45 protein-coding genes, 1 tRNA gene, 2 rRNA genes, 1 other RNA gene and 1 riboswitch are annotated in these 48,366 nt (G+C 45.4%); of the genes, 11 read left to right on the top strand and 38 right to left on the bottom strand.

The window, feature by feature from the left end:
• From ACFSVM_RS19335 to rpoE, 14 genes are all read right to left on the bottom strand, one after another.
• A 16S ribosomal RNA gene (locus ACFSVM_RS19335) occupies nucleotides 1-73 on the bottom strand; the annotation flags it as partial.
• Between the two features lie 337 nt (nucleotides 74-410).
• Nucleotides 411-677 carry a pro-sigmaK processing inhibitor BofA family protein gene (locus ACFSVM_RS19330; RefSeq protein WP_090728083.1) on the bottom strand — a complete coding sequence of 89 codons (267 nt, stop codon included), beginning with the start codon at nucleotides 675-677 and terminating at the stop codon, nucleotides 411-413.
• Nucleotides 677-943: a DUF2508 family protein gene (locus ACFSVM_RS19325; RefSeq protein WP_083656275.1), complete on the bottom strand. Its 267-nt coding sequence runs from the start codon at nucleotides 941-943 to the stop codon at nucleotides 677-679. The genes ACFSVM_RS19330 and ACFSVM_RS19325 overlap by 1 nt, the downstream gene beginning before the upstream one ends.
• 335 nt (nucleotides 944-1,278) lie before the next feature.
• Nucleotides 1,279-1,878, bottom strand: coding sequence for a recombination mediator RecR (gene recR / locus ACFSVM_RS19320; protein ID WP_076315721.1), 600 nt, complete (start codon nucleotides 1,876-1,878; stop codon nucleotides 1,279-1,281).
• A gap of 24 nt (nucleotides 1,879-1,902) precedes the next feature.
• Nucleotides 1,903-2,214: a YbaB/EbfC family nucleoid-associated protein gene (locus ACFSVM_RS19315; RefSeq protein WP_047914323.1), complete on the bottom strand. Its 312-nt coding sequence runs from the start codon at nucleotides 2,212-2,214 to the stop codon at nucleotides 1,903-1,905.
• A 45-nt stretch (nucleotides 2,215-2,259) separates the two neighbouring features.
• Entirely contained in the window at nucleotides 2,260-4,005 is a 1,746-nt protein-coding gene (dnaX, locus tag ACFSVM_RS19310) for a DNA polymerase III subunit gamma/tau (protein ID WP_090728082.1), read from the bottom strand.
• A gap of 311 nt (nucleotides 4,006-4,316) precedes the next feature.
• Nucleotides 4,317-4,583, bottom strand: an RNA gene (ffs, locus tag ACFSVM_RS19305) — signal recognition particle sRNA large type.
• Nucleotides 4,584-4,775: 192 nt separating this feature from the next.
• Nucleotides 4,776-4,973, bottom strand: coding sequence for a 50S ribosomal protein L31 (gene rpmE / locus ACFSVM_RS19300; protein ID WP_076315723.1), 198 nt, complete (start codon nucleotides 4,971-4,973; stop codon nucleotides 4,776-4,778).
• A gap of 194 nt (nucleotides 4,974-5,167) precedes the next feature.
• The gene (gene rho, locus ACFSVM_RS19295) at nucleotides 5,168-6,517 is read right to left on the bottom strand and encodes a transcription termination factor Rho (protein WP_379263964.1); all 1,350 of its coding nucleotides are present in this window, start codon (nucleotides 6,515-6,517) and stop codon (nucleotides 5,168-5,170) included.
• A gap of 302 nt (nucleotides 6,518-6,819) precedes the next feature.
• Nucleotides 6,820-8,073, bottom strand: coding sequence for a UDP-N-acetylglucosamine 1-carboxyvinyltransferase (locus ACFSVM_RS19290; RefSeq protein WP_379263962.1), 1,254 nt, complete (start codon nucleotides 8,071-8,073; stop codon nucleotides 6,820-6,822).
• A 193-nt stretch (nucleotides 8,074-8,266) separates the two neighbouring features.
• A complete protein-coding gene (fba, locus tag ACFSVM_RS19285; protein WP_076315726.1) occupies nucleotides 8,267-9,121 on the bottom strand; it encodes a class II fructose-1,6-bisphosphate aldolase in 855 nt (284 codons plus the stop codon).
• Between the two features lie 232 nt (nucleotides 9,122-9,353).
• Nucleotides 9,354-9,734 carry a response regulator gene (locus ACFSVM_RS19280; protein ID WP_076315727.1) on the bottom strand — a complete coding sequence of 127 codons (381 nt, stop codon included), beginning with the start codon at nucleotides 9,732-9,734 and terminating at the stop codon, nucleotides 9,354-9,356.
• A 207-nt stretch (nucleotides 9,735-9,941) separates the two neighbouring features.
• Complete coding sequence (locus ACFSVM_RS19275; RefSeq protein WP_076315728.1) at nucleotides 9,942-11,552, bottom strand: CTP synthase; 1,611 nt, start codon at nucleotides 11,550-11,552, stop codon at nucleotides 9,942-9,944.
• 333 nt (nucleotides 11,553-11,885) lie between these two features.
• Nucleotides 11,886-12,428 (bottom strand): DNA-directed RNA polymerase subunit delta, encoded by a 543-nt coding sequence (gene rpoE, locus ACFSVM_RS19270; RefSeq protein WP_076315729.1) that lies wholly within the window; start codon nucleotides 12,426-12,428, stop codon nucleotides 11,886-11,888.
• 547 nt (nucleotides 12,429-12,975) lie between these two features.
• Here rpoE and ACFSVM_RS19265 point away from each other — a divergent pair.
• Complete coding sequence (locus tag ACFSVM_RS19265) at nucleotides 12,976-14,142, top strand: S8 family peptidase (protein ID WP_379263959.1); 1,167 nt, start codon at nucleotides 12,976-12,978, stop codon at nucleotides 14,140-14,142.
• Nucleotides 14,143-14,288: 146 nt separating this feature from the next.
• Here ACFSVM_RS19265 and argS read toward each other — a convergent pair whose 3' ends face one another.
• From argS to ACFSVM_RS19215, 10 genes are all read right to left on the bottom strand, one after another.
• Entirely contained in the window at nucleotides 14,289-15,968 is a 1,680-nt protein-coding gene (argS, locus tag ACFSVM_RS19260; RefSeq protein WP_379263957.1) for an arginine--tRNA ligase, read from the bottom strand.
• Nucleotides 15,969-15,971: 3 nt separating this feature from the next.
• Nucleotides 15,972-16,391, bottom strand: coding sequence for a DUF1934 domain-containing protein (locus ACFSVM_RS19255; RefSeq protein WP_076315732.1), 420 nt, complete (start codon nucleotides 16,389-16,391; stop codon nucleotides 15,972-15,974).
• 232 nt (nucleotides 16,392-16,623) lie between these two features.
• Nucleotides 16,624-17,493 carry an agmatinase gene (gene speB, locus ACFSVM_RS19250; RefSeq protein WP_076315733.1) on the bottom strand — a complete coding sequence of 290 codons (870 nt, stop codon included), beginning with the start codon at nucleotides 17,491-17,493 and terminating at the stop codon, nucleotides 16,624-16,626.
• A gap of 16 nt (nucleotides 17,494-17,509) precedes the next feature.
• On the bottom strand, nucleotides 17,510-18,337 hold the full coding sequence (gene speE / locus ACFSVM_RS19245; RefSeq protein WP_076315734.1) for a polyamine aminopropyltransferase: 828 nt from the start codon (nucleotides 18,335-18,337) through the stop codon (nucleotides 17,510-17,512).
• 211 nt (nucleotides 18,338-18,548) lie between these two features.
• Complete coding sequence (gene mnhG / locus ACFSVM_RS19240) at nucleotides 18,549-18,977, bottom strand: monovalent cation/H(+) antiporter subunit G (protein WP_076315735.1); 429 nt, start codon at nucleotides 18,975-18,977, stop codon at nucleotides 18,549-18,551.
• The gene (locus ACFSVM_RS19235; protein ID WP_083656271.1) at nucleotides 18,961-19,245 is read right to left on the bottom strand and encodes a Na(+)/H(+) antiporter subunit F1; all 285 of its coding nucleotides are present in this window, start codon (nucleotides 19,243-19,245) and stop codon (nucleotides 18,961-18,963) included. Before ACFSVM_RS19235 ends, mnhG begins: the two co-directional genes overlap by 17 nt.
• Nucleotides 19,245-19,721 (bottom strand): Na+/H+ antiporter subunit E, encoded by a 477-nt coding sequence (locus tag ACFSVM_RS19230; RefSeq protein ID WP_076315736.1) that lies wholly within the window; start codon nucleotides 19,719-19,721, stop codon nucleotides 19,245-19,247. The genes ACFSVM_RS19235 and ACFSVM_RS19230 overlap by 1 nt, the downstream gene beginning before the upstream one ends.
• A 4-nt stretch (nucleotides 19,722-19,725) precedes the next feature.
• Nucleotides 19,726-21,210 carry a Na+/H+ antiporter subunit D gene (locus tag ACFSVM_RS19225; RefSeq protein ID WP_076315737.1) on the bottom strand — a complete coding sequence of 495 codons (1,485 nt, stop codon included), beginning with the start codon at nucleotides 21,208-21,210 and terminating at the stop codon, nucleotides 19,726-19,728.
• Nucleotides 21,203-21,541: a Na(+)/H(+) antiporter subunit C gene (locus tag ACFSVM_RS19220; protein ID WP_047914341.1), complete on the bottom strand. Its 339-nt coding sequence runs from the start codon at nucleotides 21,539-21,541 to the stop codon at nucleotides 21,203-21,205. The genes ACFSVM_RS19225 and ACFSVM_RS19220 overlap by 8 nt, the downstream gene beginning before the upstream one ends.
• Nucleotides 21,542-21,543: 2 nt before the next feature.
• Nucleotides 21,544-24,459: a Na+/H+ antiporter subunit A gene (locus ACFSVM_RS19215; RefSeq protein ID WP_076315738.1), complete on the bottom strand. Its 2,916-nt coding sequence runs from the start codon at nucleotides 24,457-24,459 to the stop codon at nucleotides 21,544-21,546.
• Nucleotides 24,460-24,610: 151 nt separating this feature from the next.
• Between ACFSVM_RS19215 and ACFSVM_RS19210 the strand changes: the two genes are divergently transcribed.
• Nucleotides 24,611-26,668, top strand: coding sequence for a transglycosylase domain-containing protein (locus tag ACFSVM_RS19210; protein ID WP_379263952.1), 2,058 nt, complete (start codon nucleotides 24,611-24,613; stop codon nucleotides 26,666-26,668).
• Between the two features lie 128 nt (nucleotides 26,669-26,796).
• Here ACFSVM_RS19210 and ACFSVM_RS19205 read toward each other — a convergent pair whose 3' ends face one another.
• Nucleotides 26,797-27,303 (bottom strand): YwhD family protein, encoded by a 507-nt coding sequence (locus tag ACFSVM_RS19205; protein WP_076315739.1) that lies wholly within the window; start codon nucleotides 27,301-27,303, stop codon nucleotides 26,797-26,799.
• A gap of 103 nt (nucleotides 27,304-27,406) precedes the next feature.
• Between ACFSVM_RS19205 and ACFSVM_RS19200 the strand changes: the two genes are divergently transcribed.
• The 5 genes from ACFSVM_RS19200 (at nucleotide 27,407) to ACFSVM_RS19180 (ending at nucleotide 32,245) form a co-directional block, all read left to right on the top strand.
• Nucleotides 27,407-29,389 (top strand): M1 family metallopeptidase, encoded by a 1,983-nt coding sequence (locus ACFSVM_RS19200; protein WP_076315740.1) that lies wholly within the window; start codon nucleotides 27,407-27,409, stop codon nucleotides 29,387-29,389.
• A gap of 12 nt (nucleotides 29,390-29,401) precedes the next feature.
• Nucleotides 29,402-30,223: a hypothetical protein gene (locus tag ACFSVM_RS19195; protein ID WP_076315741.1), complete on the top strand. Its 822-nt coding sequence runs from the start codon at nucleotides 29,402-29,404 to the stop codon at nucleotides 30,221-30,223.
• A 306-nt stretch (nucleotides 30,224-30,529) separates the two neighbouring features.
• Nucleotides 30,530-30,671: riboswitch (cyclic di-AMP (ydaO/yuaA leader) on the top strand.
• A gap of 6 nt (nucleotides 30,672-30,677) precedes the next feature.
• Nucleotides 30,678-31,145 (top strand): C40 family peptidase, encoded by a 468-nt coding sequence (locus ACFSVM_RS19190; protein ID WP_076315742.1) that lies wholly within the window; start codon nucleotides 30,678-30,680, stop codon nucleotides 31,143-31,145.
• Nucleotides 31,146-31,271: 126 nt separating this feature from the next.
• A complete protein-coding gene (locus ACFSVM_RS19185; RefSeq protein ID WP_379263948.1) occupies nucleotides 31,272-31,769 on the top strand; it encodes a GNAT family N-acetyltransferase in 498 nt (165 codons plus the stop codon).
• A 113-nt stretch (nucleotides 31,770-31,882) separates the two neighbouring features.
• The gene (locus ACFSVM_RS19180) at nucleotides 31,883-32,245 is read left to right on the top strand and encodes a c-type cytochrome (RefSeq protein ID WP_047914349.1); all 363 of its coding nucleotides are present in this window, start codon (nucleotides 31,883-31,885) and stop codon (nucleotides 32,243-32,245) included.
• Nucleotides 32,246-32,338: 93 nt separating this feature from the next.
• On the opposite strand, the gene ACFSVM_RS19175 is transcribed toward ACFSVM_RS19180, so the two are convergent.
• Together ACFSVM_RS19175 and ACFSVM_RS19170 are read right to left on the bottom strand one after the other, a co-directional pair.
• The gene (locus tag ACFSVM_RS19175) at nucleotides 32,339-32,635 is read right to left on the bottom strand and encodes a 4a-hydroxytetrahydrobiopterin dehydratase (protein ID WP_047914350.1); all 297 of its coding nucleotides are present in this window, start codon (nucleotides 32,633-32,635) and stop codon (nucleotides 32,339-32,341) included.
• Between the two features lie 241 nt (nucleotides 32,636-32,876).
• Complete coding sequence (locus ACFSVM_RS19170) at nucleotides 32,877-33,170, bottom strand: hypothetical protein (RefSeq protein ID WP_076315743.1); 294 nt, start codon at nucleotides 33,168-33,170, stop codon at nucleotides 32,877-32,879.
• A gap of 147 nt (nucleotides 33,171-33,317) precedes the next feature.
• Between ACFSVM_RS19170 and motA the strand changes: the two genes are divergently transcribed.
• On the top strand, nucleotides 33,318-34,118 hold the full coding sequence (gene motA, locus ACFSVM_RS19165) for a flagellar motor stator protein MotA (RefSeq protein ID WP_047914352.1): 801 nt from the start codon (nucleotides 33,318-33,320) through the stop codon (nucleotides 34,116-34,118).
• Nucleotides 34,105-34,899: a flagellar motor protein MotB gene (gene motB / locus ACFSVM_RS19160; protein WP_076315744.1), complete on the top strand. Its 795-nt coding sequence runs from the start codon at nucleotides 34,105-34,107 to the stop codon at nucleotides 34,897-34,899. Before motA ends, motB begins: the two co-directional genes overlap by 14 nt.
• 90 nt (nucleotides 34,900-34,989) lie before the next feature.
• Here motB and ACFSVM_RS19155 read toward each other — a convergent pair whose 3' ends face one another.
• Nucleotides 34,990-35,691 (bottom strand): pseudouridine synthase, encoded by a 702-nt coding sequence (locus ACFSVM_RS19155; RefSeq protein ID WP_076315745.1) that lies wholly within the window; start codon nucleotides 35,689-35,691, stop codon nucleotides 34,990-34,992.
• Between the two features lie 34 nt (nucleotides 35,692-35,725).
• A complete protein-coding gene (locus tag ACFSVM_RS19150; protein ID WP_076315746.1) occupies nucleotides 35,726-38,029 on the bottom strand; it encodes a PAS domain S-box protein in 2,304 nt (767 codons plus the stop codon).
• A gap of 387 nt (nucleotides 38,030-38,416) precedes the next feature.
• On the opposite strand from ACFSVM_RS19150, the gene tadA reads away from it, so the two are divergent.
• Together tadA and ACFSVM_RS19140 are read left to right on the top strand one after the other, a co-directional pair.
• Nucleotides 38,417-38,932: a tRNA adenosine(34) deaminase TadA gene (gene tadA / locus ACFSVM_RS19145; protein WP_076315747.1), complete on the top strand. Its 516-nt coding sequence runs from the start codon at nucleotides 38,417-38,419 to the stop codon at nucleotides 38,930-38,932.
• A gap of 3 nt (nucleotides 38,933-38,935) precedes the next feature.
• Nucleotides 38,936-39,499 (top strand): GNAT family N-acetyltransferase, encoded by a 564-nt coding sequence (locus ACFSVM_RS19140; RefSeq protein WP_379263943.1) that lies wholly within the window; start codon nucleotides 38,936-38,938, stop codon nucleotides 39,497-39,499.
• A 147-nt stretch (nucleotides 39,500-39,646) separates the two neighbouring features.
• Here ACFSVM_RS19140 and ACFSVM_RS19135 read toward each other — a convergent pair whose 3' ends face one another.
• The 9 genes from ACFSVM_RS19135 to rrf form a co-directional block, all read right to left on the bottom strand.
• Nucleotides 39,647-40,729, bottom strand: a complete 1,083-nt coding sequence (locus tag ACFSVM_RS19135) for a hypothetical protein (RefSeq protein WP_379263941.1) — start codon at nucleotides 40,727-40,729, stop codon at nucleotides 39,647-39,649.
• Nucleotides 40,730-41,042: 313 nt separating this feature from the next.
• The gene (locus ACFSVM_RS19130) at nucleotides 41,043-41,195 is read right to left on the bottom strand and encodes a small acid-soluble spore protein P (protein WP_047914358.1); all 153 of its coding nucleotides are present in this window, start codon (nucleotides 41,193-41,195) and stop codon (nucleotides 41,043-41,045) included.
• A 13-nt stretch (nucleotides 41,196-41,208) separates the two neighbouring features.
• Nucleotides 41,209-41,550: a hypothetical protein gene (locus tag ACFSVM_RS19125; protein ID WP_076315749.1), complete on the bottom strand. Its 342-nt coding sequence runs from the start codon at nucleotides 41,548-41,550 to the stop codon at nucleotides 41,209-41,211.
• A 130-nt stretch (nucleotides 41,551-41,680) separates the two neighbouring features.
• Nucleotides 41,681-41,769 (bottom strand) — tRNA-Ser (locus tag ACFSVM_RS19120).
• Nucleotides 41,770-41,903: 134 nt separating this feature from the next.
• Complete coding sequence (gene serS, locus ACFSVM_RS19115; RefSeq protein ID WP_076315750.1) at nucleotides 41,904-43,187, bottom strand: serine--tRNA ligase; 1,284 nt, start codon at nucleotides 43,185-43,187, stop codon at nucleotides 41,904-41,906.
• A gap of 123 nt (nucleotides 43,188-43,310) precedes the next feature.
• Nucleotides 43,311-43,895, bottom strand: coding sequence for a pyridoxal 5'-phosphate synthase glutaminase subunit PdxT (gene pdxT / locus ACFSVM_RS19110; protein ID WP_076315751.1), 585 nt, complete (start codon nucleotides 43,893-43,895; stop codon nucleotides 43,311-43,313).
• Nucleotides 43,896-44,428: 533 nt separating this feature from the next.
• The gene (locus ACFSVM_RS19105) at nucleotides 44,429-45,853 is read right to left on the bottom strand and encodes a D-alanyl-D-alanine carboxypeptidase family protein (RefSeq protein ID WP_379263938.1); all 1,425 of its coding nucleotides are present in this window, start codon (nucleotides 45,851-45,853) and stop codon (nucleotides 44,429-44,431) included.
• Between the two features lie 350 nt (nucleotides 45,854-46,203).
• Nucleotides 46,204-47,667, bottom strand: a complete 1,464-nt coding sequence (gene guaB / locus ACFSVM_RS19100; RefSeq protein ID WP_076315752.1) for an IMP dehydrogenase — start codon at nucleotides 47,665-47,667, stop codon at nucleotides 46,204-46,206.
• Between the two features lie 340 nt (nucleotides 47,668-48,007).
• Nucleotides 48,008-48,124: ribosomal RNA gene (gene rrf / locus ACFSVM_RS19095) — 5S ribosomal RNA — on the bottom strand.
• Between the last annotated feature and the right edge of the window lie 242 nt (nucleotides 48,125-48,366).

Below are 48,366 nucleotides of genomic sequence, written 5' to 3'. Positions count from 1 at the left end.
TACTCCGCTCGACTTGCATGTATTAGGCACGCCGCCAGCGTTCGTCCTGAGCCAGGATCAAACTCTCCGAAAAAGAGAGCGATTAAGCTCATTTAGAAAAACTGACGAGAACGTAATGTTCTCTTTATTTTGCTCAACCATTCATACGGTCTTGCGACACGTACCGAATGATCTCGCTAAACATTTTCTTCGAAAATGCTGCTCACTCGTTGTTCAGTTTTCAAAGATCAAATTTCTTTTTTGTTTAATCGCTTTGTTTCAGCGACCTTTATAATATATCATGTTCAGCACCTTGTCGTCAAGAGTTTTTTTAAATTATTTTTTTCGTGTGTTATGCACACGAATTAATTTAGTTAGCTCTTAAAAGGGCCGAGATATAATGTACCACATATCTTCAATTTAAGTCAACACTAAAATAAAGTTATTTTTAGTCCATACAGCAATGCCACTCCCGGCAGTCCAAGCACCGTAACCGTACCTATTGTAGCAGGGTTTATCGGAATACTCACCTCACCAACTAATCCAGAGTAGTTAACTACATATATACCTAGAGCTGCAAGCACTAAATGAACCCCAAAGGTACTGATCCATTTAAAACCGATTCTTCTTCTAAATAGAATGACGAGAATTAGCAGCAAGGATACGGTAAGCACTCCCCATAGAATGATACTCTTCATTATACCCCTCCTACTTCTTTGGTAAGACTTATTGCATTCATCTCTTTCACAGCATAATGACTTTTTCCATTCAAACCGGCCTGCTTCGCTCTTTTTAAGTGCATCTGGTATTTTCTCTCCGCAGCCTCAAGTGTAAAAATCGCATAATCGATCTGATCCTGCCCTACCGCCTCTTCAAACATATGATGCGCCTGCATCCATTCTTCATGTGCAGTCCGTATATCATCCAAAATTTCCGTGCCTGCCCGCTTCTCTTGCAATACCATTTTGCTATCCTTTGCACCGAATGCTTTGATCCAACCCGTCACCATTATGTATCCCCTCCCGAAAATTAGCTCTTAACCTCTTTTGAATCCAGAAAGAACCATTTGAAACAGCTCAGTTTATTTAATAGGTAACTCAAAGGCTTGCAAAAAAAGCACAAGCACAGCTGAGCCGTCAGTGCAGTAAATCTTCTGCCTTCTGACTCTGCGCGGTCCATATTAAACTCACTGCGTTATTTCATACATATCGCGAGAGGGACAAACTTAGAACATACAAAAAAAGAAGCCCTGAGAGACTCAGAGCTTCTTACATTTGTACAGTTCGCTTATAAAATGATCTAGTGCAATTGCCGGCGGCCTTCCAGCGCCTTAGATAACGTTACTTCATCCGCATATTCGAGATCCCCGCCTACAGGCAGACCATGGGCAATCCGGCTCACAACCATCTCAAATGGTTTAACCAGTCTCGAGATATACATTGCCGTTGCTTCTCCTTCAATATTCGGATTCGTCGCCAGTATAAGCTCCTTCACCCGCTCATCACTCAAGCGAGTAAGCAGCTCCTTCAGCCGAATATCATCCGGTCCAATTCCTTCCATAGGAGAAATCGCACCTTGGAGAACATGATAATAGCCGTTGAATTCTTTGGTTCGCTCCATAGCCACGAGGTCCTTAGGATCCTGTACAACACAGATCACGGATGCATCCCTCGTCTTATCCTGACAAATGCGGCACGGATCTGTATCTGTAATGTTACAGCACACCGAACAATAGTGAAGATTTCGTTTCACACTTACCAGCGCTTTGGCAAAATCAATCACATCATCTTCTTTCATGTTCAGTACATGGAAGGCAAGGCGAGCGGCCGTTTTGGGACCGATGCCGGGCAGACGTGTGAAAGCATCTATAAGCTTCGCAATCGGTTCCGGATAATACAAGTTAAGAATTCTCCTTCTATTGGCTTAGAACAAGCCAGGGATTTTCATGCCATTCGTAAATTTACCCATGTCCTGGTTCGCCAGTTCATCAGCTTTGCTCATCGCATCGTTCACTGCAGTCATAACAAGATCTTGCAGCATTTCAACATCTTCAGGATCTACCGCTTCAGGCTTAATTGTAATGGAAATCAGTTTCTTGTGACCATTCACTTCAGCCGTTACAACACCGCCGCCAGAAGAACCTTCTACAGTCTTCGTGCCAAGCTCCTCTTGTGCCTTGAGCATTTGCTCCTGCATTTTTTTGACCTGCTTCATCATTTGATTCATATTGTTCATCTGTGTCATCTCCTTAAATTAATATAATGTTAATGTTAAACACGCTTATTCCTTAATGATAACCAAATTCTCGCCAAAAAGCTCGATTGCCTCATCAATCCAAGGCTCCTTCTGATTCCCATCCTGCTCAGGCTCCAGCTTGAACTCCTCTTCCTTCTTCGTCTCCTGCGTACCTTCTATTGCAGTTAACCAATCCCGCTGAAGCATCGTCACCAGTCTTACCGGTCTGCCGAGCTGCTGCTCTAGCACACCCTCAATCACTTCTCTGTTTGCCGGTTTCTCTGTCGTTTCACGGTGAATACTGTTCTTAAAGGCGACAAGCACAGCATCCTCTAAGGCAGATACAGGTTCTCCATCAACAAACCAGGCATGTACCGTCACTTTCTCTTCCTTGACTCGTTGAAGGATCTGTCCCCATTTGCTCGCAATATCGGTAAATTCCTTGCTACCCCTCCGATTAACGTATTGCTCCATGTTAGGAGGGAGCTTGGCAGGTCCAGATATTCTTGGCGCAGCTGTACGCTGATTAGACCTTGCAGAACCACTACCTGAGCCCTGACCTGCACTCGCAGCCCCAACACCGCCGTTCTTCATTGCCTTTTCCAGCTTTTTCTCAAGATCAGCAATTTGACGTTTCATCGCTGCGATCTCAGAGGAGTCAACACTGGACCCTTGGCCCTCGGAAGCTATTGCGGCAGCACCGCCCTGAGGTAGACTGCACAATTTGAGCAATGCGACTTCGAATAAGGTTTGGGGCTGAGCCGCATATTTCATTTCACTTTGATATCGATTGAGCGTATCAATTACGTAAAACAACTGCTCTTTGGAGAAGGCGTCTGCAATTGGCTTAAATGACGCAGGATCAAGGACCCGATCCGTCATCCGATCTGCATTCGGCACCATCTTGATCAGAAGCAGATCACGGAAGTAGTACAGCAGATTCTCCATACTCTTATCCGCACTCTTGCCTTCCTGCATGAATTCTTCAACCGTCTGCAGGACCTCGCCCACTTCTCCTTTAAGGAGGAATCCAGCCAGCTTGCCAAACTTCTCTGACGGAAGCCCGCCTGTCATATCCAATGTCTGCTGATAGGAGACATGTCCTCCTGTAAAGGAAGAGACTTGATCAAGAATGCTCAGCGCATCCCTCATCCCTCCATCAGACAAACGCGCAATATATTGAAGAGCTTCGTCTTCTGCTGTAATACCTTCTTCTTTACAAATCGCTGCAAGCCGTCCTGTCTGCTCTTCCAGGGATACCCTGCGAAAATCAAACCGCTGGCAACGAGAAATAATCGTAGCAGGAAGCCGATGCGGCTCTGTTGTTGCGAGTATAAACATTACGTGCGGCGGCGGTTCTTCCAGTGTCTTCAGCAAGGCGTTAAACGCTTCTGTCGTCAGCATGTGTACTTCATCAATGATGTACACTTTATGACGGACTTCGGTAGGGGCATACTTCACTTTTTCGCGTAAATCCCGAATCTCTTCTACCCCGCGATTGGATGCAGCATCAATCTCCTGGACATCCATAACCGAACCAGACGTAATACGCCGGCATGCTTCACACTCGTTGCAAGGCTCTACCTGAGGACCCCGTTCACAGTTGACAGCCTTCGCAAGTATCTTGGCAGCGCTTGTCTTCCCTGTTCCACGCGGACCACTAAACAGATACGCATGCGAAATCCGCTCTTCACGTATGGCATTCTGCAAAGTCTGAATGATATGCTGTTGCCCAACCATGTCTTGAAACGACTGAGGCCGCCAAGCACGGTACAACGCAATATGTTCCACTGTGCTTTACCCTCTTTCCACATGTCTCATGACCTTTGTTTGTGGCTTCATTATACTATATTCCCTCTTGAATCAAAACTTTAAAAGTACATGAGCCGTATTTTCATCCCTATTTATGATTGAGTTCCATTTTGTGAGGTCAAAAGAAATATCCTGTTGAATTGTTCTGTTTTGACCGAGATATAACCAAAGGATCGTTACTTCTGAATTTGATCCTAAAAAAATCTTAAAAACCTCTCGTAAATACAAAAAAATCTTTGCATTTCTAATGCAAAGATATCTGTATGTCATCTATTTATTTAGAGTAAGAACCGTGCACCTGTTATTGATAATTGCGATCCAAGCGGCACCCCTGCATAACAACTCGGGTTAGGCCACCCTCCGGCACAAGAGTGGTCTTGCTTATGGCTGCTTCCTTCCGGACCTGACCAGATTCACAAGTACTCATTGCGGAGGACCCAACCGTCAACATTGCATGCAGGGACCAGCCTCACATCGACAAAACCTCTAACAGGAATTCAACCTCGCTATAGCGGATTGCGAGTTACAGGGCACCGCTACCTCCCCATCTAGCACGGTGAAAATAAGTATATCGCATGCAGTATTAAAATGCAACCGGACTGCAATACTTTCCAGCTGCACCTGTTTAACTAGCTATTCGGATCCACATTTAATTCAAGAACGTCCTGCAAAAAAATAAAACCCTCTGCCACTCAGGCAGAAGGTCAAAAACAAATGAAGCTGACGAAAGCTCGTCAGCTTCATATAAATTACATTCCGTATTTTTTCTTAAATCTATCAACACGGCCACCAGCATCCAGGAATTTCTGTTTACCAGTGAAGAACGGGTGACATGCAGAGCATACCTCTACACGCAGAGATTCTTTAACAGAACCCGTTTCGAACGTGTTACCACATGCACAAGTCGCTGTAGTTACGTGATATTTTGGTTGAATCGCTTCATTCATGACTTTCACCTCTTCTTGCCCTGAGCCGGCTAATGGACCCAGAGTTATTAAGAACACAAAGTTGATTATAACACGCTCTTCTACTCTGCGCAATGCCTATGCAAATAAATGGTAGCCGCAGAAATGAGGAGACTTGTGTTGTTTATAACCTGCTTTTTATACAGATTAGCATTCCAATTCACAATAAGCTGTGATTAGGTTGTCGTAGCGGACGCCGCTGAAGTTCTGTTCGTACGTCTTGCAGGCGCAGAGCTTGAGCCTGATCCAGAAGTACTGCCAGATTGTGTCTGACCCGTATTGGCTGCCACATCCAGTGATGCGAGGAACTCCGCATTCGTCTTGGTATTGCGCAGCTTCTTAAGGAAGCCTTCCACAAAGTCATGACTTTCATTCATATTCTTACGCACAGCCCATATCGCATCCAGTTCATCCTTCGTAAGCAGCACTTCCTCACGACGTGTACCGGAACGGCGAATATCGATGGCTGGGAAGATCCGGCGTTCAGCAAGCTTACGATCAAGATGCAATTCCATATTGCCTGTGCCCTTGAACTCCTCGTATATGATGTCATCCATCCGCGAGCCGGTATCAATAAGTGCTGTAGCTAGAATCGTTAAGCTGCCTCCCTCTTCCACATTCCGGGCCGAGCCAAAGAAACGCTTCGGACGATGAAATGCAGCCGGGTCAATACCACCGCTGAGTGTCCGGCCAGATGGCGGAATTACCAGGTTATATGCACGCGCAAGACGCGTAATGCTGTCCAGCAAAATAACAACATCCTTCTTCGCCTCGACTAGACGAAGCGCACGCTCAAGAACAAGCTCAGCTACTTTAATATGATTTTCCGGAAGCTCATCAAATGTTGAGGCAACAACTTCCCCTTTTACAGAACGCTGCATATCCGTCACTTCCTCAGGACGTTCGTCAATCAGCAGTACAAACAATTCAATCTCCGGATTGTTGGTTGAAATGCTATTTGCTATCTCTTTCAGAAGGAGTGTCTTACCCGCCTTGGGAGGTGCAACAATGAGTCCGCGCTGTCCCAATCCTACGGGAGCAAGCACATCCATAATACGGGTTGATAAATGCGCTGGGGATGTTTCAAGTACTAGCTTTTTCTGTGGGTATAGGGGAGTTAAGGCTGGAAAATGGAGTCTTTCAGCTGCAAGCTCAGGGCTTTGACCATTAACGGCATTGACCTGAAGCAGTCCGAAATATCTTTCATTCTCTTTAGGGGTACGGCACTTGCCGGATACGAGATCCCCAGTCCTTAAATCAAACTTACGAATTTGTGAGGAAGATATATAAATATCTTCTTTACTCGGCAAATAGTTAATGGGGCGGAGAAAGCCATAACCCTCTGGGAGGATTTCGAGTACACCTTCCATGAACATAAGGCCGCTTTGTTCTGCCTGTGCTCGAAGAATGGCAAAGATTAGTTCCCTCTTCTTCAGCTGGCCGTAATAAGGGATCTGGTACTTCTTCGCCAACTTGTATAAGTCAGTCAGCTTCATTTCTTCCAGATCAGATATTTGTAGATCCATGCAATAACCACCTATTCAATTAATAAGTCCGTAAAAATGGGAAGACTGACGGTCCAGTCGTATGTGTGCAAACTAAGTAATGATTATCTTCAATAACACTGCTTAGCATCCATTGTACGGAATTTACCTGTCTGAATGCAAATCGCAGTATATTGGCAGTATGATTGCCGTTGTTATGCAAGAAATCAGTATTAGAATAGGTTTACCCATTTTTCGAAGAGATATTCATATAAATTATAGATCGGATCAAAAGAACTATTCTTTAATATGTTTATCTCTTCGAATATAAAAGTATTATTTCTCTACAGTGTCTGACGCCAAACATCGGCACCCAGCTCGCGCAGATTGGTGACTAAGTTGTCGTATCCACGATCAATAAACTCTACACCACCAACCTCAGTGACCCCTTCTTCCACCGTTAATCCAGCGATGACAAGAGCTGCACCTGCTCGCAGGTCGGCCGCCTTTACCTTGGCCGCATTGAGGGAATGGCCCTCGATAATTGCAGATCTTCCTTCTACCCGAATCTTAGCACCCATCCGGATGAGTTCAGGCACATGCTTAAAGCGGTTGCTATACACAAAATCGCTTAGTACACTAACTCCTTGTGCCTGGGTCAGCAAGCTGGTCATTGGAGACTGCAGGTCGGTGGCAAAGCCCGGATATACCAATGCTTTGACATCGACATGTTCATAGCTTGGTTTGCCGATCACTCGAATGCTCTCATCAAGCTCCTCAATGCCAACACCCATTTCAATCAGCTTAGCTGTCAATGCCTCTAAATGCTTGGGAATGACATTATCAATGAGTACATTACCGCGAGTTGCAGCAGCTGCAATCATATATGTACCTGCTTGAATGCGATCAGGAATAATGGAATGTCGGCAGCCATGAAGCTCCGATTTGCCCTCGATACGAATCGTTTCGGTGCCTGCACCTTTTATCGATGCTCCCATGGAATTCAAAAGTGTTGCTACATCTATAATCTCAGGCTCTTTGGCCGCATTTTCAATAATCGTAGAGCCCTTGGCTCTTGTCGCCGCCAGCATAATGTTTATGGTTGCTCCTACACTGACAACATCCAGATAAATTTTGGCACCCTTGAGCTCTTTGGCATGAAGATGGATGGCACCATGCTCATTTGTCACCGTTGCTCCAAGAGCTTCAAAACCCTTGATGTGCTGATCAATAGGCCGAGGTTCAAAGTTGCAGCCCCCTGGCAGTCCAATGGTCGCTTCTTTGAAGCGCCCTAGCAAAGCACCCATCATATAATAAGATGCGCGAAGGTTCTTCACTGGTCCGTTAGGCATAGGCAATGAAATAATATGAGAAGGATCAATCCTCATCGAATTTCCATCCCAAGATACCGTAGCTCCAAGTTCCTCTAGAATTTCGGAATAAACAGCAACATCGCTGAGTAAAGGTAGATTATCAAGAATAACTTCCGACTCGGCAAGAATTGCCGCCGGAATGAGCGCTATGGCACTGTTCTTAGCTCCGCTAATGGTAACCGTGCCTTGGAGTGGCCTTCCACCACTGATCATTAATTTTTCCATAAGGTAAGAGGTCCTCCTAGAAATCACTTCTAGCCGAATTGAATAATTCTTATGGCAATGCATCACTACGGATTTACGGATTATATTATAACGATACTTTCAACTTTAAAATACTTATTATGAAATGGAAAAACACCGACTAAGCGGTGTGATTCCCATTTCATCTATTAAATTGAATCGGTTGTCAAAAAACTTACGCTTGGTTGCTGGAACCAAACTCACGGATTTTGCCGATAACTGTTGCTTTGATCGCGTCACGACCTGGAACGATATATTTACGTGGATCGTATTCATTTGGTTTAGCTGCAAGCACTTCACGAACAGTCTTCGTGAAGGAGATTTGGTTCTCTGTATTCACGTTGATCTTGGAAGTACCCAGGGAGATTGCTTTCTTGATGTCATGAGTCGGGATACCTGTACCACCATGAAGAACAAGTGGAAGTGTAGTTGCGTTACGGATCTCTTCCATTTCTGCAAAACCAAGGTTAGGCTCGCCTTTGTAAGGACCATGAACGGAACCAAGAGCTGGAGCAAGTGTATCGATACCTGTTTCGTTAACGATACGAACACAATCGTCAAGCTTAGCATACATTACTTCACCGACAACATCATCCTCTTGTCCGCCCACGATACCAACTTCAGCTTCAACGGAAACGCCTTTGGAATGTGCGTACTCAACCACTTTTTTAGTGATTTCGATGTTCTCGTCGATTGCATGGTGGGAACCGTCGATCATAACGGAAGTGAAGCCTGCATCAATTGCTTCTTTACATTTATCAAAGCTGGAACCATGATCAAGATGGATGGCTACAGGCACGGTAATTTTCATATCGTGGATGAGGCCCTCAGTCATTTTCACTACAGTGTAGAAGCCGCCCATGTGACGAGCTGCGCCTTCGGATACTCCAAGAATGACTGGAGATTTCTCTTCTTCTGCTGCAGCAAGAATAGCTTGAGTCCACTCAAGGTTGTTGATGTTAAATTGACCAACTGCATACTGACCTTTAAGCGCTTTGTTTAACATGTCTGTCATTGATACTAATGGCATGGTTTAAATCCTCCTAGTGTCTTTGTTTGTCTATGGTTATTAGCCGACATCACATACAGCCATTATTATACCACATCCGATGTTAAATACTAAACAAGGGTTTGAAAAATAAATAAGCTGCGGAAACGTCCTGCCATCTCGAATTCTAGCAGAAGACAAGGCACTGGCAAAGTGATGTCATTTACAAAAGGCTACAAAAAATCCTGCCCGTTAAGACAGGACCCTATACATCCTATATTTCGTTCTTTACCCCGCCAAGCTGCATATTAACCGCGATCCGCATCTCATCAATGTCAAATGGTTTGGTGAAGTGCATTAGCGCTCCCAGCTCGGTAGCTTCTTTTATCATGTCAAGCTCGCCATATGCGGTCATCATAATGACCTTGATTTCAGAGTTCATCTCTTTGATATGCTTCAGTATTTCCAGACCATCCATTCCTGGAATCTTCATATCCAGCAATACAAGATCCGGGGAATGCTTCTGAACAATCTCCAGTGCTATTTTGCCGTTAGCCGCCTGGTATGTTGTATACCCTTCACTGCTGAACACTTCCATAAGCAAAATACGAATTCCATTCTGATCATCAACTATAAGTACTTTTTTGTTATTCAAAGTCTTACCTCCCGCAAATCAATCTACGCAAGCCGCACATGATTTTACCTAATCCAGCGATTTTTAGGTTGTTAGATATAAGATTCTACTTCGCTCAGTTAAATCCTGCTTACTCAAACCATATTACATATAAATGGAATACCATCCAATTTTCATATGATAAAAAAGATCCCGAGAACGGGATCTTAAGGTTATATAAATTTGAAGTTACATATTCTCTGAATGAGTAAGGGACGCCTTCACAAATTCACGGAACAATGGCTGTGGACGGTTCGGACGTGAAATGAATTCCGGATGGAATTGAACGGACAGGAACCAAGGATGTCCTGGAAGCTCAACAATTTCCACCAAACGTCCATCTGGAGAAGTACCCGAGATAAGCAGGCCCGCCTTCTCAATCACTTCACGGTACTCGTTATTAAATTCATACCGGTGGCGATGTCTCTCGTAGACCAGCTCATCCTGATAGCAAGCTGCTGCAAGGGAGCCTTCCTGCAATTTACAAGGATACAACCCAAGACGCATCGTACCGCCAAGATCCTCGATATCCTTTTGCTCTGGAAGCAGATCAATGACTGGATATTCGGTAGAAGGGTTAATCTCCGAGCTGTTAGCACCTGTGAGACCAACGATAGAACGAGCATACTCAATGACAGATACCTGCATGCCCAAGCAAATGCCGAAGAACGGAATGTTGTTCTCACGCGCATAGCGAATAGCCGATACTTTACCTTCAATACCGCGATCGCCAAAACCGCCAGGTACCAGAATTCCGCCGATTCCGTGCAGCAGCTCATCTACGTTCTCATCCGTGATCTCTTCAGCATTTACCCAGCGGAGCTTCACTTCTGCATTGGCAGCAAAGCCTGCATGAGACAGCGATTCAACCACACTAAGGTAAGCATCATGAAGCGCAACATATTTACCAACAATGGCGATTTCCACTGTTCTCTCCAGCTTGCTGATCCGATCAACAAGACCTTCCCACTCGGTCATGTCCGGCGCAGGTGTTGTCAGCTTCAAATGATTCACTACAATCTCATCCAAGCCTTCATCACGAAGGTTGAGTGGTACCTCATAAAGTGTGCTTGCATCACGGCATTCTACCACAGCATGCGGGTCAATATCACAGAACAGGGCCAGCTTAGCCTTCATATCAGCAGAGAGCTCTTGCTCTGTACGGCACACGATCACATTCGGCTGGATACCGATTCCGCGCAGTTCCTTAACGCTGTGCTGCGTCGGCTTCGTCTTCACTTCACCCGCTGCTTTGATGTAAGGAATCAACGTAACATGAATGTACATTACATTATCCCGGCCTACATCGCTCTTGATCTGACGAATCGCTTCAAGATATGGCAAGCTCTCGATATCACCTACCGTGCCACCAATCTCCGTAATAACAACATCAGACCCGGTTTCACGACCGGCGCGGAATACGCGTTCTTTAATCTCGTTCGTAATATGAGGAATAACCTGAACCGTACCGCCCAAATATTCTCCGCGGCGCTCTTTGCTAATAACCGTAGAGTACACTTTGCCTGTAGTCACATTGCTGTTCTTGGAAAGGTTAATATCAATAAAACGCTCATAATGCCCAAGGTCAAGGTCTGTTTCCGCTCCGTCATCTGTTACAAACACTTCACCATGCTGGTAAGGACTCATCGTTCCTGGATCCACATTAATGTATGGATCGAATTTCTGAATCGTCACCTTAAGCCCTCTGTTCTTCAGCAGTCTTCCCAGAGATGCAGCTGTAATCCCTTTGCCTAGGGAAGACACAACCCCGCCCGTCACGAAAATATACTTTGTTGTCACTTTATAATACCCTCCTACATAAAAGTCCGTAAAATTCAGGCGACATTATGATGTTATCCTAACCCATTTTTCAGGTTATCATCGTCTAAAAAGGGAATAAGCAAAATTTGCTTGTCAAAAAAAACATCCCGCCTCACAGATCAAGGCGGTACATGTTATTTCTATCTATAGTTCCCTATAAAAAAGAAAAAAGCACACCCGAAAAAACGGGGCACTTTTTTATATAAAACACGTGTAATATTCATCGCTCAATCATAAGCCCAAGCAATAGTTTACCTGCTTCAATGAGCTTTTGTCAAGGATGTTCATCGACTTTATACAACCAGTTTTGGACTAGATTTCCTCGTCCTCATCTTCGTCGTCTGACAGCTCATCGTCATCGTCTTCTACGTCTTCTTCATCATCCAGCTCTTCATCACCGATAATCTCATCATCGACATCATCCTCGTCTTCTTCCGAGTCATCATCGAAGAGATCATCATCCTCGTCCTCATCACCAGAATGATCGAAATCTTCATCCTCGTGTTCTTCATCAATGTACTCTTCATCCTCATCATCGTCATCGTTGATGATTCTTGGACGCTTCGTGCCAGTGACAGAATCTTCGGCTTTATCGATCGGATACCAGCGCTTGAGTCCCCACAGATTGGTTCCCACATAGGCAAACCGGCCGTCGATATTAATTTCAGTATATAGCTGTGCAATGACATCGTTGATCTCTTCGTCGCTAAGGCCACGCAGCTTCGCTACTTCATTCATCAGGTCACGATAGTAATAAGGCGTGTTGGCAGCTTTAAGCACCATAAAAGCCAAATCGACCATCGGCATTTCACGGATCCTTTCTGGATCCAATTTTAAATTGAGTGAGGTACTCACTAACGGACACTTCCTCTCACACATTAATTCGCATAACGGTTTATAGAATGACCTAAACACTCCGCTTTAGCTCAATCTATATAACGCTTTAACTATAACTAACATATCCATTAACAAACCTAAGTAAAACCTATTTAGCCTCAAAATGCAAGTTTTATGTGCATAAGTAACGAGATAAATCGAGCAGAAAAATTCCAATCTCTATCTATATAACCCAAGATGATGTTCTCTTCAATATGTATTCCCTCAGTATTCCCTCTTCGGCTATAACTCTTCCGTAGCGCTTTCACTTACATTCAGCTGAAAAAATTTAAAAAAGACGGGGGTCCCTCCCCCGCCTTCTGACTGTATCCGCCCTGAAGGATTGCTCCTTCGACGGGTCCCCGCAAGAGCCATGGAGCTCTCTATGTATATTATGAATTTCTACCCCATTTGACACGATTTATCGGGCCTATTTGCAATAAAAAAGGGCTGGTTTCTCATGCCGTATCACCTGCACGTACATACAATACCTCAAGCATGGCATCCAGAGGGGGACTGCCCAAAAATGGATTACTCCGTATTCTTATCCCTGCTGAATGATGAGATGAATCAAGCTTCCCAGACATCCAGCGGACACCAGATCATTCGTTTCGCAAAACCGCAGCAGTATTATGAGTGTTTGCTTGCACTTGCCAAGCTCAAGCCAACCTTAAAAAATCTCCGGCATGTCAGAGCATCCCGCCTGATCAGGGCACTGATCGTTCCTCTAACTCCATCTGCCAGACTTCACAGTTTGAGTAATCCATCCTTAACCATTGAGAACGACAGTAAAATAAAGGTTCACTCCACGATAAAAAACATCAAAACGCCCCCTTCAGGAGGCGGTCACGGCATCCCATGGGGGGTGAGAAAGATTCGTGCTCATAAGGCTTGGTCCAATTCTACAGGACATCGAATCAAAATTGCTGTCATTGACACAGGCGCCGATTATCAGCACCCCGACCTCCGTCATTCCCTCGCCAGAGGCGTTAATCTTCTCAACCGAAACATGCTTCCCTTCGATGATAATGGTCATGGCACCCATATTGCAGGCACCATTGCCGCGGCAAACAGCACAGAAGGCATTATTGGCGTTGCCCCTAGATCCATCATATACCCTGTAAAAGCATTCGATCATCAAGGATCAGCCTATGTCTCAGATATCATCCTTGGCATTGATTGGTGTGTCCGGAACCGGGTAGATATCATCAACATGAGCTTCGGCATGCGCACCAAGAGTAAGGCTCTTCTTGATGTCGTCAATAAAGCAAGCAGGGAAGGCATCGTCATCGTCGCCTCTTCAGGAAATGACGGCAAGCGGCGCAGCATTGATTATCCGGCCAGATACGCACAGACCATCTCTGTGGGTGCAACCGATGAGAACAGACGCATCGCTGAGTTCAGCAATCGCGGCCCTTATGTAGATGTGTATGCTCCAGGCAAAAATATATACTCCTGCTGGACTCATGGAAAATATCATGAGATGAGCGGTACCTCTATGGCTACCTCTCATGTCAGTGGTGCGATTGCATTATTGCTGTCAGAACGCCCTGGTTTATCCCCTGAGGAGATCAAGACGCTAATCAAGAAAAGCGCAACCCCCCTTCGTTCCGGAAAGTCAGCCCGTTCCAGCGATCAAGGCGGGGAGCTTCATGCACTGCGATTGCTTCAGGAGGGAACCAAGTCTAGTTAGGCATGCGGTGGTCTCTCTAGTATCGAAAGATCTAGACCTTATTTGTATTTGGGATCTTATCTGAGTAAAGAAGCCTCCCGAGATTATCTTGGGAGGCTTCTGCATTATTTAAGGACAGCCGATTATTCGGCAGCTGCTATGACAAATTACATTTTTTCGGGTGCACTCACGCCGACAAGTCTGAGGCTGGTAGCAATGACTGTGCGAACCGCACCAAGAAGAGCCAGTCTCGCTTGAGTCTGCTCCGCATCATCGGTAATGACACGCTCAGCCTTATAGTAGCTGTGGAACAATGCCGACAGCTCATACACATAACGGATAATACGGTGCGGTGCGTATCCATTCGCTGCGGCTGCAACCTCTTCAGGGAACTCGCCCAGCTTGCGCAGAATATCATATTCATGCTCTGCTGTCAGCTTGGACAGGTTCACATCACGTACAGGATAGATGACGATCCCTTGCTCTTCTGCCTGACGGTATACACTGCATACCCGGGCATGTGCATACTGTACGTAGAACACCGGGTTCTCGTTGCTTGTAGAGATGGCAAGATCCATATCAAAATCAAGATGAGAATCCATGCTGCGCATCGTGAAGAAGTATCGAATCGCGTCTACGCCAACTTCGTCCATCAGATCTTCCATCGTAATGGCTTTGCCCGTACGCTTGGACATCTTCACCTTCTCGCCGTTCTGGAACAAGCTTACCATTTGGGCAATGAGTACAACCAGTTTGTCAGGATCGTTGCCGAGCGCTTCCATAGCAGCCTTCATTCTTGGAATGTAGCCATGGTGGTCTGCACCCCAAATATTGATCATCGTATCGTAGCCGCGGGCATACTTGTCGCGATGGTATGCAATATCCGGTGTCAGATAGGTGTATGTGCCGTCATTTTTAATGAGAACACGGTCCTTATCGTCACCATATTTCGAAGTATGCAGCCAGGTCGCCCCGTCCTTCTCGAAGATCTCGTTTCTTTCCCGCAGCTCGTCAAGCGCGTTCAGAACCGCTCCGTTATCATAAAGTGAGGTTTCACTGAACCAATTATCGAATTCAACACGGAAGCGTCCAAGGTCACGTTTGATCTTATCAAGCTCTTTCTCAAGACCGTAATTTCTAAAGAAGGCTGCACGGTCACCCGGATTGAGCTCAAGCAGGGAGTTCCCCTTCTCAGCAACCAGTTCTCTGGCAAAGCCGCGAATATCCTCGCCATGATAGCCATCCTCCGGCATGTCTACTTCCTGTCCCAGCTCCTGAAGATAACGTGCCTCAATGGATTTACTCAGGTTAAACACTTGATTGCCGGCATCATTAATATAGTACTCACGCGTTACTTCATACCCTGCAAAATCAAGCACGTTGCATAATGCATCGCCAACAGCTGCTCCCCGGGCATGTCCAAGATGAAGGCTTCCGGTCGGGTTCGCACTGACAAACTCCATCTGGATTTTGCGTCCCTCACCCATATTCACACGTCCGTAGTCCTCACCCTGCTCGTGAATGAGTTCAATTACGGGGTACAGATAGCTCTTACTCAGACGGAAATTAATAAAACCTGGGCCTGCGATCTCAGCGGACTCAATTCCAGCCTTCGATAAATCGAGATGTTCAATCATTTGTTCAGCGATCATGCGCGGATTCTTCTTAGCAATCCGAGTCAGCTGCATTGCAGCATTCGTCGCGAGATCCCCGTGACTCTTATCCTTCGGTACTTCCAGCACGATTGCCGGTATCTCTTCCTCAGCCACAATACCTGCTGATATTACAGCTTCTTTAATTGCTGCAGTCACTTGCTCATTAATAAGCTCTAATGGATTGCGTGTCATGAATTAATGTTCCTCCTGTATTTCCATACTGATATCAAAACGTCCTGATTTCTCTTCAAACATATATAGATCATAGCGAAAAGCAAGCTTGGCCGACATTCCTGCGGTGCTAATCTCAAGCTTCTTCGTGTCCGTAGACAAAGCAAACGAAGTGTAGGGTGATTTATAGAATCCGGGCAGCCGTTGGCCCAGCTCAAAATTCTGCTCTGATTCCACTCCGCCATGGCGGATCAGCTTCAAGCTGTGCTCTGTGACCTTAATGGTATTTCGAATCCTGCTCCCCCCGGGAACCTGCTCTTCTTCTTCATATCGTACATAGAGGGCGCTGCCTTTCCTGATCGCCTCTCCGGTAAATGTCTGTATAACCTTCTCGCCGTCAGCCATACTGTAAATATGAACCTTGACGGGATTCCATCCTGACATGATTCTATCGTCCCCTATCTACCTTAACAAAGCGTTCCTTTCGCTTCTTTCCTTAGTTCATTCTATAGATTTTGGTTCTATTGTTCAAATCAAAATCCTGCCTGTCTATCTAAATGATGCCGTAAAACGGCAGCTCGCATACAAAAGCACCCCAACAGCCCTGATCATATCTTCTTCAATCAGGGGATGAAAGGGTGCTTCACAAACCATAAGCTTGTAATATTGTACAAATCTACTTGACGAAGCCAAGCAGCATTTCACGGATCAGCTTGGATGCAACGATTGGCGTCTGCTGGGTTGGGTCATAGATCGGCGCCACTTCAACGACGTCAAATCCCACGACATTCACACTCGATCTTGCAATCGCATGAACAGCCTCAAGCAATTCCTTCGACGTAATTCCGCCGGCTTCTGCAGTTCCTGTGCCTGGAGCTGCGGAAGGGTCAAGCACGTCGATATCAATCGTCACGTAAACCGGACGGCTGCCCATGGACGGCAATGCTTCCTTCATGGGAGCTGCCACTTCAAATGGATAGAAGTTAATGTTCTCGCGTGCATAGGCAAACTCTTCTCTCGAACCGGAACGGATACCGAATTGATAAATGTTCTTGCCTCCCATCAATTCTGCCGCTTTGCGGATTGGAGTCGAATGGGACAGAGGCTCACCCTCATACTGCTCACGAAGATCGGCATGAGCATCAATATGAATAATCGCAAGATCAGGATATTTCTTGTACATTGCTTCAAGTACTGGCCAAGTGACCAGATGCTCTCCGCCAAGACCAACTGGAATCTTACCGTCAGCCAAGAGACCTTCCACATACTCCCGGATGATATCCAGGCTGCGGCCTGCATTACCGAATGGCAGCAGCAAATCGCCTGCATCGAAATACTTCAGATCCACGATGCTTCTATCCAGGTAAGGACTGTACTCTTCAAGTCCTACAGAAGCCTGGCGAATATGTGCCGGACCGAAACGCGAGCCCGGTCGGAAGCTGACGGTGTAATCCATCGGCATGCCGTAGATCACGGCTTTGGAATTCTCATAATCCTCGGAACTGCAAATAAACACATTTCCAGAGTATGCTTGATCAATTTTCATATTAAGCTAATTCTCCTTATTTAATCAGATCTTCCACGAATCTTGGCAGCACAAACGCTGCTTTGTGAAGACGCGGAGTATAATATTTAGTATCGATTTCTGGGATCGCTGTCTCATCAACTTCGAGCGGATCATACTTCTTGCTTCCCATGGTAAACGTCCACAGACCGCTTGGGTAGGTTGGAATATTCGCTCCATACACACGAACGATCGGGAACACTTCCTTCACGTCTTTGTTCACACTCTGAATCAGATCTGCCTTAAACCAAGGGTTGTCCGTTTGAGCAACAAAAATGCCGTCTTCTCTTAATGCTTCGTAAATTCCTTGGTAGAAGCCGCGTGTGAACAGATTGGCTGCAGGGCCTACCGGCTCAGTGGAATCTACCATGATGACATCATAAGCAGCCTTGTGATCATGAATGTGCATAAAGCCGTCACCTACGAGCACTTCGACCCGAGCATCCTCCAGCTTGCCTGCTATGCTTGGCAAATATTTTTTGGAATACTCGATTACCTTGCCGTCGATATCAACCAGAACCGCCTTTTTCACTTGAGGGTGCTTGAGCACTTCACGGATGACTCCGCCGTCACCGCCGCCAACCACAAGTACATGCTCAGGGTTAGGATGCGTATATAGTACCGGATGCGCAACCATCTCATGGTATACGAATTCGTCTTTTTCTGTCGTCATTACCATACCATCAAGGAGCAGCATATTGCCGAACTCCTCGGTTTTGACCATAGCCAGATCTTGAAATTCCGTCTGTTCATTCACATAAGTTTCGTGAATCTTCATTGTAATGCCGAAATTCTCGGTTTGTTTCTCCGTAAACCACAATTCCATCGTTATTACCTTCTCTCGATTAGAATAAGTGTTCCGCCGGCAGCTTTCACCTGGATTTCTATCTAAACAGCATATACAAGCGAAGAGGAGCTTCAGATTTTCCGTCTATATTGCACTAAACCCATGGCACAAATTGACGCACTTTTGCATTATACGTTAAATCTGAAATCGCTGTAAAGATACTGTTCTATTGCGTTATTTTCAGGATAGCTCACTCATGCTTGGTATGATTTCTATTCGGCTCCGGCTCAAGTGAATCTACAGAAATTTCCTCGTTCTCGGGGATATGTCGTTTCTTCCCTTTAAGAGCCTTTGCCAGTTCATCAAGCGAGCTCCCCTTCCATAATGGAACATCGGTACGATAAGCAGCACGACCATTCAAATGCCCTGCAACAGGAGCGGTCAAAAAAACAAACAGAATGCCAAGAAGCAGCCTTGCACTCACATAGCCGTCATACACGATAAAAAACAAGAAACTGCCGGACAGGATACATAGAATGCCAAGCGTATTACTCTTTGTTGCTGCGTGCGCTCGGAGGTATACATCCGGAAGCCGGATGAGTCCGTAGGCACTCAGCACACTCAGAATCGCACCAAACAAGACAAGGAGCCCAACGATTACACTAAAGATCATCGTCATTTTCGAGTACGAGCCCCCTTTCAATAAATCTGGCAAAGGCAACTGTACTGATAAACGCCAAGATGCCAATTAAGAGGATGATATCCACATAAGCCTGAGTATGAAGCAGCATAGACAATACAGCTACACTTCCAATCAAGTGAATACCAATCGTATCGAGTGCCGTGATGCGGTCAGCCATGGAAGGCCCCTTCAGGACCCGATACAGACACCCGAGAATGGCGATACCCAGCAGCAACAGCGACATGCTAAGAACAATGGTCAGCATTATCTCGTCACCTCCATAATCGCTTTCTCAAATGTATTCTTGATACCCTCTGCAATCTTCCCTTCGTCCGGGATATGGAACGCGTGAATGTATATGGTTCTCTTGTTTCTGGAAATCTCAAGGGGCATCGTGCCTGGCGTCAGTGAGATGAACAGAAACAGCAGCATAATCTCGAATTCGGAACGAAGATCCGTCTCATATTTAAAAATTCCGGGCGAAATGTCGAGCTTCGGCTTTACAATATGGGAAATAACTTCAAACGAGGAACGAAAGAGCTCTACAATAAGCAGCTTGATCAGCTTTAAGGTGGCCCATAGCTTTTTTAAATAGAAGGGCTCAGGGAAGAACCTACGGAATGCAAAAATGATCAGCAAACCAAGGGTGTACCCTACAAAGAAGCTGGCTCCGCTCCATGAATGATTGAGCATCATCCATAGAAAAGTGATGAGTAGATTGAGAATAATCTGCCTGGACATTCAATCACCACCCCTTTAATACCTTATTGACATACAGGCTGGGATCAATCAGTACATGTGCCGCCGTCGAAAAGGAAGGATACAGCACCTCTGCAAACAGCCCCATACCGATCACAATAACAAACAGCCCCCCTGCCGGAATGAGCATCCGGTTAATGGAGTAATGAGCTTCATCCGAATGGATGGTCTGCCCCTTTCCCCAGAAAGCATAAATGAAGATTCGCAGAAGCGAGTACAGCATCAGGAAGCTGGCAATTACCGCAATTGTGGTCAGCCCGTACAGCCCCGCGGCAATGCCCCCTTCAAAAAGCATCAGCTTACCCGGGAATCCGCTTAGCGGAGGAACACCTGCCAGAGCAAGTGCAGCTACGAAGAACATCCAGCCGAGCAGCGGGTAGCTGCGGATGAGCCCGCCCATATTGTTAAGACTTGCGGTCCCGGCAGCGGCAATTAATGCTCCGCCTAGCAGGAACAAGAGTGTTTTGATAATCATGTCGTGCAATAGATAGAACATAAGCCCTTCAAGCGCGAGCTTGTTATCTGCTGCCATCCCAAAGGCCACAAAGCCTACCCCTGCCACAACGTTGTACACCAAAATCTTATTTACGTTCTTATAGGCAATAGCACCGATTACCCCTAGTATCATGGTAGCGCCTGCCATCCAGCCAATGATCTGACGAGTAAACTCTGGATCGTGATAGAACACAAGTGTGAACATCCGCACAATGGCGTATAAACCCACCTTCGTCAGAAGACCGGCAAACAGTGCGGTTACGATGGCCGGCGGAGCAGCATAAGAACCGGATAGCCAGAAGAACAAGAACAGCCCGGCTTTGATGCTGAAGATAAGCAGGAATAGGACCGAGATGACTCCCAGAATACCATCCTGCCCTACCTCAGCCACCCTCACCGATAAGTGAGCCAGATTGACGGTTCCTACAACGGAATACAGGTAACCTATGCCAACGACAAAGAAGGAGGAGGAAACCATATTGATCAGCACATATTTTAACGACTCCATCAGCTGTCTTTCCGTATTCCCCAGCACCAGCAGTGCATAAGAAGAAATCAGCATCAGCTCAAAGCAAACGAATAGATTGAACAGATCTCCGGTTAGGAAGGAGCCGTTGACGCCAGCCATCAGAAATTGAAAGAACACGTAAAAGTGGTATTTCTCTCTCTCTTCTGTGAGACTTCTAAATGCATAGAAGATACAAGCCACCGCAATAATGGAGGCTACGAGTACAAGCAGAGACGCAAGAGTATCCGCTACAAACACGATGCCATATGGTGCTGCCCATCCTCCCATATTGAGCAGCTGGAGGCCTGAAACGGATACTTGTGCGAACAACAGGATCGCTATGCCAAGAGCAATGACAGTACCAATTCCGCTGATCCAGCGCTGTATTCTGACCGACTTCATAAACAGAATAAGAAGAATCCCTGTGAGAACAGGGATGAAGATCGGCAGAACAACAAGGTTATTCATATTTCGGCCCCCTTACTTCCTCCATATCGTCGGTCTTCAGTTTGAGATACGAACGATAGGCAAGCACGAAGAAGAAGGACAGCAGTCCAAAGTTAATGACAATCGAAGTCAGGATCAGTGCTTGTGGAAGAGGGTCCACATATTGCTCGGCGTTCTCTCCCAGCAGCGGAGGTGCACCTGTCTTCAGACGAGCCATTGTCATAAGCAATAGATGCACTCCGTGTGACAAGATGGATATCCCCAGCACAAGCCGCAGCAAGCTTCGAGACAGTATCAGGTACACACCTACGGCAAATAGAATGCCCACGGTAACACTCATTATAATTTCCATCGTCATCGATCCTCCCCAATTTGCAAAATGATGGTCATCGTGACACCAACCACGGCCATGAACACGCCTGCTTCAAAGATGAGGGCGGTCGTCAGTTCAACCTCGCCCAGTATCGGAATATTGAAATAACCAAATGTCTGGCTCATAAACGGAACCCCAAACAGGAAAGATCCCGCAGCGGTTGCTAGTGATATAAGAAGGCCCCATGCAATGACATAACGGTAGTCGACCGGAAGTATTCTGCGCAGCGTATCTGTATTGAACGCGATCGCCATAAGTACGAGTGAGGCAGAGGTTACGAGACCGCTGATAAATCCGCCCCCCGGCTGATGATGTCCGGCGAAGAAGAGATACAGAGCAAAGATTAAGATAATAAACACAATGATCTTTGTACTCATCTGTAAGAAGACATCGTTACTTCGCAAAGGAACGGTGTTCCAATTATCCGGCTTGACCATTCGACTCTTATCCTTTGCTTGATCCTCCTCTTCCTTCTTCGGCAAAGCTTGATGCTTCGAGCCAAGATCTCTGCCCGTCAAATTGAGATTGATCATCGAATAGATCGCCAGGGCAGCAACACCAAGCACCATAATTTCAAGCAGCGTATCAAAACCACGGAAGTCAACCAGAAGCACGTTGACAATGTTCTTGCCCCCTGCCAGGTTATAGCTCTCCCTTGTAAAGAACTCGGAAACGGAAGCGAGCTGAGGTGTTCCGCTTGCTGCCAGAGCAATCAAGGTAACCATGACACCTACCCCGATAGCAATAACCAGGTTCAAAGCCTGATATTTCCTGCTTGATTTGGGCGTCAGCTCGGGAAGGTGATAGAAGCAGAGCAGGAAAAGTGCGACCGATACCGTTTCAACCACCATTTGAGTCAAGGCCAAATCTGGCGCTCTGAAGAGCACAAAGAACAAGGTAACAAGATAACCCACAGCCCCTGTTAGGATGACAGCAGACAATCTGTGTTTGGCTAATGGAATGCACAATGCCGTAATAATTAAGCCCGCGAGCAAAATATTTTCATAAGCCATGAACGATTCATAGCCGCTGAAATCCCACTGTATATCGCTGGCACGCCAGAATGCATAGAAGATCAGGATCAGCATAAAGCCGAAGATGTAAATTAAATAGTTGCGCAGCGATCCATTCATGTAGGTCTGAGTCCATCGCTTCGCAAACCGGTGCAGCCCTCTAAATGCCGTTGAATAAAAACGGTTGATGGTATATCTGGGGATGTAATCCTCATATTGAGTCTTCCATCTGGGCAGGAATTTGTAGATGACTCCACCGAGAACAACAACGCCTAAGGTCATCCACAGCTCGGGTGTGATTCCATGCCATAGATACAGATGCACATCGAAACGTTCTCCTTCAGCTAGAAGGGGAGACAGAACCGAGGCCATCGCCGGCTCAATCAGCCCGCCAGATAACAGATCCGGATATACTCCTGTGACCAGTACCATCAGCGCCAGAATAGATGGCGGAATTAACATTCCTATAGGTGCTTCATGAAGCTTATGTACAGGAATTTCAGTCTTGTTCGTTCCAAGAAATGTCCGAAATACGATAACCATGGAATAAATAAAAGTCATTACACTGGCAATCCAGGCCAAGATGGGAAATAGCATTCCCCAGGCTTCGAGATTGAATATGCCCAGTTCCGTAATTTCAAGCGTCGCCTTGAAGAACATCTCCTTACTAATGAATCCGTTGAATGGCGGCAGACCTGCCATGGAGAACGTGCCAATGAGAGCAATCGAGAAGGTTATCGGCATGACGGATATAAGTCCGCCAAGCTTTCTAATATCCCGTGTGCCTGTCTCGTGATCTACAATCCCTGCCATCATAAATAGTGAGCCCTTGAACAGCGCATGATTAAACAAATGTAATATGCCTGCCGTTGTTGCTGTTGTATATAATAAGGATTCCGACCCATATCCAAAATAAAGTGCAGCCGAGCCTAACCCAAACAGTGACATGATGAGCCCAAGCTGAGATATAGTTGAATACGCCAGAATGGCTTTGAGATCCGTCTTCTTAATGGCGATAAGTGAGCCATAAGCCATCGTTATGATCCCTACAAGCGAGACGAGCCAGAACCATACGGCCTCACCACCAAAGACCGGAGTATAGCGAGCTACAATATAAATCCCTGCTTTGACCATTGTGGCTGAGTGCAAATAGGCACTTACCGGTGTCGGAGCTTCCATCGCATCGGGAAGCCAAATATGAAACGGGAACTGTGCAGATTTGGTAAAGGCCCCGATCAGAATGAGAATAAGAGCAGGGATGAACAGCGAATGATCGTCTATATTAGAGATAGACTCGATCGTTTCTCTTATGCTGTATGAGCCGCTGATCAAATACAACATGATGAACCCTGTCAGCATCGCGAATCCACCAAAGACCGTGACAAGAAATGACTTTTGTGCACCGCGAATCGACTCTACCTTACTATGATGAAAAGCAATCAACAGGAAAGAAGCGATACTCGTCAGCTCCCAAAAGCCGTATAGCACCATCATGTTGTCTGAGAGTACAACGCCAAGCATCGCTCCCATAAACAGGAGCAGATACAAGTAGAACTGATGCAATGCCTGACCACGTTCCATATAGTAAACAGAGTATAGAACAACCAGAGTGCCTATCCCTGTAATCAGCAGCGAGATTAGTAGGCTTAATCCGTCTAAGTAAATTGTAAAATAAATGCCAAGCGATGGAATCCACGGAATGGATTCATAGAATACAGCGTAGTTCCTCACATCAGGAATGAGGCTCAGAAAATAGGCAAACAGAATCAGCGGTACGAACAAAACCGCCCATCCCAGGTGGAAACGGTGTGACAAACCTTTCATAAATGCAATCCCAATCCCTGCTGCTATGGGAAGAAGAATAGAAATATGAAGCAGATACACAAGTACACCCCCTAGTAGCACGAATTAGAGTTTATGTTAACCTTTACCCGTATCTGCTATGCACAGAATCTTTGATTGCGATGAATAATGAATAGGACCTAGTCCCATACTGGTACATAAGGTTATTTTTGGAATGAAGGGAGGGCTCCATTTGTCACAAACTGAAGAATCCACGAAAAAGAAAACAAGCCGCACCATGAAGGTTCTGAAAGTACTAGGCATTCTGGCGCTCACGGGCATTGTGCTAACTACAGTGCTTGTCATCTATCTATATGCTACGAGCCTCCCTCTCGCAGATAATGACCGAAATTCAAGGCTGTTTGATATCAACGGTGAGGTCATCGCTACATTTTCCTCCAGTGGGAAGGATTCGACTCCTGTGAAGCTGGATCAGATTGCCCCTGAATTAAAAGAGGCTACCATTGCCGTCGAGGACCGCAAATTTTATGAGCATTATGGCTTTGATATTGTAGGCGTGGGACGAGCTATTCTCGTAAACATCAAGGAAATGAGCATGGCACAAGGTGCAAGTACATTGACACAGCAGCTTGCCAGAAATCTGTATTTAACCCATGAGAAGACATGGTCACGAAAAATAAAAGAGGCGGTCTATACAGCCCAGCTTGAAATGAATTTTACAAAAGACGAAATTCTACAAATGTATCTGAACGAAATCTACTATGGTCACGGAGCCTATGGAATTGAAGCGGCATCTCAGCTCTATTTCGGCAAGTCGGCGGCAGATCTTACGCTTGCGGAGAGCTCACTTCTCGCCGGTGTCCCCAAGGGTCCTACTTACTACTCGCCGTACAATAATATGAAGAAAGCAAAGGATCGGCAGAAGATTGTTCTCAGCGCTATGGTCGATACAGGTGATATTACACAGAGTGAGGCTGACACCGCATACAATGAAATGCTGGATATCAAGCCGCAAAGTGAACGGAAAACAAATGAAGAGGCTCCGTATTTCCGTGATTATATCCGTAATGTGGTCGTTAATGAGCTGGGCATTGATTCTTCACGTCTGGATCACGGAGGACTTAATATTTACTCGACCATTGATATGCGGATGCAACAAGCTGCTGAAGACACAGTGGCCCGCATAATGGATCCGAAGAGTCAGCTTCAAGTCGGCCTGGTCTCCATTGACCCGCGCGATGGATATGTAAAAGCAATGGTGGGCGGCACCAATTATCTGACGAGTCAGTATAATCATGCACTGGCCAGTAATCGCCAGCCGGCCTCCTCCTTCAAGCCGATCATGTATCTAACGGCCATTGAATCCAAACAGCTCACCAGTGTTTCTCTATTCGAGAGCAAACCGACGGTATTCCATTACGATAATGACCGAAAGACCTATGAGCCCAGCAATTTTGGCGAGAAATATCTTGGCTGGATTGATATGCGCAAGGCGATTGCCGTTTCGGATAATATTTATGCAGTCACTACACTGATGCAAATCGGATATGAGCCGGTTATTGCCATGGCCCACAAATTAGGGATAACCAGCTCGCTCAGCGGAGTGCCTTCGCTTGCCCTCGGCACCTCCCCTGTGAGCGTGTTTGAAATGGCCTCAGCATACAGTGTGCTTGCCAATGAAGGACAGCGAAATGCCCCGATTGCCGTGCTTAAGATTACGGATGCGGCTGATCGCATCGTGTATAAAGTTCCGGAGCAGGCATCCGAACAGGTCGTTGACCCGGCCTCAGCGTATGTAATAACCAATCTGCTGGAGAGTGTATTTGATACGGGAGGTACAGCTCACCGGGTTGCGGGCAAGCTTGCAAGGCCTGTCGCGGGCAAGACAGGCACCACGAGCTCCGATGCCTGGATGGTGGGATATACACCGGAACTCGCGACCGCTGTGTGGGTTGGCTACGATGAAGGAAAAGAGATTACAACAACGGAGAGCCGCAGGGCTGCTCCGATCTTCGCCGAATACACAGAGAAGGCGCTTGAGAATGTGCCTCCAAAAGTATTTCCTGTGCCTGAAGGCGTGACCAGTGTTTATGTCGATCCGACAACTGGCAAGCTTGCCGGCAATTATTGTGAGAATCGCAGGCTCGAAGTATTCCTTCGCGGCACAGAGCCGGCCGAATATTGTACCGAGCATTATGCTGAGCCGGAACAAGACTCGACGGAGCAGGATATTGAGAGAGAACGAGATGATACTTGGTGGGATCACTTTAAGAATTGGTGGACCAAATAAGCCTGAAACCTGGGTTTTACGTACGTGCTTGGTGACTCCGTGCCCGGGCAACGGCACGATTAAACAGCAAAGAACCGCAGAGCTGATGAACTTCAGCCCTGCGGTTCTTTTAGATTTGAACAATATTATCAGCTTTCCAGCGCTTGCTTCAATTCTTCTGGAGAAGCATTCCACCAGTCCTCATTATGAGCTATAAGCAGCTTCTTCAATGCTGCTTTCTCTTCTGCTCCCAGCCCATCCAGCATGATCCGGCGCTTCATTGCATAATCCATCTTGTTCACATGATCGGCGAGAATCTTCCAGCCCCTTCTCGCTTCCGTATCAATCCACATTTCGCAAGCAGTGGCGCCTGCATACAGCTGCCCTTCCGGAGTACGGTCCACTGCCACCCATACGAGCCACACCTGGCGGCCGTTCGGCACATCTGCCTTATCCGCAGAGAATTTAATCCCCCGCTCCACTTTGCTCTTCGCATGCATGGCGCCAATATCAATCTTCGCCTCTCCAGCATCAATAATGACAGGAGATAAGTTGTTCAGATCAATGGATCCTGCACCAAATCCTTTATGCTTGCTCTTACTGCTTACAATATTCAAGGCAATTTGTTTCTTGCCGCTTTGACCGTTTTGTTCCATTGATTATGGCCTCCAAAAGTTGATACCAATATTTTAACTAATATTTGTCCCGTTGCAAACATATACATGCCTTAGATGCTTGTCAACGGGAGGTATATAATGTATGACCCCAGTTCGCGCGAAAGTTATTCTATCTTCTATTATTGCTGTCTGTGTCCTTGGCGGCACACTGCTGCTCAGTCTAAGCGGCTCCCCGGATGCTCTACCTGCTCTCGCACCAAATACGGCCAAGCCTGGGGCTAATCCAGCACCTGCACCGGTACAGGAAAGCGTTCAAACTCCTCGAGCTGAAGTGCTGAGCGACCGCATTGTCGAATATCACATTGACGTGCAGCTGACCGAAGAGAACACCTTAAAAGGCACCTCCATCATGACTTGGACACATCCGGGAACCAAAACCGTAAATGAATTATATTTTCATCTATATCCCAATGCTTTCTCCTCTGATCAGACAACCTTTATGAAGGAGTCCGGCGGAAAGCTTCGAGGTGATGTTATGCCGAAGGACGGCTATGGCTCCATGAAGCTTACCGAGATCAAAACGACAGAAGGATTGTCGCTATTGCATCGCATTCAGTATGTCCAGCCGGACGATGGCAATATGAACGACCGCAGTCTTGTGAAGGTTCGTCTGCCCAAGCCTGTCAAAGGGGGCGAAAGCATTACATTGAACATAGCCTTTGAAGTCGAGCTGCCTAAAATTTTTGCCCGGATGGGTACAGCCGATGAATTTGTCATGGCAGGTCAGTGGTTTCCTAAAATAAGTGTCTACGAGCCTGCTGGCAGACGTAATCGGACAACCGAGGGATGGAACCTTCACCAATATCATGGGAACTCAGAATTCTATTCCGACTTCGGCATTTATAGTGTACGGATAAAAGTCCCTGAGGATTATATCGTCGCTGCAACCGGATTCCCGACCAAGCCATACACGAAGCAGGATGGCCAGAGGATTTACCAGTTCTATGCTGATGATGTTCATGATTTTGCCTGGGCGGCTTCACCGAACTTTATCGTAGCTGAGGAGCCATTCTCCTCACCAAATGTTCCGGGAGTACGCATTAAGCTGTATCTTGATCCGGCTCATGCGGATCTGAAGGATCGCTATTTTTACGCAGCCAAATCTGCACTTTCTAATTACAGCGACTGGTACGGAAGGTACCCTTACTCTACCCTGTCCATCGTTGTTCCTCCTATAGAAGCGAATGGCGCGGGAGGAATGGAATATCCGACACTGATTACTGCCTTTGGCGCGGATGACACCTCTCCTGGTTATGAGCTCGAGAGAACCGTCATTCACGAGATTGGCCATCAATATTTCTATGGCATGATCGCGAGCAATGAATTTGAAGAAGCTTGGCTGGATGAAGCATTCACCTCCTATGCAGAAGATCGCCTAATGGAACAGGAATATGGTCTAACTCCCAATCTGCCGCTGCAATCTGCATCGATGAGCTCGCCTGCTCCACTTACACAGGAAGCCTGGAAGTATGACTCTCATAATCACTATGCAGAGAATGTATACACAAGAGGCAAACTCGTCCTCCTGGGTATAGAACAGCAGGTGGGTACCAAGAAGATGGATCAGATTATGGCTACCTATGCAGCCAAGTATCGGTTCAAGCATCCGACGACTGCTCAATTCCAAAAGGTTGTAGAGCAGGTTACCCGCAGATCGTGGGACACCTATTTTGACCAATATATTTATGGCAGCCAAATGGCTGATTTCTCCGTAGATTCCATCGCCATCAAGGAACAGGGGACATCCGAGGAGCCAAGCTATATTTCCTCGATCAGAGTGGCGAAGAATGCAGGCGATTACTCAGAGATTCCTATCGTATTTACTTTTGCAGACGGGCATATGATTCGCAAGGTATGGGACGGTAAAGGTGGAGAAATCATCTACAACCTGACTTACAAATCTCCGCTGGATTGGGCAATGGTTGATCCTGAGTACTCCATCACACTTGAGAACAAGCATATGAACAACTACTTAAAAGCTGAAGGAGATGAAGTATTGGAGACCCGGTTTAATATCAGTATTACCAAAGTGTTGGAGCTCTTGCTCGGAAGTCTGTCATGGTGAGGTGTATAGTGGATGAAATCTTATCTCTCCGAAGGTTTTAAGTTAGTGAAGCGTCATTTTCTAATCGTCATCTTCTTGTTTCTGTACCAACTGCTATGGGGTGTTCTTCTGTACAAAGTCGTGTCCTCTGCGGTCATCCCCTTGCTTATGCGCTATCCAGATCCCCCTCCTCATGAGCTCAGCCAGATCTTGTTCTGGTTAGAGGGGCAGATCAGCTTGAGCACCAGCTCCACAGTCCATGAATATGTATGGCTGCTTGTCCTCATGTTCATTTTAAGGATGCTCATTACTCCACTGATTCGGGCGGGTTTGTTCCACAGCCTTCATGAAGAGTCAAGCACCAAAGGCTTCTCCTTTTTTCGAGGGACACTTAAGCACTGGAAAAAGACATCGTTACTCTATCTCATTGAGATCATATTGCTGCTGCTGCCTGCCTACTGGATCCTTCCAAAGGTGCTCCCCATTCTCATGAATGCAGTCTACAATCAGAATCTTCTTCTGCAGGCGGCTCCTTACGTCATCTTATGGATCGTTTATGCCTACATCATCAAGCAGCTGCTCCTATATGTCCAGTTTGGACTGACAGGCAATCGAAGCGGCCTTGGTGCTGTATGGATCTGCCTCCGTCATGCACTTCCTGTCACTGGAGTTGCCCTGACACTTAGCACACTTGCCATTCTGCTGTTCAGTGCTTTCACGGCCGTATCTCTCATATGGACAGGACTTTTAGCCCTGATTCTTCAGCAGTCTTATCATCTCGTTCGATCACTCATCAATGTATGGAAGATTAGTTCTCAATTCAGTATTTGGCGATCCAATAGCGAAGATGCCTGAATTTATTGTCTCAATTAATATCCTACCTCTCTTGTCCAAACCGCACTCCAGCGCGAATACAACGCTTTCATAGCAGAAATTAAGTCCGACTGCTTAACGTCAAAAAAGTTCACAAGTCTCGCTCTTTTCCTAGAGTGAGGCTTGTTTTTTGTAATATTTTATCTAAAAAACGATTGCCAAATTTACACAATCTCTGTTACAATAGGCCCAGAACTTCTAGTAACAACTTTGTAATAATTGTTGTAACTTTTACTAACTAACTAAGTACATAGTCTTACAAGAGTGAGCGACTTTCACAGGTGCACATCATTAGAACAGCCAAATTCCTGGCATCTGGGAAGCGGGGGAACCACTTTTATGGGTGAATTGATCTCGCAACGTAAGTGATCATAGGGGAACCTTCTACCGAATCCTTAAGCTAACCTCGCAGGCATTGGAAGGGGATTATTTTTTCTTGAAAAAGTCACTAACTGCTGCAGCACTGAGTCTTGCTATTGCATTCTCCATCGGAACAGGAAGTGCATTCGCCGATTCCAAAATGGACAAGGTCATTGATAACGCTAAGGGAACCGAATATAAATATGGCGGTACGACTTTAAACGGATTTGATTGCTCTGGTTTTACCATGTATGTATTTGATAAACTCGGCATCGATCTGCCTCATCAATCTGGTTCTCAATACAAAATGGGCAAGTCTGTATCCCGTTCTGAGATGAGACCTGGCGACCTTGTATTTTTTAACACAAGCGGAAATGGTGTATCCCATGTCGGCATCTTCGTAGGTGACGGTAAATTTGCACATGCTTCCTCCTCCAAAGGAGTTATTATCAGCAAGCTGGACGAGAGCTACTATGAAAAACGTTACATTGGTGCAAAACGTATCATGAGTACAGAAGAATACGAAACTGCTGCATTAGATTAAGCAACATTGTGCTGGAACGAACCTTATAGCTCGAAGATTAGATTACTAAATAGTAATCCATCTTCGGGCTTTTTATATTATATTAGGGATGACTATTGGATGAGGGATGGCAAAGGAGACGATGACATGACGCAGAAAGGAACGACCTTTCATGCCCTTCCTATGAGTGAAGAGCATGCAGCTGAGATCTGCACTTGGCAGTACGAACCTCCTTATAACATATACGGCTGGCTGCCCTGGGAGCAGATGAAGGCACTTGAGATTGAATTCGGCGACCCTAAGCTCCGAGATACACAGTATTTATCCATTGTAAATGATACTGGTGAGCTATATGGCTTCGCACAATTATTTCCTCTAGCCGGTGTGACCCGGCTTGGTCTAGGCTTGAGACCTGACCTGTGTGGGCAGGGGTTAGGGGCTCCCTTTGTAAGCACCATTGTACAGGAGGCTGCTTCCCGGCAGCCGCAGAATGAGATTGATCTTGAAGTTCTCACCTGGAATAAAAGAGCGATCCGCACTTATGAAAATGCGGGATTTACCATTCATGATACCTATGAGCGTCTTACTCCAGAGGGCCCCAAGTTGTTCTTCTGTATGGTGTATACCGGAGTAAAGCTCAAATAGACATGATTGTCTCTCCTAACTTTTGTTTAAATATTTACCATAAAATACTATGAAGCAGGTTCATGATCCTTTATAATAAATGAAGGATTGTACATAGTAGGAGGACACAACGAATGAAGAAATGGATCATGAGTGGGTTATTTTTCTTCGCTTGCGCTTTTGCCCTCGTGTTAATGTTTACGGTTCCAGGAAGAGAACATGTGGCTGAAGAGGAACAGCCTCCGGCAATGCCCGAGGTAACGCTAGACGCTGCGGCTGCTGAGGAGAAGGCGAAGGCAAGCTGTATTACTTGTCACGGTAACCAACTGGAAGGCGGTATGGGACCGTCACTGCAAACCATTGGTGCAGAACATGATGCCAATAAGCTGTACCAGATTATTAGTGAAGGCACAAGCGGCGGGATGCCGGCGTTTGAAGGTCAGCTCACAGAAGAAGAGATTGCGAACCTTGCTTTGTGGCTGGCCGAGAAGAAGTAGAATCATATAACTTAAATAAAACACGCCTGCAAGAGTTTGTATCTGTCATCAGAACGCACTCCTACAGGCGTGTTTTGTTAATTCCATTGCAGCTTAATTTTGCATCATTCTATCGTAAGCTTCATTATATTGTTGTGCTTCTTTAATATCGATCGCTGTTATTCCTCCATCATCCCATGAAGTGAGCCGCAGTGTGACCACTTTATGATCGATGGTGATAAAAGGGTGATGATTGAATGCTTCGGATATTAATCCGACTTCATCAACAAAGGCAATCCCCTTCATGAAGCTGGTAAACGTGAACTTACGGACAATCCAGCGCCCCTCTTCGTATTCCCAGCCCTCAAGTTTATCTAGATGAGCTTCTACTTCCTCTTGTGTAAAGACCATCGCTTCAATCTAACCTCCTTGATAAGACGTACTTACATTCAGCAGACCCGGTGCCTCACGTAAATACAGGCACTGCAATAAATGCAGTAAAAGAATGCTAAGCATATCAGCAAGCTTAGGTGCAATTCTATCTCTATATTTACTGATATCTTACAATAAGGAACCGTTTGCTATCTGGTAAACGGCTTATCGTGTTCCATCTTATCATGTAAGCGATCCTAATTCCAGCGCCCCATTAGCCCTAAATCAGGGTTACGAAGTCCAGTTCATCCTCGCCTATCAATATATTCAGACGATGATTTTCCTTATCGTGAATCACGACTCCACTTCCAACCGTGATCATGGATTCGCTTCCCAGCGCGTAGAACAAATCTTCTGCAAGCGCTTCATCCACCTCGCGTCGGTCTGCGGCTCCAAGCCGCTCCCAGTCCTCTTCTTCCATCTCGAAGAACGTATATCGATCCGGAATTTTTGCAATAGCCTTTATCAAATCTTCTAATATGTCGCTATACTCACGTCCATGTTTTACGCCCATATGTGTGTTCACTCCATTTTTAGTATCGTGTTTCTATTATACCGGAAAATTAACCCTTCACAAAAATGAATAACGTGTCGATAAATATTATAAATCAAAGGGATATCTTGAAAGGATTCAGATTAAATCTCATGGATGAGGTGTATGATGGAAATTTCAACAATTATTGGACTGATACTAGGGTTAGTGTCCCTAGTTGTAGGTATGATCTTTAAGGGTGCACCACTTATTAATTTGGTGAACAACCCTGCAGCTTACCTGATTATTTTTGGTGGTACGGCGGCTACTATTTTTATGGCATTCCCCATGTCAGAGGTCAAAAAAATACCCAAGCTGTTTAAGATTGTCTTCATGAAGCAGAAGATGATTGATAAGGTATCACTGATCAGCATGTTCTCCGAGTGGGCATCCATTACACGCCGCGAAGGACTCCTCGCACTCGAGGCAAAAGTAGATGAAATCGACGATAACTTCCTGCGCAGCGGGATGCGTATGATTATAGACGGCAATGATCAGGAATTTGTCAGTGACGTCTTGATGGAGGACATTCACGCAACGGAGGAACGACACAAGACAGGTGCATTGATCTTTTCTCAAATGGGTATGTATGCTCCTACGCTTGGTGTTCTTGGCGCGGTTGTCGGTCTTATCGCCGCCCTTGGCGATCTGAGTGATATGGACAAGCTGGCTCACGCCATCGCAGCTGCCTTTATTGCGACCCTGTTAGGTATATTTACAGGATATGTGCTCTGGCACCCTATTGCGAATAAGCTCAAGCGTATTTCCAAAAAAGAAGCCGAGCTTAAATTAATGATGGTCGAAGGTCTGTTGTCCATCCAATCCGGTGTATCCACCATTGCGATCAATCAGAAGTTGTCCGTATTCCTGACCCCGAGCGAACGTGCAGAGCTTGCAAGCAAGGAGGGAAGTACAGGTGAAAAAGACTAAGAAAAGACATGAAGAGCATGAAGAGCATGTAGATGAGAGCTGGCTGCTGCCCTACTCTGACCTCATGACATTGCTTCTTGCCTTGTTTATCACGTTGTTCTCCATGAGCTCCATTGACGCTCAGAAGTTTGAACAAATGGCGAGTGCTCTAAGCAGTGCACTTAATGGCGGTACAGGCGTTCTGGATAACAAGTCTGCCTTCCCCACCGATCCCAGCATGGACTTAGGCAATGAATCGACTCCGCCCAAAAATCCGGAGACTTCTCAAGAGGCTCAGCTCGCGAAGCAAGAGCAGGAAGAGCTGGAGAAGCTGAAGAAGCAGCTCGATCAATATATAAGCAAGAATGGTCTCACTGATCAGCTGGATACCAAGCTCAATCAATCACAGCTTATGATCACCATCGCGGACAATGCTGTCTTTGCTTCAGGGCAAGCGATAGTGAAGCCCGAGGCAAGAGTTCTAGCTAAGAATATATCCCGCATGCTTCAGCAATTTCCTGACTATGATGTCATTGTTACCGGTCACACGGATAATATGCCTATCAACAATGCACAATACAATGACAACTGGGATCTGAGCAGCGACCGGGCATTAAATTTCTTGAAAATTATGCTGCTGAACACGAATTTGGATCCTTCGAAATTTACACCTAGCGGTTATGGTGAATATCACCCTGTCGCTTCTAATGATACACCAGAAGGGCGAGCCCAGAATCGACGTGTCGAAATTTCAATTATTCGAAAATACACAGGCAGCTCTAACACGATGAGTGTGGAGTAATTAATCAACCGAACAGCGAATAGGTCAAATAAATGAGAAAGCCTCCACTCTTGATGGAGGCTTTCTTATATGGTCATTGCTCATACTTGTTTAGAACAACTTGTAATTCAATAGCTTCCCTAACTCCGATTTCTCCTGCTCGCTTAATTCTCTCCAGGTACCTGTCGCCTGCGACCCGAGATGAATGTTCATGATTCGAATTCTCTTCAGTTTACGCACTTCATATCCAAACGCACTGCACATCCGCCGGATTTGCCGATTCTTTCCTTCCGTCAGAATGATGCGAAAGGTCTTCTCGGAGATGCGAGTCACCGTACAAGGCAGTGTTCTCTCACCTAGAATCTTCACACCGCTGGACATTCCTCTCAGGAAAGACTCTGTCACCGGCCTGTTCACAGTCACGATATATTCCTTCTCATGCTTTCCTTCAGCGCGCAGAATTTTATTCACGATGTCTCCATCATTCGTCATTAAGATCAGACCCTCTGAATCCTTGTCCAACCGTCCAATAGGAAAAATGCGTTCTTTATGACCTACAAAATCGACGATATTCCCTTCAATGTGCTGCTCTGTTGTACTAGTAATGCCGACAGGCTTGTTTAATGCAATATATACGGTGTTGCCTTTGGCACGCAGCGGCTTCCCATCAACCAGCACTTCGTCCCCTTCCTCTGCCTGACTGCCCAGCACAGCCACAACTCCGTTAATTGTTACTTTACCGCTGTCTACCAGCTTGTCTGCCTCTCTTCGGGAACAATAGCCCGTCTCACTAATAAATTTATTAATTCGCATTGATTCACTCACCTAACATTAAAAATCTGGATACTTACATGACAACATCAGAAAGGTCGGTATCACCATCTTCGACCTCGGGTAAAAGAATCGTTACCGTTGTTCCTTTGCCCTTCTCACTTTCAATTTCCATCGTGCCTTTATGAGCCTGAATTAGTCGCTGACAGACCATAAGTCCGAGTCCGGTTCCTGTTTCCTTATTCGTAAAGAACGGCTCCCCAAGCTTATGCATAATTTCCTCCGGAATCCCGATGCCTTGGTCCGTTATTTGAATTCTAATCTGCTCATCCGGAGTCTTGGAGATCGCAATACGAATGGTTCCTCCATTCGGCATAGCTTCCATTCCATTTTTTAATATATTGATGAACACCTGCTTTAATTGATTCTCTCCGCAATGCACAATCGATGGTCCTTCTGCCTCAATATCGAATTCAATGCCGTGCATATGAGCCTGGCTGTCGAGCAGAGAAATGACATCTCCCATAATAAACCGGATGTCCTTCTGCTGGAAATTAACCGCCTGAGGCTTAGCCAATATGAGGAACTCACCGACAATCAAATTAATCCGATCCAGCTCTGACAGCATAAGGTCAATATGCCTCGGATTCAGCTTCTTGGTCTGCTGCTGCAGCTGAATGAAGCCACGAAGTGTTGTCAGGGGATTACGAATTTCATGGGCTACACCTGCTGCCAGCTGTCCAACGGTCGTCAGCTTCTCTGACCTGCGGAGCATTTCCTCCATCTGCTTGCGTCCCGTAATATCTCTGGAAATACTAATAAATCCGGTAATTCTGCCTTCGTTGTCCCTGATTGGTGCTGTGCTCACACTGACTTCAATTCTACTGCCATCCTTGGCTAAACGATAGGATTCGATATAAGGAACGGTTCGGCCCTCATGAAGCTTCTGTATCCGTTCCTTTTCTTCGACGATTAATTCATCAGGTACATTGGTCAGCGGTTTGCCGACAATCTCCTGACTAGTCCAGCCATATAATTGTTCAAAAGCCCGGTTTACCTGAATTACATTGCTGTTCTCATCTGTAATATGAATGGCATCTGCCGTCTGGTTAATAACCGATTCAAGATGCTCCTTCACTGCTCGATTTTCCTCATACATCTGCTTAAGACGATTCGTGTAATGACCGAGATTGCGAATCATCGCATTAATCCCGTTAGACAGCTGACCGAGCTCATCATGACGCTTCAGCTGCAATCCAATATTGAAGTGTCCGTCTGCCACCTCATTTACCTTAGAGAGTACAATTTGAATAGGTTTTGTATATGCAGAGGCCAATAAATAGCTGCCAAATATGACAATCTCCAATAACACGAGTGAAACGGCAATATGACTAACCAGCTGCTCTGTTATAACACCCTGGATCTCCTGATAATCAGTAATAATACTTATGATGTAAGAGCCGCCTTCTGGGTTCGGTATCGGAATCATATTCTTTAATACTTTCTTATTATCCACGTTCGCTACATAAGACACATTATTACCGGTTTCCATCGCTTTATGAATCGCTGTGCCATCTTCCTTGATCTGCCCATACTCATACGAGCCGAACATAATTGGCCGAGTCCCAAATTTATAGTTGAGCTCATCTGTCCCATCAGGTGCCATAGAGGGCTGTCCAAATGTGGACGGATTAATCCCTGCAATGGATAGAATGGATGGATTCACATCCTTTACCTTCTCAATCATTCCATCCGGACTTGAGAACACAACATAGTCTTCCACCTCAGACGCATTTAGAAAAGGGTTAATGATATAATTGCGTTCTCCGTCGTGATAATATCCCCAAATATTGATGTTATCCGGGTCAGAAGTAGCATATTCGAATCCATCGGACCAGTAGTGGTCATAGGTAATTCCCTGAGGTATTGTTACTTGATTGAAGGCAAACAGCTGTTTAAAAGCCTCGTACCAATAGGTCATTTTCTTGGTAGATAGGCCAATCTCATTCGGGTCAGAGGATTTACTCACAATGATATCGTCCTCTGTTTGAATCATGAGAGAAATATCGGTAACTCCGGTTTCTTCACTTAACTGTTCTAGCTGCTCTATCGTGACGTTCTTGATATCGGGATCTAATTGATTGGCTGCTATAATGGAAGCCAGCCATATGTTTTTGGATATCTGCTTCTTAATGGACTCCGTGCTATTCTGATTCTGCTCCACCGCAAGTGCAATTTGCTTGGCAGCCGAAACGGCCCGCTTCTCACTATCCTGCTGTAAATTCTCCTGGGTTGTGTAATAGCTTAATGCAATGTTGAGCCCGAGTATAATGAGTACCGAGAATGACATTACTAAAGATAATTTTATTTTAATGGACAAGACTTCAGCTCACCTCTTGGCTCATATCCTGGCGAAATGTGACTTTATTTACTACTTCTTAGGACTTTATGTATTTATAAAACCATCATACCTTTAAGTGGTCTATTTGAAAAGGAATCTGATTCGTAACTATGCAGTAATTTATAGGAATTTTCTCTTTATTGATTTGATATATCCTGAGGTTAAATCTACAATTAATTAAATAGGCTCGAAACGCGATATGAAAAATAATACACATATTTGTGCACAAATCCACAGGCCTTTGGATAATATGTGTACAAACTTGTTAGCAACTACAAGGTTATCCACAGAGTTATGCACAACATGTTAACAATCGAATATTTGTTCGTTGGATAATTGGAATAAGGAAAGGCAGGAACCGCATAAATGAACGAATTTCAGTCCCAAATCGGTAAAGACGAGGATTTTTTATTCACAGATGAGTATTGGATGAGAGAAGCCATAAGTGAGGCAATAAAGGCAGAGGCATTAGGTGAAGTGCCTATTGGAGCGATTGTAGTTAAAGACAATGAGATCATTGGCCGGGGATACAATCTTAGAGAGCTTCAATACGATGCGACAGCACATGCTGAGATCATTGCCATTAAACAAGCAAGCGAGCATTTGAAAGCATGGAGATTGCTCGACTGTAAACTCTATGTCACGCTCGAACCATGCCCTATGTGTGCGGGTGCCATCGTACAATCTAGAATCCCTCATGTTGTGTATGGAACAACGGATCCGAAGGCCGGCTGCGCTGGTACGCTCATGAATTTGCTTCAGGAATCTCGATTTAATCATCAGACCGAGATTACAAGTGGAGTGTTACAGGAGGAATGCGCTGCGCTGCTTACGTCCTTCTTTAGAAAGCTTCGCCGCAAGCCACGTTCGGAGGAGGAATAACGAGTGGACACGATCCTTCGAGATACACAACACGGCATCTATATCAGACCTTACGTGACAGAAGATACGGAAGCTTTACAGGCTATGTATATGGCCAGCAGAGAGCATCACGCCCCCTTTGAACCCATTAGGGGAGATGAATTTTACACCCTGGAATCCCTTAGAGATCGAATCCGATCCCGGCAGCAGGAAATCGATCAGGACCAAAGCTATTATTTTGGAGTTTTTGAGGGAGATACCGATAAGCTGATTGGACAGGTCAGTCTCACCAATATCGCACGCGGAGTGGCTCAGTATGCAGATTTAGGTTATTTTATGCATGTAGATTATATGGGTAAAGGCTATATGAGCGCAGCGGTTAAGCTGATCCTCTTATTTGCCTTCCGTTCACTTGAGCTTCACCGGATACAGGCATCCATTCTTCTTCACAATAAGGCGTCCCGCCGAGTCCTGGAGAAGAACGGCTTTGTAGCAGAGGGCATTGCCCGGGGATATCTGCTGATTGCTGGCCGCTGGCAGGATCACCAGATCTATTCTTTGTTAAATCCCAACGATGGACTTGACTAATGCCCCAATGAACTGCATGACCATCTGAGCAGCGCTAAAATCCATAATAAAAAACCCGTCGAGCTGACGGGTTTCCTTGTGTATAAAACCGATGAATCTCAATCGGATCATCATTTATAATAGCAATTTCATTATAACAATTCGGGATTAATAGCTGTAGTAAGACTCGTTCAATATCTCTTCGAACTCTTCCATGGTTACTACATCATCTCCCGCAGGAATACCAATGACGAATTCAGGCGTTTCGTTAATTTTGGAATAATGATTTGTGCCTGTCAGCGCAAGGTTAATAACCTCTTTTGTGTCGGGATCGTTGATCACGATATCCACAATTGCTTCTTGGTACGCAGGGATATTATCTTTATTAATCGCTGTATTGATGTTAAATGTGTTGATCGTCAGATAATTCTTCAGCTCTTCCAGATCTGCTGCCATTTGGCTTTGATCTGTAGCTGTAAGAGCTTCCTTCGCTTCTGCAATATCCTCATCTGTCAGCTGGAGCATCTCTTTGTATTCATCCTTGCTGATGATATCGAGTACTTTAGGCAGCGCGTTGTTTACCAAGACGGTAATGGCTTCCTTCACATTATCATTAGTAATCGCAAATTGTACGATTTGTTTGGCGTCTACATCCTCAGGAAGTGTAACTGCATCCGCCTCCAGGTTCTTGAAATACGTTTCCTGGTCGTATTCTGCAAGGACTGCCTCGCTAATCTCATTCGTCAGCGCCTGGGATTTAGCAACATCCATCGCTTCTGGATTCCACTCAACGCCTTCTTCCTCAGCAAGCTTCTTCATATCCAGCTCAATGTATTTACCAATTAGTGTTTCTGGCATTGGAAGCATAGGGATGTTCGGTACCTTAACGTATACCTTCTCCGTAGTCACAACCATTGGGATGTTATAGGTCATCTCCATGTCGCCCTTGATTGCAATGCCTAGTGTAAACTCTGCTTGCATCGGATCGTTCTGGAACACCCCATCAACCGTAAGCTCTGCATCCTTCAACATGGACATAATCATTGCCATATCATCGGAATTTTCTGCAGAGCTAAAGCTTAAGTTGTCAATTTTCACTTTGCTTGTCATTTCGTAAGAGGCCATTTCTGCCGCTTGTGTCGCCGCACTTTGTACCGCCTCTTTCGGTTCTTGCTTGGTTCCGCAGCCTGCCAGAATTAACACCATAGACAGCATTAATGCAAACAAGCCTTTCGTGAATCCTTTTCTCATTTGTTGTTTTTCCCCTTTCCAAAGCCACCATTTCCATAATCACACCATAACATAATAAACCATTAGCTCATAAGTATAAACACTTTTGGTCAATTTTGGTTCTATAGATTTATAAAAATCTAATTTAGTTAATTTCGTCTTTTTTCGACACCGTTTTATAAGCGTTTTCAAATTAAGGGTTACGACGATTTCTCTTGGCACCATGCGGATTTTCATCATTATGCAAAATAAAAAAGGCTCTGCTTTAAAAGCATGGCCTTTTCACAAAAATGCATTTATTATTACTCACTTACTAGCTACAAGCTATCCATAACTATCCTTCCGGATTGTTATGGTCCACATGATTGCGGTTCTTCACCTTTTTGGAGCCAGACAACGGCGCGGGACCCGAAGCATGATCACGCTTCTCTTTGCCCCCTTGTGAAGTCTGTGCTTCAGGGACAGGAACTGCTCTTGGCTTACCCATTCGTGAATTCCTCCTAAGGATTGGTTAGCTGCTGTACCGCTTGGGCACATTCATGGATATGACGAGTGTAATCCTGCGTCATCTGCTGTATTGCATCGGTGCGTTCATCAATATGAAGCCCGTCTTTTTCTACATCAATGAGATCTACCTTCACTTCACGGTTGTCCACATACGCACAGCGAAAATCAAATGAGTACAATTGACGTCCTGCCGCATCAATATGAATACGAATTGCTTGCTGATCCGCCTCATCGGCATGCACCTGAGCTTGATCTCCCTGATTCAGGATGACAGGCAGTCTTTCTTGCCAGGCATGAACAAGCTGATTTTGATCAATATCAAAACTTTGGCTCATTTATATTAGCACCTCCACACCTTATAAAGTGCGAAATACAGCTGCTTTTTATGCATTGCCCGTGTCATGAACCGATATAAAAACAAAAAAGCCATCTCTATAATAGAGAATGGCTTGATTATGTTATGTATGGCGGAGAGGATGGGATTCGAACCCATGTGGGCTTGCACCCTAACGGTTTTCAAGACCGCCCCGTTATGACCGCTTCGGTACCTCTCCAGGATAAAATAATGCTTTATTTAGCGTTACATTTATATAACGCGTAACAAAAATTATTTTATCACAGCTAGTACACAATTGCAAGTTGTTATTTATTATTTATATCCTAATCAGTAATATAGAAGACATCATCTTTACTTCTTAGATGTAATTTTCTCTACTCCACCCATATATGGAACGAGTACTTTTGGAATGATGACACTTCCATCTTCCTGCTGATAATTCTCCAGAATAGCTGCTACCGTTCTGCCTACCGCTAGTCCAGATCCGTTCAGTGTATGCAAAAATTCAGGCTTAGCCTTTGCTTCTCTGCGGAAACGAATATTTGCCCGTCTAGCTTGGAAATCCTCACAGTTAGAGCAAGAGGAGATCTCGCGGTACATCCCGCTCTCAGGCAGCCATACTTCAAGGTCATACGTCTTCGCTGACGTAAAGCCCATATCTGCCGTACAGAGCGCCATAACGCGATAAGGGAGCTCCAGAAGCTGTAGAACACGTTCTGCGTTGCGGGTCATCTCTTCGAGTTCTTCATAAGAGTTCTCAGGCAGCGAGAATTTCAGCATCTCTACTTTGTTGAATTGGTGCTGTCTGATCAGACCTCTTGTGTCACGCCCTGCCGATCCGGCTTCAGAACGGAAGCAGGAGCTGTAAGCAACAAATTTCTGAGGCAGTTCTTCTGCAGGAATAATTTCCTCGCGGTGATAGTTCGTTACCGGTACTTCTGCAGTTGGAATCAAGTAATACTCGGTATCCTTGATCTTGAACAGGTCCTCTTCGAATTTGGGCAGCTGCCCTGTACCATACAGACTATCCTGATTAACAATCATCGGAGGCAGAATCTCTTCATAACCATGATGATTACTATGAAGGTCCATCATGAAGTTAATCAATGCCCGCTCAAGACGTGCACCTAGACCTTTGTAGAAAGTAAATCTAGAGCCTGTTACTTTAGCAGCAGCTTCAAAATCAAGTATTCCCAGCTCCCCAGCCACATCCCAGTGCGCTTTCGGTGCGAAGCTGAACTCTCTTGCTTCAGACCAGCGGCGAACCTCAACATTGTCATCCTCAGAAGCACCTATTGGAACACTCTCATGAGGCAGGTTTGGAATTGCCATCGTCATATCATTGATATCGGATTCAAGCGTACGAATCTCTTCATCCATTTGCTTAATACGATCAGATACTTCGCGCATCTCCAGAATCAGCTCTTCTGCATCTTCTTTGTTCTTCTTACGCTTAGCCACTTCACCGGATACCGTATTCCGTCGATTCTTTAGGTGTTCTACCTCTTGCAGCAATTCGCGGCGACGCAGATCCAGCTTAGGGAATTCTGCAATAAGCTCCACTGATTTACCTCGGTTTTGAAGTGCTTGCTCTACTCGACCGAAGTCATTTCGTAATATTTTAACATCTAACACGAATAATCCCTCCTACGAAAACAACCTTGTCTGAAAAATAGCAAAAGCTTCTCCCGCATAGCTTATACAAGCCTGTGGGAGAAGTGTCCGTGCCTTACCCGGGCAAGATCGTTCAAAGTACACTTATCTCAAACGTTGCAGGCTGCCCTCTACCATCTGCACAAAATACTGATGTAATCGGTAATCATCCGTGAGCTCCGGATGGAAGGAGCATGCGAGCAAATGCCCTTGACGGGCTGTCACGATTTCATCTTGATACGTAGATAGAACCGTAACCTCATCTCCAATAGATTGAATGAGCGGAGCACGAATAAACACTGCACGTACCGTCTCTTCGATGCCAACCATCTGCAAGTCAGTCTCAAAGCTCTCACGCTGACGGCCAAAAGCATTTCTTGAAACCGTCATGTTCATCAGTCCGAGATGTGGTTCTTCACCGCCGGCAATCCGCTCAGCAAGCACAATCATACCAGCACAAGTGCCGAATATAGGCTTACCAGCAGCGGAAAAATGCCGAATTGCATCAATGAAGTTATACTTCCTCATCAGCTTACCGATGGTTGTACTCTCTCCACCAGGAATAATCAAACCATCTATTTCGTTTAATTGCTCCACCTTCTTAACAGAGACGCCTACACCACCAGCAAGCTCTACGCTTCGAATATGCTCAGCTACTGCACCTTGTAGCGCCAATACACCAATCTTCATCTCGGTTTCCCTTCTCTCTTACCATTCGCGATCGGATATACGTTCTGCTAGATATTTCAATCCCTTTCATAGGCGCACCGACTGCACGAATGTCTGAACTACCGCTCAAGAGCCATAACCGCAGTTGCACCTGATGAACTTTACCTGCTCTGCGTTTATGACGCCCATGATAACGCCGCCTTCTTGCATTTATGCCATGCCTCTTTTAACACGAGATGTTCTTTGTTTCCATATCCTTTTTTAGGCCCCCATAATATGCAACAGTTCTTCCACATAGGTCCCTATAAATAAGGTGTGTATACTTCGAAAAACATATTATATTTATCGACCATAAAATAGAATTCTAACTTGATATTTTACCTTAAACAACCTTATTATACAACAATTTTACTGGAATTGATGTTATAACCGATGATCACCTGGCCGTGAAAATGAACGTAGTGCATCTTGCTCTCATTGCCTGTCTAATTGTCATTATCTCCGCTGTGCACGATTTTATTTGACTTAAGTGATTTGGCTTGAGGTACCATCACTTAGAACAAATTTTTGATACTGTCGAACATATCACCGAAGAAGTCACCAATTGCACGGAACATTAGACTGAACCAGCCGGCTTTTTCTACAGGCCCTGAGGTTACCAGATTTACTGTTTGTACCTGTTCACTTGCCATTCCTTCAATTTTGTAAGTGTACGTGATCGTGCCTGCTTTGGCTCCAGCCTCTACAGGTGCAGTTAGTCCTTCTCCTTCAAAGCTTGTCTCAAAAGTTGGTGTCGGATTCTCTGTCCCTTTAGGTACGAGGAAATTCACTGCCTGTTCTGTTACGACTGGTGCTTCTTTCTCCTTACCTTTTAGCACTGGAGCTGTTTCTGCACCTGGAACGACGCTCTTGGCAGCTACGACCTGCTTCACCTCAAAATTATCGAAGCCGTAATCAAGCACCTTCTTCGTTTCAGTAAACCGGCTAGATTGTGAATCAGCACCCATAACGACACTTATCAGGCGCATCCCATCTCGTTCAGCCGTACCCGTAAAATTGTTGCCTGCTCTTGCCGTATGTCCTGTCTTTAATCCATCCAGACCCTCGTAAGCAAACTGCTTGAAGTTCGTAATGTCTTTGTTCGATTCAAGCATCCAGTTCCAGTTCACCATCGGCTCTTGATCCTTTTCGCGGAATTTTAGAGATGGAATCGCTGTATATTTCGCAAAATCGGGATGGTCAGTAATGATGTATTTAGCCAATATTGCTGCATCCATTGCTGACATCGTAATTTCCTGATCTTCAGCTGGACGGAATTCCTCAGGCATATCTGCACGGTCAAGGCCCGTCGAGTTGATGAAATGGGTTTTCGTTAATCCCATCCGCTTGGCTTCTTCATTCATGAGCTTAACAAACTCTTGTTCAGAGCCAGCGACATGCTCTGCAAGCGCCACGGTTGCGTCATTAGCTGATCCTACAGCCATCGCTATGTACAGCTCTTCTACTGTATGCGTGTCCCCTTCTGCCAGGAAGATCCGTGAGCCCTCACTGCTGGCTGCGTTTTTCTTGACCGTAACTTCTGTATCCCACGAAAGCTCCCCTTGTTTGACCTTCTCAGCTACAATGTACTCCGTCATCATCTTGGTCATACTCGCAGGTGCCAAAGCCTCGTCCGCATTGACAGATAGAAGCACCTCTCCTGTAGTTGGCTCCAACAATACTGCTGCCTTCACGTTAAGATTAACCGAGTCTGGAGACGGAACCTTAGCTGTTGCTGCTGTTGTTGCCGCAGTCGTTTCAGCTGTCGTATCTGTATTTGTTGTCGTTGCTGTGGCTACCGGAACGGAAGCTCCAAACACAGCTGCTGGAAGCACCGCCATGGAGAGCATGTTTATGACCATAACCGTAGCAATCCTCTTCTTCATTTTCGCCTTCTTTCCCTTAGTGGAATGCTCTAATAATTGGTTGTATTTCTTCAATGGAATAAATCCTCCTCTAATTTCTCAATCAATGTTGTGCAAAACCCAATGAAACAATCTAGTTACTTCGTATGCATGAATGCAATCGTGCCGAGATTAAGAATCTATATTCTATAACGCAGTCATCCCAAGCCACAGGAGATGCATTGAATGGTAGGCAGATTTATCACACTGTTGAAATGAGTTTAAAATAAGAGTTTCAACAGCGATTCATATAGCAGAACAAGCACTGTTTCATTTTAACACACGATATTGTGCAAAAAAAGACAGGTCAGGTTAATTTCAACCTGCCTGTCTATATTCATAAGATTCTATATGATGAAGAAATCATCCGTATAGAAAATTATATTCTACAAAGCGTAGTTAGGCGCTTCCTTCGTAATTTGTACGTCATGCGGATGGCTCTCGCGCAAGCCTGCATTCGTGATCCGAATGAACTGCGTGTCGTTACGAAGCTGATCCAGATTTTCTGTTCCGCAATAACCCATACCTGCACGAAGACCACCCATAAGCTGATGAACCGTGTCGCTTAGTGGACCTTTGTAAGCTACGCGTCCCTCAATTCCTTCCGGTACAAGCTTCTTGCTCTGATCATTATCTTGGAAGTAACGGTCTGCACTACCTTTCTTCATAGCGCTGATCGAGCCCATACCCCGATATCCTTTGAAACGACGGCCTTGGTAAATTTCAAACTCACCAGGGCTTTCTTCCGTACCTGCAAACAAGCTTCCCAGCATAACAGCATGGGCTCCAGCAGCAAGTGCCTTCGTAATTTCTCCGGAGTATTTAATACCTCCATCTGCAATGATAGGAACGTTATATTCTCTTGCAACAGAAGCACAATCGTAAATTGCAGTAACTTGAGGTACGCCGATACCTGCTACGACACGAGTCGTACAAATCGAACCTGGACCAATACCGACCTTAACTACAGATGCGCCGGCTTCGATAAGCTCACGAGTCGCTTCGCCTGTCGCCACGTTACCAGCAATGATCGTCAGTTCTGGGTATAGACCACGTAGTTTGCGAACTGCATCGATAATGTTTTTGCTGTGTCCATGAGCTGAATCGATGGAGATCAAGTCTACTCCGGCCTTAACCAGAGCTTCTGTACGCTCGTACAGATCTTGAGAGATACCAACCGCTGCACCCACCACAAGACGTCCTTGTGCATCTTTGGCTGCGTGAGGGAACTGGATTGCTTTTTCAATATCTTTGATCGTAATAAGCCCTTTGAGTGTATTCGTTTCATCAACCAAAGGAAGTTTCTCAATTTTATGCTTTTGCAGGATCTCTTCAGCCTGATCCAAAGTTGTACCCACCGGTGCAGTAACCAAGTTCTCGCTTGTCATTACTTCGGAGATTTTGATGTTGTAATCATGGATGAAACGCAAATCGCGGTTAGTAAGGATACCAACAAGCTTCTGCTGATCATCCACGATAGGAACACCAGAGATACGATATTTAGCCATAACTCCTTCGGCATCGGATACCAAATGATCTCTAGTCAATGAAAAAGGATTTGTAATGACGCCACTCTCGGAACGCTTAACACGATCCACTTCCTCTGCTTGCTGCTCTGCTGTCATATTCTTATGAATAATACCAATACCGCCTTCTCTTGCGATGGCAATAGCCAAAGGAGCTTCTGTAACAGTGTCCATTGCAGCACTAATGAGTGGAATATTAAGCTTGATATTCTCGCTCAAACGAACCGATACATCAACTTGTTTAGGCAAAACCTCAGATTTACGAGGCACCAACAATACATCATCAAACGTTAAACCTTCTTTACCGAACTTATCTTCCCACACCAGGATGTTCCTCCTTTATTTATATAGCCTTAAAGATCCGAAAATCAGCCCCATTTGAGAACTTTCGACCGTTTTCTGAAAATATATTATTGCCATCTTAGCAAAGGCCCATTTGGACTGTCAAGGAAAAGTAACCTGCTATGAAAGAGTGTATTGCACTAGAAAAACAAGTGTATCTGACATGCGGACAAAACCTAATTTAATCCAGTACTGACACTCTTACTTCGAAGAATTGTATTTCAATGAACTTACACCATCTATGATATAGAATGCATCTTTTTCAAGTAATTTATCGCTAAAAAAATAAAAAAACCACCGTCGTAATCGACAGTGGTTCTTTGCTTGGCGACGTCCTACTCTCCCAGGACCCTGCGGTCCAAGTACCATCGGCGCTGGAGGGCTTAACGGTCGTGTTCGGGATGGGTACGTGTGGAACCCCTCCGCTATCGCCACCAAACATGATTTTTGCGCTGTGATATCTTCGGCGAATCATCACCAGCAAAATATCAATCCTTAAAAAGGACATGCAGCGTAAAATCTTTACAAGGAATTTACTCCCTGAAAACTAGATACGAAACAATTCACGATTTTTTGTGCTTTTGCTTTCGAAGCAAGTTTTCTTCGAAAACTCTTAGGATAAGCCCTCGACCGATTAGTACTGGTCAGCTCCATGCATTGCTGCACTTCCACCCCCAGCCT

The organism is Paenibacillus shunpengii (assembly GCF_042684905.1).
Classification (GTDB): Bacteria; Bacillota; Bacilli; order Paenibacillales; family Paenibacillaceae; genus Paenibacillus; species Paenibacillus shunpengii.
This window is presented reverse-complemented; position numbering and strand designations above follow the sequence as displayed.

Excerpts from the sequence above, each read along its gene's own strand:
- ACFSVM_RS19330 (WP_090728083.1), bottom strand. The coding sequence starts at position 677 with ATGAAGAGTATCATTCTATGGGGAGTGCTTACCGTATCCTTGCTGCTA.
- ACFSVM_RS19325 (WP_083656275.1), bottom strand. The coding sequence starts at position 943 with ATGGTATTGCAAGAGAAGCGGGCAGGCACGGAAATTTTGGATGATATA.
- ACFSVM_RS19315 (WP_047914323.1), bottom strand. The coding sequence starts at position 2,214 with ATGAACAATATGAATCAAATGATGAAGCAGGTCAAAAAAATGCAGGAG.
- rpmE (WP_076315723.1), bottom strand. The coding sequence starts at position 4,973 with ATGAATGAAGCGATTCAACCAAAATATCACGTAACTACAGCGACTTGT.
- rho (WP_379263964.1), bottom strand. The coding sequence starts at position 6,517 with ATGGATCTACAAATATCTGATCTGGAAGAAATGAAGCTGACTGACTTA.
- ACFSVM_RS19290 (WP_379263962.1), bottom strand. The coding sequence starts at position 8,073 with ATGGAAAAATTAATGATCAGTGGTGGAAGGCCACTCCAAGGCACGGTT.
- fba (WP_076315726.1), bottom strand. The coding sequence starts at position 9,121 with ATGCCATTAGTATCAATGACAGACATGTTAAACAAAGCGCTTAAAGGT.
- ACFSVM_RS19265 (WP_379263959.1), top strand. The coding sequence starts at position 12,976 with ATGGATTACTCCGTATTCTTATCCCTGCTGAATGATGAGATGAATCAA.
- argS (WP_379263957.1), bottom strand. The coding sequence starts at position 15,968 with ATGACACGCAATCCATTAGAGCTTATTAATGAGCAAGTGACTGCAGCA.
- ACFSVM_RS19255 (WP_076315732.1), bottom strand. The coding sequence starts at position 16,391 with ATGTCAGGATGGAATCCCGTCAAGGTTCATATTTACAGTATGGCTGAC.
- speB (WP_076315733.1), bottom strand. The coding sequence starts at position 17,493 with ATGAAAATTGATCAAGCATACTCTGGAAATGTGTTTATTTGCAGTTCC.
- speE (WP_076315734.1), bottom strand. The coding sequence starts at position 18,337 with ATGGAATTGTGGTTTACGGAGAAACAAACCGAGAATTTCGGCATTACA.
- mnhG (WP_076315735.1), bottom strand. The coding sequence starts at position 18,977 with ATGACGATGATCTTTAGTGTAATCGTTGGGCTCCTTGTCTTGTTTGGT.
- ACFSVM_RS19235 (WP_083656271.1), bottom strand. The coding sequence starts at position 19,245 with ATGCTGACCATTGTTCTTAGCATGTCGCTGTTGCTGCTGGGTATCGCC.
- ACFSVM_RS19230 (WP_076315736.1), bottom strand. The coding sequence starts at position 19,721 with ATGTCCAGGCAGATTATTCTCAATCTACTCATCACTTTTCTATGGATG.
- ACFSVM_RS19225 (WP_076315737.1), bottom strand. The coding sequence starts at position 21,210 with ATGAATAACCTTGTTGTTCTGCCGATCTTCATCCCTGTTCTCACAGGG.
- ACFSVM_RS19220 (WP_047914341.1), bottom strand. The coding sequence starts at position 21,541 with ATGGAAATTATAATGAGTGTTACCGTGGGCATTCTATTTGCCGTAGGT.
- ACFSVM_RS19205 (WP_076315739.1), bottom strand. The coding sequence starts at position 27,303 with ATGGAACAAAACGGTCAAAGCGGCAAGAAACAAATTGCCTTGAATATT.
- ACFSVM_RS19200 (WP_076315740.1), top strand. The coding sequence starts at position 27,407 with ATGACCCCAGTTCGCGCGAAAGTTATTCTATCTTCTATTATTGCTGTC.
- ACFSVM_RS19195 (WP_076315741.1), top strand. The coding sequence starts at position 29,402 with ATGAAATCTTATCTCTCCGAAGGTTTTAAGTTAGTGAAGCGTCATTTT.
- ACFSVM_RS19185 (WP_379263948.1), top strand. The coding sequence starts at position 31,272 with ATGACGCAGAAAGGAACGACCTTTCATGCCCTTCCTATGAGTGAAGAG.
- ACFSVM_RS19180 (WP_047914349.1), top strand. The coding sequence starts at position 31,883 with ATGAAGAAATGGATCATGAGTGGGTTATTTTTCTTCGCTTGCGCTTTT.
- ACFSVM_RS19175 (WP_047914350.1), bottom strand. The coding sequence starts at position 32,635 with ATGGTCTTTACACAAGAGGAAGTAGAAGCTCATCTAGATAAACTTGAG.
- ACFSVM_RS19170 (WP_076315743.1), bottom strand. The coding sequence starts at position 33,170 with ATGGGCGTAAAACATGGACGTGAGTATAGCGACATATTAGAAGATTTG.
- motA (WP_047914352.1), top strand. The coding sequence starts at position 33,318 with ATGGAAATTTCAACAATTATTGGACTGATACTAGGGTTAGTGTCCCTA.
- ACFSVM_RS19155 (WP_076315745.1), bottom strand. The coding sequence starts at position 35,691 with ATGCGAATTAATAAATTTATTAGTGAGACGGGCTATTGTTCCCGAAGA.
- tadA (WP_076315747.1), top strand. The coding sequence starts at position 38,417 with ATGAACGAATTTCAGTCCCAAATCGGTAAAGACGAGGATTTTTTATTC.
- ACFSVM_RS19135 (WP_379263941.1), bottom strand. The coding sequence starts at position 40,729 with ATGAGAAAAGGATTCACGAAAGGCTTGTTTGCATTAATGCTGTCTATG.
- ACFSVM_RS19130 (WP_047914358.1), bottom strand. The coding sequence starts at position 41,195 with ATGGGTAAGCCAAGAGCAGTTCCTGTCCCTGAAGCACAGACTTCACAA.
- ACFSVM_RS19125 (WP_076315749.1), bottom strand. The coding sequence starts at position 41,550 with ATGAGCCAAAGTTTTGATATTGATCAAAATCAGCTTGTTCATGCCTGG.
- pdxT (WP_076315751.1), bottom strand. The coding sequence starts at position 43,895 with ATGAAGATTGGTGTATTGGCGCTACAAGGTGCAGTAGCTGAGCATATT.